Origin of the sequence: Streptomyces kurssanovii (genome assembly GCF_040677245.1) — a bacterium.
GTDB classification, from domain to species: domain Bacteria; phylum Actinomycetota; class Actinomycetes; order Streptomycetales; family Streptomycetaceae; genus Streptomyces; species Streptomyces kurssanovii.
The window spans coordinates 1-56,719 of the sequence record NZ_JBFAQK010000003.1 but is presented as its reverse complement, the minus strand read 5'-3'; the positions used below and the strand labels follow the sequence as shown (position 1 = coordinate 56,719).

The window sequence follows — 56,719 nt, the reverse complement described above, 5'->3', positions numbered from 1 at the left end:
TCTGGACCGGCAGAGGCAGGCTGCCGCCCGGCGCTTCCGGGACAGCCAGGCAGGCATGGTGTGGAGTCGGCTCTCGGCGGTCGATTTCTTCAGCAACTGTTTCCAGCTCGCCGCGCTTTCACTGCTGTGCTTCTTCCCCTTCCTCATTGTCGTCACGGCCGCGGCCGGCCGTGACGCCGCCACCGCGGTCGCCGGCTGGCTGGGGCTCAACCGGCAGGCGGCCCAAGCTGTGGCATCACTCTTCGCCGGCGGCGAGGACCTTGGATCCCTCACGATGACGAGCGCCTGCCTGCTGATCGTCGGTGCCGTGGCCGTCGCCGGCACCCTGCAGAGCTGGTACCAGAGGCTTTTCGATGTCCCGCACCGCGGCTGGCGGGACATTCCGGCTCAGCTCTGCTGGCTCGCGATCCTGCTGGCCTACTGCTCCGCGCAGGCCGTAGCCGGCAGAGCGCTCGAGGGGCCGGTGCTGCGGAGCCTGTTCGGTCTCGGCGTGGCGACGTGCTTCTGGTGGGCGACCATGTACGTACTGCTGGTTCCCGCCATGCGGTGGCGCACTCTCCTGCCCCCGGCCGCCGTCACGGCTGTGTGCTGGACGGGCCTGGGCGTCTTCTCCGCCCGCTTCTTCTCCGCGGCGATCGTGGAGAACAACGAGAGTTACGGCCCCATCGGTGTCGTCATGGTCATTCTGTCCTGGCTGGTGGCGGTAGGGGTGGTCATCCATCTGGGAGCCGTCGTCGGTCGCCTGTACCTTGAGCGCCGTTCCGGGCAGGGCTCCCGGCTGCGTCACTGACAGCACCACCTTCAGCAGGGCGGACGGGCTCGTGGTGGTCCGGCAGCGCGCCGGCGGCCGCGGTGAGGACGACGTCACCGGATCGCCCTACGCCATGGTCAACATCGACTCACCTCGGCTCGCGCTGAGAGCACATGGTCCCGATGCCGTTGAGGACGCTGCCGTACGACTCACCTCCGCTCGCGCGGAGAGCACCAGTTCTGCCGCCAGGTGGCCGGGTCGGTGTACGACTCACCTCCGCTCGCGCGGAGAGCACTCCTCGTCGTCCGCGAGGTACTGGCCGAACGCCGACTCGCCTCCGCTCGCGCGGAGAGCACGACTCGGGCCAGGGCGGCCCGCGCGATCGTCGCGACTCACCTCCGCTCGCGCGGAGAGCACTGGAGCCCGAAGTCATCGAGCCAGTGGAGGACCGACTCACCTCCGCTCGCGCGGAGAGCACGACTCCCGGGCGGCCAGTTCGCGGGCGCGGCGCGACTCACCTCCGCTCGCGCGGAGAGCACTCCATGGCGCCCGACTCGAACGCCTCGGTCATCGACTCACCTCCGCTCGCGCGGAGAGCACGCCACGGCCGACCGGCCCGCCCGCCTCCGGGCCGACTCACCTCCGCTCGCGCGGAGAGCACTGCCACAGCGGGAGGTTGTTGCCGTCCTTCAGCGACTCACCTCCGCTCGCGCGGAGAGCACCTTGGTCGTGCGCGCGGTTCTCCCGCACGATGCGACTCACCTCCGCTCGCGCGGAGAGCACACGCAGGAGCCCACCGTCGAACAGCAGAAGGACGACTCACCTCCGCTCGCGCGGAGAGCACCTCGTCGAGGGTCCTGCCGTTGCGCTTGAGCGCGACTCACCTCCGCTCGCGCGGAGAGCACCCGCGACAGTTCGTACTTGACTCGCCCGCGTCCGACTCACCTCCGCTCGCGCGGAGAGCACCTGGACGCGTAGCTGTTGGTGCCGGCCACGAACGACTCACCTCCGCTCGCGCGGAGAGCACACTGGAAGCAGTGGCCCGACGGAATCGCTGAGCGACTCACCTCCGCTCGCGCGGAGAGCACGCCATGTCCAAGAACCTCACCCAAGCGGTGATCGACTCACCTCCGCTCGCGCGGAGAGCACTGTGATGCGGCCACACCACCCATCCGCGCGGCCGACTCACCTCCGCTCGCGCGGAGAGCACGTGGCCGGGACAGCGACTATCTCCGTCACGGCCGACTCACCTCCGCTCGCGCGGAGAGCACTGGTCTTCGGAAGACAATTCCGCGTTGACGTGCGACTCACCTCCGCTCGCGCGGAGAGCACCGGTTCATCTCGCAGAGCAGCGCCTGCTGCAGCGACTCACCTCCGCTCGCGCGGAGAGCACTCCACACCCAGAGGAGGAGCCGTGACCCCCGCCGACTCACCTCCGCTCGCGCGGAGAGCACTTGTGCACGGCGACGACGGTGATGACGCAGTCCGACTCACCTCCGCTCGCGCGGAGAGCACTTACGGGGGCGGGTGAACACGGGACGGGACTCCGACTCACCTCCGCTCGCGCGGAGAGCACCTGCACCGCGGTGGCTGCTCCATGTACAAGGGCGACTCACCTCCGCTCGCGCGGAGAGCACCCGATAAAACTCACGTGCTCGCCGCTCTTGTACGACTCACCTCCGCTCGCGCGGAGAGCACTCGATGTCCTCCCGGGGGGTGCCGCCCACCATCGACTCACCTCCGCTCGCGCGGAGAGCACCCTTCGCGACCTGCCCTTATCTCAGCCCTTTGCAGTTCCTTTGCCGAGTCTCGTCGCGCATGCTTCTCGATTCATCGCCGTTGCCGCAGCGAGTGTAGAGCCCGCCCCTCAAGTCTCCATGACCTCATGCAATTTGGGGCCCGTTGTCAGTGGCGAGTGCTATCTCTGAGCGCATGGTGAAGCGCGACCGGGCGGGAGCCCCGAGGGGCTGTGTTCTGGATGTTCGTATGTGGGGCAAGGAGAGCGGGCTGTCGCGGCCGTATCCGGTGATGTGCCATCTCCTCGACACTGGGGCGGTGTTCCAGCAGCTTTGGGATGTCGTTCTGAGCGAGGAGGCCCAGGAGGCCATAGCCGGTGCGCTCGGTCTGAGCGTGGTGGAGGGACGCACGACAGTCTCGTTCTGGGCCGGCTTGCACGACCTCGGGAAAATCACTCCGCCGTTCCAGGCTCAGGTCTCCGCCTGTTACGGACCAGTTCGCGATGACCCCGCCTACGTCAGCGCGCCAGGCGCCGAGGCGGAGAAGAGCTTCCGCCACGAGATCGCATCCCACTGGGCCCTTTGCGAGCTGTTCGAGGCGGCGGGCTATCCCGGCGGTGGGCGTCTGCTCCGGAAGTCCGTGGGTCATCAGGTCGCCCAGTTGCTGGGCGGCCATCATGGCCTTTTCGGGGAGGTGTTGCAGGCCAAGAAGATGGCTCAGGCTGCCAACTACAACCCCGGTCTGGGGAAGGAAGGGTGGGCCGGCCAGCGGCTGGCGCACTTCAAGGAGCTTCGGCGGGCCATGGGTGCCTTCGCGGTTCCTCTACGGGGGCTGCCGGCCGGGCTGGCCGTGGTGGTGACCGGCTTGGTCGTGGTGGCGGACTGGCTGGCCAGCCAGACGTCCGCGATCGAGACGCGAATCCCCGGCCCTGGCTGGTCGGGTACCGCGGCGGAGGTGGATGCGCACTGGCAAGCCGCGGTGGCGGCTGCGCCGGGGTTGGTGGGGGCGGCACGGTTGGGCCGGGCCAGCTTCTCGGCCGAGAAGTTCAGTGCGATGTTTCCCTTCGCCCCGAACAGTCTGCAGCAGGATCTCGCGGAGCATCTTCCCGGGTTGGTCGGCGAGCACGGGCCTGGTCTGGTGCTGGTGACGGCCCCGACCGGCGACGGCAAGACGGAGGCCGCGTTATTCGCGGCCTCGCTGCTGGGGCGGGCGGCGGGGGCCCGGGGACTGTACTTCGCGCTGCCGACGATGGGTACGGCGGACGCGATGCTGCCGCGGGTCGAGGCGTTCGCTTCTCGGGCTCTTTCCGGGGAGCGTGCGTTGATGTTGTTGCACTCGATGGCCTGGTTGAGTTCCGCCGGCAGCGGGGACAAGTGGGCCTCGTTCGAAGGCCCGTTCAACAAGGGTTCAGTGAGTGCTGAGACTGGGACGGTCGTCGAGGCGGACGGGTGGCTGCGCGGTGCGAAGCGGGGGCTGCTCGCCCCGCTGGGCGTGGGCACGATCGACCAAGCCCTGAGTGCTGTGCTGCCTCTGCGGTACAACGCGCTCCGGCTGTTCGGGCTGTCGGACAAGGTATTCGTGGTTGATGAGGCGCATGCCTACGGTCCATGGATGCACCAGCTTCTCGTCCGACTGCTGGAGTGGCTGGGCGCGATGGGCGCCCCCGTGGTGCTGTTGTCGGCGACGCTGACGGGCCGTTCGGCCGGCTCGTTGGTCGACGCGTACCGGCATGGTGCCGGATTCTCCGAACCGTCCTGTGTTGTTCCGCGGTATCCCGGCTGGCTGTTCGCAAGCGGGGGCTCGGGAGAGGTGTCGGCTGCTCGAGGTACCGCGAGCAACCGTGTCCGGAAGTTGAAGGTGTCGCGGCGGCCGGTGGTGTGGGACACCGCGGAGTCTGCCGGTGCGCCGGTCCGGGAGGGCGGGCGGCGGGCGGCGCTGCGGGAGGTACTGGCTCCCGTCGCCGCAGAGGGCGGTACGGCATTGGTGTGCTGCACGACTGTGGCGGAGGCCCAGCAAACGTACAGGGACGTGCGTGCGGCATTCCCTGACCTCGCGGCGCGCCCCGGTGGGGTGCGGTTGCTGCACTCCCGGTTCCCGGCGGATGTACGGGCCACCATCACCGCCCGCTGCGAGACCGCGTACGGCAAGCCCCGGCCCTCCGAAGAAGCGGTTACGGCGCGCCCGGCGTCGGTGCTGGTGGCGACGCAGGTGGTGGAGCAGTCCCTGGACCTCGACTTCGACCTGGTGGTGAGCGACCTTGCCCCGCTGGCGCAACTGCTGCAGCGCGCCGGGCGCGGGCGACGCCACGAACGAGGCCCGCTCGGCCGGCCGGGGTGGGCGGCGGTGGAAGACGAACCGGAACTGGTGGTACTCGATCCGCTGGCCGCACCCGACGGCTCCGTTCCGCGCTCATGGGGGACGGTCTATGACGCGGGTCTGCTGGTACGCACCTCTCTGATCCTTGCGGAGTGCGCCCGGGACGGCATCGCGGTTCCCAGTGGTGTGCAGCGGTTGGTGGACGAGGTGTACGAGGAAGGCTTCGTCGACCGGCTGGACGGCGCGGCCCGCGAGGAGCTGGCCCGGCTGGACGAGGAGCGATGGGCCGGTGAGGCGGCCGAGCGGCATCTGGCGGCCTGGACCGGCATCTGCGCGCCTGCGGACGTGAAGGGGGATCTCAGCAAGCTGTCGCTGCGGGAGGCGGGGGTGACCGAGGAGTTGCTGACCACCCGTCTTGGTGCCGATACCGGCAGGGTTCTCTGCCTGTACGAACAGGCAGACCGGACGGTGACGCTCGACCCCGAAGGGAAGACCCCGGTCCCTGCCGGGGGCCGCCACCGCCTCGCAGTAGCGGAGCTGGCCGACGTCGCTCGGCGGACGGCGCCCGTGCCGGGGCGATGGCTACGGGGCGAAGAACCCGGGGGCGCCGTCCCGGAGAAGTGGGGCACGCATCCCTCGCTCCGCGACCTCGTACTGCTGCGTATGAGCCCTGTCGGGGGCCGTACATGGAGGTGCCGCCACGGGCGTTACACGCTCTCGATATCCGAAGTCGGCCTCGAAGCAGAGTGACTTCTTCACGTTTCGATCACTCTTCTCACACGTCTCCGCTACTTTCCAAGTACAGCCGCCTCTAGCCGAGTTGTCGTCGGCCCGTCATGCACCGGAGAGCCCTCTCGAAGTCGCCGACAGCATGCGCGGCGAGGTGCGCCGGCTCCCGTCCCCAGCACTGCCTGACCGACGACAGGACGAATCCATGCCGACAGGCACGTACAACCTGATCGACCAACCGTGCGTCCCCGTACGGTGGAAACCCGGCGCCTCTACCGAAGGCGAGCTCCCGGACCGGGTCGGTCTGCGTGAGCTCCTGCTGCGCAGCCACGACATCGAGTCCCTCGCCGTCGCCGACGCGCCCGCGCACGCGGCGCTGCTCCGCATCCTCTACGCGCTCACCGCCAGGGTTGCCGGCCTGACCGAGCAGGGCCCTGAAGGCGACTGGGACGAACGCCGGCTGGACGTTCTCGACGCCAGCCGGCTCCCGGCGGCAGAGGTCGATGCGTACTTCAGGATGTTCGAGGACCGGTTCTTCCTCTTCGCCCCTGGGGGTCGGCCGTGGATGCAGGATCCCCGGCTTGCAGACCAGTGCGACGCCACGAACACGGCCGGCGTCAACAAGCTCATTGTTACCCGCCCTTCGGGCAACAACCACTCCTGGTTCCGGCACGACTCCGACACAGCGGCCGTGCCGCCCACCGCGTCCGAAGCCTTCCTCGGTCTCTTGGTGTGGCACTACTACGGCCCGGCCGGGCGCTGTTCCTCACGCGAGGTGAACGGGGTGAAGAGCGCGAGCGCCAAGGCAGGCCCCCTGCGGACGGCCCTGTCCTATCACCCGGAAGGAAGTTCCCTCTTCGAGACGTTGCTTGCCGGCCTCGTGCCGCCGGAGGCCGGCGTGTCTGAAAAGGAGGACCTGTGCCCATGGGAACAAGAGGAGCTGCCCGATCCGGACAACCCACCGAGAGTCTCTCGTGGGCCGCGCTCTCGGCACACCGGTCGCTCCCAGCACGCACTGCTCCTCATCCCGGACGAGGACAGCACCCATGTGAGGGACGCGTTCATCACCTGGGCGTACCCGGGCGAGCGGATGCCGCGTGAGGACGACTACCTGATCTGGCAGGTAAGCCAGCAGGGCAACCGCTACCCTCGCCCCGCCAACGCCGGCCGTGCGCTGTGGCGGGACCTGGACGCCCTGCTGCTCCAGCACCCGCCCGCCGGCAGCGCCCACCCGCAGCAGCCTCGCGTGTTCCGCAGTGCGGTCGAGGTTTCCGAGGACCTGCGGGTGCGGGCACTGGGCTTCGACCAGGAAGGGCAGGCCAAGGACACACAGTTCATCGACGCGAGCACCCCGGCCGTCCTCGGGTTCGCCGAGCGCAACGACGCCCGTACTGTCCCGGCGGTCGGCCGCCTTCGGCAGCTCGGCGAATTGTACGGACGCCGCCTCGACCGAGCGGTCAAACGCGCTTGGGCTGCTTACACCAGGGACGCCAAAGCAGATGGCGCGGCTTGGGCCGCGGAGGCCGGCGCACGGTACTGGCCGTGCGCCGAGGCGGAGTTCTGGGCACGGTTCCGCCTCCTGGACCGCACCGGCGACGTCGCCGACGGCGGTTTCGAACCAGCAGCCACCCGTCGGGCGTTCCTGCGTCTGGCCGAGGAGGCGTACGACGCGGTGACTGAACCCGTCACCCGCACCGTGCGCGGTGCGAAGGCCGTGTCGCAGGCCCGCATCGACCTCTACGGCGGAATTCCGAAGAACCGGGCGACCGAACCCGGCCGCCGCTCGACGACCAAGGAGCCCACCGGATGACGAACACACCCTCACCGGCCACCCGAGGAACCACCGATCTGCCGGATACGGCGATCGGCCGGATTCCGCAGCAGAGCGGCACACGGCAGGCCGGCCGCTCCCGCGCGTACACCAGCTGGGTCGAACAGGTCTGCCGCGAAGACGCAGGCGCCCGCAGCGCGCTGCGGAGCGGGCTGCGGAAGGATCTCGACTCGGTTCGGCGCATGCACCGCCTGGTCGCCCCGTGGCTGCCCGAACAGCGCTCCGCGGACGTTGAGCGGGCGTACTACACGGTTGCCGCCATGATCGCGGCCCAGCCTCGCAGCGCACTGGCAGCGCCGGAGCAAACAACCGCCGTTCCGGGAAGGCCCGATGACGAGGAGTCTTCCCGCAGTGCACGGCGGCGACGCGCCAGCATCGGCACGTCATTCGCCACCGCCGTCACCGAAGGCCCGCGCCGGGAGAAGGAAATGCGGGCAGGCACCGCCGAGAGCCGCCTCAATCTCCTTACCCGCCAAAGTGTCACGGGCCTGCACCGGCACCTCCCCGCCTCCGTCGGATACCTGCGCTCGCTGGGCGTGGACATCGACTGGGGACAGCTGCTCGACGATCTCGGCAACTGGCGCAACCACTCCGGGCGTATCTCCCGCACCTGGCTCCAGGACTTCTACCGGCTGCGGGACAAGGACATCGCACGCCAGGCAGCCGACGCCGACGAGAAGGAACTCGCAGCACATTCGACAGTGCCCGCTTCCCGTTGACCGCGCCCACTGGCCACCTGAACCACGCAGCACGGCCATCGCGCGCATCCGTACAAAGGAGTAACACCAGCATGCTCATGCCGGCCCGCTTCATCGACATCCACATCATCCAGAGCGTCCCGTTCTCCAACCTGAACCGGGACGACACGAATTCGGTCAAGACCGTCCAGTACGGCAACGTGCTGCGCACCCGGGTTAGCAGCCAGTCCTGGAAGCGGGCCGTCCGTGGCGTGTTCGAGGACCGCATCGGCCAGGCGGCACTCCGTACCCGCCGCATCGGCGAGCGCGTCACCCGCCTCCTCGCCGAGGACCGCGAGTGGCCGCTGGATCTCGCCGAGAGGGCAGGGGCGCACACGGCCGCAGCCAGCAGCATCAAGTTCGAACTCGCCAAGAACCCGGCAGACACAAAGCAGAGCACCCCCAACAAGGTCCTCACCAACGCGATGGTCTACGTCCCCGAGACCGCCGTCGCCGAACTCGCCGACCTGGCCGAGGAGTACCGCGAGGCGCTGCAGGAAGCGAAGGACATCAAGAAGCCCGCCGACAAGAGCGTGCTGCCGGCCGACCGGGTGGAGTCGGTCCTGCGCTCCCGCAACGGCGTCATCAACCTCTTCGGCCGCATGCTCGCCGAGGTCGACAACGCCGGCGTCGACGGCGCCGTCCAGGTCGCCCACGCCCTCACCACCCACGAAACCGATGTCGAACTCGACTACTTCTCCGCCGTGGACGACGTCACCGCCACGTGGGGCGACCAGACCGGCAGCGGCCACATGGGCCACACCGAGTTCAGCGCCGGCACCTTCTACCGATACGCAACCATCGACCTCCGCGACCTCACCGCCAACATCGGTGAGAACCCCTCCGAGCTTCGCGAACTCACCACCGCCTTCCTCAGCGCGTTCATCCTCTCCCTGCCCCAGGCAAAGAAGAACTCCACCGCTCCCCACACGATCCCCGACCTCGCCCACATCTCCGTACGCGCCGACCGGCCCCTCTCCTACGCCGCCGCGTTCGAACGCCCCGTCGCCGCGTCCGGGCAGGGCGGCTATGCCGACGCCTCCCGCGCCACCCTCTCCGAGTACGCCGAGGCCGCCAATCGTCTCCTGGGCACCAGCGGCATCCTCGACTCCGGCTGGGCCGGCGTCGACGCCAAGGACCTCGACGGACTCGGCACCCGCCACACCGGCTTCGACGCCCTCATCGGCGCCGCCCTCGACAGCGCTCTGACCGCATGGCCCGCCGGAAACGCGGCATGAACGCCCTTCTCCCCGCTCCCGAGCCGGGGCTTCTGCTCCGCCTGACCGGGCCCCTCCAGTCCTGGGGCCTGCACAGCCACTTCAACGAACGCGACACCGCCGCCTTTCCCACCCGCTCAGGTGTCATCGGCATGCTCGCCTCCGCCCTCGGACGTCGCCGCGACCAGCCCGTCGACGACCTCACCGCACTGCGCATGACCGTACGCACCGACCGGCCCGGCGTGATGCTGCGCGACCTGCACACCGTCGGCGGCGGACTGCCGGCCAAAGCCACCGTGACCACAGCCGAAGGCAAGAAACGCACCGGCGACACGGGAACCCTCCTCACCCACCGCTACTACCTCGCCGACGCCGCCTTCACCATCGCCCTCACCACACCCGGGCCCAGCGACCAGGACCGCGTACTCCTCGACCGCTGCGCCGACGCCCTGCGCTCCCCCCAGTGGCCCCTCCACCTCGGCCGCCGCTCCTGCCCGCCCGAAGGCCCTCTACTGCTCGGACGCAGCGAGGACGCACTGCACCACCTCATCCACCTACCGCTCGCCGCCCGCCCGACACGCAACCCCCAGCCGGCAGGCAGGCCGGTGGAATTCCTGGCGGACCACCCCCTCGACCGCCTGCCCGCACCGGCCCACGCAACCAGCGACACAGACGAGGACGGCACCCACCCCTCCGGCGAACTCAACGACCAACCCGTCACCTACCACCCCCGCCAACGCGCCTACCGTGCCCGGCTGCTGTACCGGCGCTCCCTGCTCCTGCCTCACTCCCAGTTCGCCGGACTCGGAATTGAGCAGCTCACCGCCTTGGGCCACTACCTCGACACCCGACTGAACACCACAGAAGGGAGCCGACGATGACCCTCTGGCTCACCCGGCTCGTCCCCGATGCCCGCTCTCGGGACGCCCGCCGCGACCTCAGCGGCATGATCGGCATGCATCGCCGCGTCATGAGCCTCTTCCCGTCCGACGCCGGTCCCGAGGCCCGCGCGCGCTTCGGTGTCCTCTTCCGTACCGAGGACACCCCCGCCGGGCCGCACCTGCTCATCCAGTCCGCCCACGAACCCGACACCAGCCGCCTCCCCGACGACTACGGCACCGCCCTCACCCGCCCCCTCGACGCACTCATCGATGCCGTCCGTGCCGGCCTCACCATCCGATACCGCTGCGTCGCCAGCCCCGTCCGCAAACCCGGCGCCACCACCCGCGCCCTCTACAACCTCCCACCGGTCGTCCCGCTCGCCGGCGCGGCAGCGGACGAATGGTGGCTCCGCCAAGCAGACCTCGCCGGCCTCAAACCCCTCACCCACCACTCCCACCCCCTGGACGCCGTGCGCGGCGAACGCCGGCCGGACGACGCCCCGCCCCAGCGCATCCGCCACGCCCGCACCCAGTTCGACGGCACGGCCGCCATCATCGACGCCGACCTGCTCCGGGCAGCCATCCTCAACGGCATCGGACGCGGCAAGGCTTACGGCTGCGGGCTTCTCAGCATCGCCCCCGCGAGGCTACCCCAGTGACTCCACGTCCCTCTTCCAAGCCCTTCACCACCAGCAACGCCCGTCGCAAACTCGCCGCACCAACCGTCGCCATGCTTCCCCGCATCGCCGACTCCCTCTCCTTCCTCTACCTCGACATCGTCCGCATCCACCAGGACGACACCGGGGTCTGCGCGGAAGTCACCAGCGAACAACGAGGAACAGAAACCGTCTACCTCCCGACCGCAGCCCTCAGCTGCGTCCTCCTCGGCCCCGGCACCTCCATCACTGCACGCGCCCTCGCCACCTTCGCCAGAAACGGCACCACCGTGGTCACAACCGGATCAGGAGGCGTCCGCTGCTACTCCGCGGCCGTACCCGAATCCCTCACCACCCTCTGGCTCGAACACCAGACGCGCGCCTGGACCAGCGACACCCACCGCCTCGCCATCGCCCAGGCCATGTACGAGCTCCGCTTCGGAGACGGCACCGCGACCGGCGGAACCAACCTCGACAAGCTCCGCGGCATGGAAGGCCAACGCGTCAAAGCCCACTACCGACTCCTGGCCAACCAATACAAGATCGGCCGCTTCCGCCGGGCCTACGACCCCGCCTCCTGGGACAGCCAGGACCCCGTCAACCTCGCCCTGTCCTCCGCCAACACCTGCCTCTACGGCATCGTGCACGCCGCAATCACAGCGCTGGGCTGCTCCCCCGCCCTCGGCTTCGTCCACAGCGGCAACCAACAGGCCTTCGTCTACGACATCGCTGACCTCTATAAAGCCGAGCTCACCATCCCGCTCGCCTTCTCCCTCCACGCATCAACCAACCCCGAAGGCGAAGCCCGCCGCTCATTCCGCCACGAACTACGCCTCTTCCAGCTGCTCCCCCGCATCGTCACCGACATCCAGCAGCTCCTCGACCCCAACCGCACCTACGAATGTCCCGACCCTGAAGAGCAACTGGTCGATCTGTGGGACCCGGTGGCCGGCTCCGTACCCGCCGGCGTCAATCATGGGAATCAACTGTGACCGGCCCTCCGGAAGGGCACGGCCCATGTCCTCAATGATCGTCATCTCGGCCACCGCCGTTCCAGACCACCTACGCGGAGCCCTCACCCGCTGGCTCCTCGAAATCACACCCGAGCTGTACGTCGGTACCGTTTCCGCCCGAGTCCGCGACGAACTCTGGTCCGCCGTTGCCGCCTGCGCCGACGACGGCATGGCAGTCCTCGCCCACCCCGCCGACAACGAACAAGGCTTCCAACTACGAACAGCAGGTACCCGCCGCCGCGTCCCCGTCGACTTCGACGGCCTCACCCTGATCGCCTTCCAGCGCGAGAGTCAAGAGATGGCAAACCGCCTCTAACGCGCCAGGTCAGGAAGGGTGCTCTCCGCGCGAGCGGAGGTGAGTCGGCGAGGAACTGCACCGGCGCGGCAATGACCAAGTGCTCTCCGCGCGAGCGGAGGTGAGTCGATGCCGCGCTGCCGTTGACTTCCACGTGGAACGTGCTCTCCGCGCGAGCGGAGGTGAGTCGCCCCACTGGTGTCACCAAGACGCCGCGATACTGTGCTCTCCGCGCGAGCGGAGGTGAGTCGCCACCCACCGCGTACAGCGACGGCAAGGGCAAGTGCTCTCCGCGCGAGCGGAGGTGAGTCGCTGAGGACAGCTTTGCTGAGGATCAGGTTGAGGTGCTCTCCGCGCGAGCGGAGGTGAGTCGGCGATGTATCCGGCGGAGGCGGTCGAGCCGATGTGCTCTCCGCGCGAGCGGAGGTGAGTCGGCACACGAGGCCGCACGCGCACAGGCAGGGCAGTGCTCTCCGCGCGAGCGGAGGTGAGTCGTCGTCCTTCTTCGTCCAGCCGGTACCGCGGGGGTGCTCTCCGCGCGAGCGGAGGTGAGTCGGCCGCCAAGCGCGCCGAGGCCGCCGAGAAGCAGTGCTCTCCGCGCGAGCGGAGGTGAGTCGCCACCCGCGCACTGCAAGACATGAACCAGCAGGTGCTCTCCGCGCGAGCGGAGGTGAGTCGATCTTCCACGAGCTTCTGCGGGATCGGTACGTGTGCTCTCCGCGCGAGCGGAGGTGAGTCGGACCCACACGCCCCCAAGCTCGCCCGGCAGATGTGCTCTCCGCGCGAGCGGAGGTGAGTCGTGGACCCAGGACGTGAAGGACCGAGCGCTGTTGTGCTCTCCGCGCGAGCGGAGGTGAGTCGGCGGAGGCGCCGTGCCAGCACTGGAGAAGTCCGTGCTCTCCGCGCGAGCGGAGGTGAGTCGTGGCACCGGTTCAAGGTGCTCAACGTCAAGGGGTGCTCTCCGCGCGAGCGGAGGTGAGTCGTCGCTTGGCAAGGCTCAGGACAACGTCCACGCGTGCTCTCCGCGCGAGCGGAGGTGAGTCGTCGCCAATCGGGGTCACGTCGGGCACGTCGGTGTGCTCTCCGCGCGAGCGGAGGTGAGTCGGCCTACGAGCGGCAGATCGCCCGCCTCGAGAAGTGCTCTCCGCGCGAGCGGAGGTGAGTCGTACTCCTGCAGTTCATCGATCGTCACGAAGATGTGCTCTCCGCGCGAGCGGAGGTGAGTCGCCGTGCAGATGGTGCAGGACTTCAACGCGGCCGTGCTCTCCGCGAGAGCGGAGGTGAGTCGTGACCACTGATGGCGATCGGATCCGGCCTCGGGTGCTCTCCGCGCGAGCGGAGGTGAGTCGGAGTTCTGGAAGCTCGTGGACTCCGAGGACGGGTGCTCTCCGCGCGAGCGGAGGTGAGTCGAACATGGACTGCCCACATCACCGGGACCTCAATGTGCTCTCCGCGCGAGCGGAGGTGAGTCGCCGGCCGATCTCTACGGTCAGGAGACGACGGAGTGCTCTCCGCGCGAGCGGAGGTGAGTCGTTCGAACGCCGCCTCGCCGAGAAGACCAGCCTGTGCTCTCCGCGCGAGCGGAGGTGAGTCGAGTCCGTCCGAGAGGCGCAGGCCGCCGATGCTGTGCTCTCCGCGCGAGCGGAGGTGAGTCGGCCAGGTAGACGATCGTGGCGGCCGGGGCGAGCGTGCTCTCCGCGCGAGCGGAGGTGAGTCGCCGCGGTCGAGGCGGACGTCCAGCGACGCCGGGTGCTCTCCGCGCGAGCGGAGGTGAGTCGGAGCGGCAGGATCCTTTCGAGGTGTGGGGCGAGTGCTCTCCGCGCGAGCGGAGGTGAGTCGTTCGACGAGGCGCTACGTGGCCTGGCGCGGCCGTGCTCTCCGCGCGAGCGGAGGTGAGTCGCGCCTGATGCCCGCCCTGCTCGGCGGGCGCCTGTGCTCTCCGCGCGAGTGGAGGTGAGTCGGCGCTCGAGCAGGTCATCGCCGCGAAGGCGGAGTGCTCTCCGCGCGAGCGGAGGTGAGTCGCGGATGCTGGACCTGACCGCCGGCGTCTCCGGGTGCACTCCGCGCGAGCGGAGGTGAGTCGCTCGGTGTCTGACTAGCTCCGCCGGTGACAACGTGCTCTCCGCGCGAGCGGAGGTGAGCCGTGTGATCACCAACGCCCATAGACGCCCGCTCGTCTCTATCTGAGAGAGGCTAGACGGCCTGTTGTCGACAACCCACAATTTGCCAAATCGGCGTAGAGCGGAGCGCACCGTCGCCCATCACTGGCGACGCAATACACGCGACGGCCCTGCGCCAACTATGAAACCGCTGCGCCAGCGGAGCCTCGGCCGGCTCCAGCTTGGCGCCACGGTAACGCGTGGGACCATCACCGCAGGAAACTGACTACTTGTCAGTAAAGTCAGCATTCGTTCCGCCAAACGTCACCACACTCTGCGCCACATGAAAGTCGCACCCAAGGCCCGCTGCGCGCCCCAAGGGTCGAGTGAGCAGCTACGAGTCGCCAGAAACGGAACTTCTCCCAAGCCAGCCCAACCGAGGCCGGTTCAGGTAATTCCCCAGCTCATCGCACCCTCCCCCGCGCCTTCAGCGGCGTCGCCGGCAGCTCCGGCGCCGGAAGCGGAGGGCCGTCGTAGCCCTTCACCTCACCGAACCTGGTGCCGTTCATCCAGTCCTCTCGCGCCTGGGCGATCTCCTCGTGGGACCGTCCGATCCAGTTCCAGAACATCACGATCTCCTCCTCGAACGGCTCGCCGCCCAGCAGCAGCAAGCCCGCGTCCGAGTCGGCGCGCAGGGGCAGTTCGGAGCGGCCGCAGCCGAGGTAGAGCATCGAGCCCGGGAGTACCGGAACGCCGTCGACATGGGCCTCGCCGGACATGGAGAGCACCGCGTACTCGAAGTCCGGGTCGAGCGGCAGGCGGGCCTCGGCGCCCCGGGTGAGGGTGACGTCGGCCCCTACGAGGGGCGTGTACGTCGTCCCCGGGGAGGCCGTTCCGTCGAGGGTGCCGAGGACGACCGTCGCGCTCAGGCCGGGGGCGGTGACCTCCGGCAGTTCCGTGTGGTGCTGGAAGTGCGGCTCGATGCCGCGGTGTTCCGCGGGGAGCGCCACCCACAGTTGCGCGCCGTGCAGGTAGCGGGCGTGCGGACGCGGGCTCTCCTCCGAGTGGCTGATCGCCCGCCCGGAGGTCATCAGACCGAGTTCCCGGGGGCGGATCGTGGCCAGCGCCCCCGTGCTGTCGCGGTGCAGGACCTCGCCCTCGTGCAGCCAGCTGACCGTCTGCAGGCCCATGTGCGGATGCGGCGGCACCTGCATGCCCGGCTCGTCGGCGATGTCGTCGGGGCCGTAGTGGTCGACGAAGGCCCATGCGCCCACCATCCGCCGCCCGAGGTTGGGCAGCAGCCTGCGGACCTCGGTGGACTCACCGAGCGGGACGCGGCGTGGGCTCAGGAGCTCCCGGACGGGCTCGGCGACGACGAAGCCACGCCCCCCGCATACGGAGAGGGTGGCCTGACGATCGAGATTGCTCATGGGGCCAACCTATTCCGGTGCGGGGCGCCCCGGGTCCACGTTCCGCGCCCCGGATTCCCACGGAACGCCGTCAGGCGTCCCCCGCCGCCGTGCCGCTCACGCGAGAAGCCAGGTGATCAACGACAGGGATCCCATGGAGAACAGGGTGGTCAACACGACCGCGTCCCTGACGAGTCGGGTGTCGAGGCGGTACTGCGACGCGAAGATGAACGCGTTCTGGGCGGTCGGCAGGCCCGCGCAGAGCACCACCGCGAGCAGGTCGTCGCCCTCGATACCGAACCCCCACCGGGCCAGCGCGTAGGCGAGCAGCGGCTGGACAACCGTTTTGAGGGTGACGAGGACGTGTCGCTCCGCACGCCCGGCGGACGCGGCGTCCTCGAGGGCCGCGGTGCCGGGCTCCGGGGCGCGGGTGTCGAGGGACATGCCCAGCGCGAACAGCGCCGCCGGGACCGCCGCGCCGCCGAGCATCTGGGCGGGTGCGGTCACGGCCTCCGGAAGCTGCACGCCGAGGACGGACACCGTCACCCCCGCCGCCGACGCGGCGATGATCGGGTTGCGCAGCGGCAGCCACAGGAAGCGGCTCCGGCCGCCGGCGCCGCGGCCCGTGTCGAGGTCTATCAGCGTCAGGATCAGAGGCGTGACGAACAGCGTCTGGAACAGGGCCGCCGCGACCACGAACGAGGCGTCGCCCAGCACATGTACGGCCACGGGGATGCCGAGGTTGGCAGAGTTCACGTAGGCGCCCGCCATGGCGCCGATCGCCCGGTCGGCCCGCCCGCGGCGGAACACCCACCGGCCGATCAGCAGGCCGAGGGCGAGCATGATGAGGACGCTGGCGGCGAAGACCGCCACGCCGGGGCTCAGGAGGTCGGACACCTCGGCCCGCGACAGCGTCACGAACAGCAGCGCGGGCATGGCGAACGCGAAGGCGAACCGGCCCAGCACCGACTGGGCGTGCTGTCCGAGTACGTCGAACCGGCCCGCCGCCCAACCGACGGCGGTGATCGCCCAGATGGGCAGAAAGCCGGAGAGCACGGTCACCGGGTCAGCATGCCCGACGGTGATCAAGACCTCTCCGCCGCCCCCGGGAAGGTGAGGTTCCGGGGGCGGCGAACGTGACCGGACGGTGGCGCTGCGGGGGCGGTGGAGCTGCGGGACCGGACCTCCCGGGTCGTTCGGGCGGCAGGGTCACGCGGACGGCGGAACTCCGGGGCAGGGGCCCCCGGGAGTTCGGGCAACCGGGGTCACGGGCGCGGTCGTCGTAGGAGTCACGGGTGCGGCCGTCGCCACACTGCGCGTCGGACCGGGGGCGGGGTGGATTCCCGTCAGTTGAACGGGTCCAGCGTGACGTACGCCGTCTGCGGATTGCCGTCGTGCACCAGTGACTCGTGCGCGCCGACATCGTCGAAGGCGAAGGCGTACGCCTTGCCGTCGGCCATCTGGGCGTGGATCTTGCGGGCGTAGTGGTTGGTGACGACGTCCTTGTAGAAGTTCGCGGAACCAGCGTCGGGCTGGTTGGGGTTGACCAGCAGTGTCGAGCGGTTGAAGCCCGCGCACAGCGTGCGCGAGATCGGGCCGCGCACTTGGTCGTTGGGAGCGTCGAGCCGTTTGTAGCACCCGAAGACACTGTCGGAGTCCGGCTTCTGGAACGAGGTGACGACGGTCCCGGAGCCGTTCGTGAAGTTCAGGACCCCGCCGGAGACCCGGCCGTAGTACTTGATGCCCGGCTGGTGGGCGAACGGCGTGACCGTGAGCGTCGAGGTCGTGTACTTGTTCCACACGCGGTTGATGTAGTCGTCCATGATGTCCGCCGGCAGTGCGCCGGCCTCGATGCCGTGGCCGGGGGCGAGGGCGCGCAGGACGGTGCCGTCCGCGCGGGTCTGGATGAGGTTCGCCCAGCCGCCGGGCTGACCGCGCAGGGCGTTGTAGAAGCCGTTGTAGCCGCCGGGCTTGAGGTGGCCGGTGTTCTTGACCGTTCCGTCGGCGGCCTGGACGCCGACCGCGTAGGGAGCGGAGAACATGTCCACCTGTGTGCTGTTGATCCACAGGCCGGAGTCGTTGAGTGTGTACTCGGACCAGTTGAAGAGGATGTTGCGGTTGGGGTCGCTCGGATTCTGCACCGCGGGCTGCACCAGGCCGCCGGTGGTGAGCTTGAAGACGAGCTTCTGCCCGTACGAGAAGTAGATCCGCCCGGAGAACTTGGGCATGCGGATCGTGACGGAACGGCCCGACGCGGGGCCGGTGATCGACGCGTCGGGGGCCGGGGTCGGCGGGTTGCCGCCGACAGGCCAGGGATGGAACGTGCCGCTCGCGTCGGCCCAGCCCTGCCGGCCGGTGCTGAGCTCCGTGCCGAGGTTGTAGATGTAGACCGGGTCGCCGCGGCCCGAGTTGTTGGTGAACTTGAGCGGGATGGTCGCGGGCACCGCGGCTTCCGCCGTCGCGGTGGGTCCGGTGGCGGTGACGCCGGCGGCGCACAGCAGCGCGGTGACCGCCGACGCCAGTAACGTCCGTAACTTCCGTGAGACAGGCACGCTCCACCTCCTCCTGATCGGATCCTCGACGAATCCCTGTCGGATCGTCGTCGGATGCTGGTGGGATCGTCGTCGGATGCTGGTCGGATGTCGTCACAGTCCATGGCCGGACCTCCGAAGGGCCGGACCTGGCCTGGAGCAGACTGTTGAGAGCGCTCTCGAGAGCGCTCTCAGAATCGGCCCGCGCCGGACCGCCGTCAAGAATTCGCGCAGGACTTGTCGTTCACGCGCTGAGGTTCCGCCCGGGATCCGACACCTTCGCCGGCGCCTCGAAGAAAGCGCGTCAGTGGTGGTCGCCGTGCCGGCCGAGGGTATCGACGGGGGTGGCGCCGGGACGGGTCCATTGCGGCACGGGGCGGCTGGTCGGGCCCCAAGTGGCGTTCCCGTCCGCGTCCGAGCGCCAGTACCAGCACGGGCTGTGCCCCTCGGGCCGGCCCTCGGGCTTGTCCTCCCAGGCCTCGCCACGGCCGTTGGGCGTCATGTCGAGCAGGCCGAGGGACCCGTTGACCGGCTCGTTGCCACGGCCCGTCGTGGAGTAGGTGAGGAACACGCGGTCGCCGTCGCGCAGGAAGCATGTGAGGTAACCCATGTCGCCACCGACCGGTGCGTCCACGTCGCGCACCGAGTACCAGGGCTGGGTGTAGCCCATGAACTCGACGTAGGAGGCCACCTCTTCCCAACGGCCCGTGGTCACCATGGCGAACGAGACGCCGCGGGCGTTGAGGTAGACGGCGTCCTTCATGTGCCAGGCCGTGGTGGTGCACCCCTCGCACTGACCCTGGTACGGCGCGCCGTCGTACCACATGTGCTTGTACACCACGAGCTCGTCGCGGCCCTGGAACAGGTCCAGGAACGGGACCGGGCCGTCGGGTCCGACGACCTCGACCGTCCCGTCGAACTCCACCATCGGCAGCCGGCGTCGGGCAGCGGCGAGGGCGTCACCCTCGTGGGTGTGGGCCTTTTCGCGGACCAGGAGCTCGTCACGGGCGGCCTGCCAGGTGGCCAGGTCGACGACGGGCGGGAGGCCGGGCAGCGCGGCGCCCGGGTCACTCGGCGTGGTCGTCATGGCGTCCTCCGTGGGTCTCGTACCAGGGGTGTCGTACGCCGTCCTACGACGGTCACCTGAACAGACTCGCGAGCCGGCCGGAACTCATCGCGGCAGGGACGGCCCTCGGCCGCGACGCCGCGCGGACGAGCCGTCGCGCGAACGACTCGGGGCCCGCAGCGCGGGAACGCCCACGCCGCGGGCCCCGGCCGACGCACACGCCCCGCGGTCAGCCCGCCCGGTACGTCTCCAGCAGCCGCAGCCAGATCTCGCTGATGGTCGGGAAGGACGGAACCGCGTGCCACAGCCGGTCGACGGGAACTTCGCCGGCCACCGCGATCGTGGCCGAGTGCAGCAGCTCGCCGACGCCCGCGCCGACGAAGGTGACCCCGAGCAGGATCTCGCGGTCGAGGTCGACGACCATGCGGGCATGTCCGCGGTAGTTCTCCGCGTACAGTCCGGCGCCCGCGATGGAAGCGAGGTCGTAGTCGACGGCGCGCACCCGGCGTCCCGCCCTTTCCGCCTCGGCCAGCGAGAGTCCCACGGCCGCCGCCTCCGGGTCGGTGAACACCACCTGCGGCACCGCCGCGTGGTCGGCCGTCGCGGAGTGGGCGCCCCAGCGATCGGTCTCCAGCAGCGGGACCTGGTGTGCCCTGGCGGCGATGGCGGCACCCGCGATCCGGGCCTGGTACTTGCCCTGATGGGTCAGCAGCGCGCGGCGGTTGACGTCACCGACCGCGTACAGCCAGTCCTTGCCCTGCACGCGGCAGCTGTCGTCGACCGGCAGCCACGAGCCCGGCTCCAGGCCCACGGTCTCCAGCCCGATGTCGTCGGTGCGCGGGGCGCGGCCCGTCGCGATGAGCACCTCGTCGGCCTCGATGCGCTTGCCGTCGCCGAGGACCAGGGTGACGGGGCCGGTGCCGCCGGGCCGTTCGACGGCGGTGACGTCGGTGTCCGTGCGGACGGTGACGCCGGCCTCCCTGAGGCCTTCCGCCACGTGCTCACCGACGAAGGGTTCCATCCGTGGCAGCAGGCCGCCGCCGCGGACGAGCATGGTCACCTGCGAGCCGAGCGCCTGCCAGGCGGTGGCCATTTCCACCCCGACCACTCCCCCGCCGACGACCGCGAGCCGGCCGGGCGCCTCGCGGGCACTGGTGGCCTCGCGGCTCGTCCACGCCTTCGCTCCGGCCAGGCCGGGGATGTCGGGCAGTACGGCGCGGCTGCCCGTGCTCACGACGACGGCGTGCCGGGCGGTGAGTGAGTAGTGCTCGCCCTCCGGCCCGTACGCCACCACCTTCCTGGGGCCGTGCAGGGCCCCTTTGCCCCGGTAGACACGTGCGCCGATGGAATCCAGCCAGGCCAGCTGGCCTTCGTCGTTCCAGTGGGCTGCCTGTTCGTCGCGGCGGGCCAGTACGGCCTTGCTGTCCAGAGGGCCCTGCACGGCGGCGCTCACCCCGGGCAGCCTGCGGGCGTCGGCGCGCGCGATCACCGGGCGCAGCAGCGCCTTGCTGGGCATGCACGCCCAGTAGGAGCAGTCGCCGCCGATGAGTTCGCTCTCCACCACCGCGGTGCTCAGGCCCGCCGCTCTCGTCCGATCCGCCACGTTCTCCCCGACGGGGCCCGCGCCCAGCACTACGACGTCGTACTCCACAGCATGGGTCATAGGGCCAGTCTGATCCGGGGTGTGCGTCCTGGCCACATGGGCAGGGGCAGGAATAGCACGGCCCCGGGCACCGTTGTGCGGGGCGAGTCCCCCGGACCTCAGGAAGAGGTAGCACGTCATGAGCACCGTTGAGCTCACCAAGGAAAACTTCGATCAGGTCGTGACCGACAACGACTTTGTCCTGATCGACTTCTGGGCTTCCTGGTGTGGTCCTTGCCGCCAGTTCGCGCCGGTCTTCGAGGGCGCGTCGGAGCGTCACCCCGATCTGGTGTTCGCGAAGGTCGACACCGAGGCGCAGCAGGAGCTCGCGGCTGCCTTCGAGATCCGTTCGATCCCGACTCTGATGATCGTGCGCGAGAACGTCGCGGTCTTCGCCCAGCCCGGTGCGCTGCCCGAGGCGTCCCTGGAGGACGTCATCGGCCAGGCGCGCGCGCTGGACATGGACGCGGTCCGCAAGTCGATCGACGAGGCCCAGAAGGGCGCCGCCGCCGAGGGCGGCCAGGCGAGCGCCTGACCGGCACGTTCCCCGTACACGGATCCCCGCATGCGTCCGGCCGGGGTCCTGCCCGATTCCCTTCGGGCAGGACCCCGGCCGTTCGCGTGTCGCACACCGGCACGGTCGTCCCGGTAGCCCTCGCGGGGCGGCGCTACGCCTCCCCCGCGTCCACGACCCGCGCCACCAGTCCCAGTGACAGCTCCGCGCCGTCCACCAGCAGGGCCTCGACCGCACGGGTCTCCGGGTCGATGTCGACCTCGACTCCGTCGCCGACGTAGCGCGGGAAGCCGGACGCGCCCAGCTCCCCCGTGGCGTCCACGACGGCGGAGCGGATGACGTCCTCGGGAAGCGTGGCGGGATCATGCCCTTCGACGTGTTCGGGGACCACGATGATCCCGAAGCGCTGCGGTTGTGTGTTCATGCAGGCGACGCTAGACACCCGCCGCCGCGGCCGCATGTCGCCGGGCACTACCGTGACCGGATGACGCATTCCACCGCCCCTTCGCCCGGCCCGCGGGGACCGCGCGGCTCCACGCGCTCCGATGTCTCCGCCACCCTGCCCGGCAGCAGCGGCCCGGCCGCCACCACCGAGGCCGACCCCGTCCACGTCGGTCCGGTCCGCACCTCGTACGCGCCGGACCGCGACGGCGATCCGGACCCGGGCGAGATCGTCTGGACGTGGGTGCCCTTCGAGGAGAACGACGGCCGGGGCAAGGACCGGCCGGTCCTGGTCGTGGCCAGGGCGGCGGCGGGCACGCTGCTGGCCGTCCAGCTGTCCAGCAAGCGCCACGACCACGACCGGGAGTGGGTGCCGATCGGCGTCGGCCCGTGGGACGGCGCCGGACGCGAGTCGTGGGTGGATCTCGACTGGGTGCTGCGGGTGCACGAGACGGGGATGCGCCGTGAGGCGTGCGCGCTGGACCGGCCGCGGTTCGACCGTGTGGTGCGGCGGCTGCGGGAGCGCTACGGCTGGACCTGAGCTCCGGCGGCACCGGTCCGGTCGGCGAAGGCACGGCGGAACGCGGCGAGGGTCGGCGAGGTGCCGGCCCGGTCGAGCACGGCGAAGACGATCTCCTCGAAGTGGCCGGCGAACCGGCCTCCGCCGGTCAGCAGCGCGTGGAAGGCGCCGGCGACGGCCGCGGGGTCGTTGCGGAAGACGCCGCAGCCCCAGGCGCCGAGCACGAGACGGCGGTAGCCGCCGGCCACCGCGGTCTCCAGGACCCGTTCGGCCCGTGACGCGAGCGCGGCGGGGACGCGGTGGAGCTCGCCCGGTGTGCGGAGTGCGACGACTCCCGCGTTGGGTGCGGGAGAGGTGAGGAAGCCGACCGTGAACGGCTGCTCCAGCAGTTGCCCCCGGTCGTCGCGGAAGACCGGCACGCCGGGCGAGAGAATCACCCGGTCGGTGTAGAAGACGCTGCGTTCCGTCCGGTGGTGCTCGTAGAACCCGGGCACGCGCAGCAGCGTGGCGTGCAGGGCCGACGCCCGGCACAGCGCTTCCTCCTGGGCCTGCGCCCCGTTGAGGTAACCGCCGCCGGGATTGCGGGCGGAGGCGAAGTTGAGGACGGCGACCGGTCCCTCTTGGGCTCCGGTGAGCCGCCGGGCGGCCTCGGTGCTGCTCTCACCCGTGACCTCGAAGCGGGTGATCCGGTCCGTGTCCGGTGAGACGGCCACCGGCTCCGGTCCGTACATCCGTGTGCCCGCCATTGCGGTGGCGAGCTGCTGCCCTATCCGCACCTCGCGTCCGTCAGGAAGGCGGTACCCCCCGGCCCCGACGATCTCCTCGGTCTGCTTGGCAATTCCCCGTAGTCGTGCACTCATGCCCGACATCATCGGGAACCCCAGGTGACGGCGGCAAACACATTTCCGCTCCTCAGGGGCGCTCTTGTGCGGACCCGCAGCGGTGGCCTTAGGTTGACAGATGTCCCTTCGACAGGAGGAGCCGATCATGCACCGAGCGGGAACGGGAGACTTCAGCCGTCCGATGTCCGAGGACGAGGCCGAGGACCTGCTCCGATGTATCTGCTTCAAGACAGGTCCGCCCCGCACCGTGGGCGTGGAGGTGGAATGGCTGGTCCATGATCGGGAGCAGCCGGGGAAACCCGTGGCGCGCGACCGCCTCAGAAGCGCCTTCGACGACATACGCGCCCTGCCCCTGACCTCCCTGCTCACCTTCGAGCCCGGCGGCCAGCTGGAACTCAGCTCGCGCCCCGCCGCCTCCCTGATGGAGTGCATCGACTCCACAGCCGCCGATCTGGACGCCGTACGAACGGCCCTCCGTCCGGCAGGCCTCGCTCTGAACGGCATGGGACTCGATCCCTGGCACCCGCCCCGCCGGATCCTCCACGAGCCGCGCTACGACGCGATGGAGAGATGCCTGGACCGTTCCGGTCCCTACGGCCGCTCCATGATGTGCAGCTCCGCCTCCGTCCAGGTGTCGCTCGACACCGGTGAGGAGGAGCCGGGCCCGCTCGGGCACGGCCGCCGCTGGCGGCTCGCCCATCTGCTGGGCGCGGTGCTGCTGTCGGCCTTCGCCAACTCGCCCATGATCGCCGGGCGTTCCACGGGCTGGCGCTCCACGCGACAGGCGGTGTGGAACGTGCTCGATCCGGTGCGCCCCATGGCACCTCCCCTGGAGGCGGAGCCGCGGGCGGCGTGGACCGCGCACGCGCTGGACGCACCCGTGATGTGCGTACGTATGCCGGAAGGCGCGTGGACGCTCCCCGAGGGGCTGACCTTCCGGAACTGGCTGCGCTCCGGCGGGCCGCGTCCGGCGACGCAGGAGGACCTCCGCTACCACCTCACCACGCTGTTCCCGCCCGTACGGCCGCGCGGGCACCTGGAGTTGCGCATGATCGACGCGCAGCCCGGCGAGAACGGCTGGATGGTGCCGCTCGCGGTGACCGCCGCGCTCTTCGACGATCCCGAGGCGGCGGAGACCGTGTACCGCTCCCTCAAGCCCCTGGCCGAGTCCATGGGCGCCGGCGCCGCGCCGCGCAACGCGCTGTGGGTGGCGGCCGCGCGGCACGGGCCGTCCGAGGAGGAGCTGCGGAGCGCCGCCGTGACGTGCTTCGCCACGGCCCTGGAGGCGCTGGTACGCCTCGGCGCGTCGACGGCCGTGCTCGACGAGGTGGCCCGTTTCAACGAACGCCATGTACTGCGGGGCCGATGCCCCGCCGACGACCTGATCGCCTCCGTGGTGAAGGAGCCCGGCAGATGACCGACCAGCTGCGGAGTCTGGCACTCGATGCGCTGACCCGTGCCCGTGACCGCACCGCCGCCCTCACGTCGTGCGTCGACGACCGTGATCTGACCGCCCAGCACTCGCCGTTGATGTCTCCGCTGGTGTGGGACCTGGCCCATATCGGCAACCAGGAGGAGCAGTGGCTGCTGCGGCAGGTCGGCAAGGGTGAGGCGCTCCGGCCCGAGATCGACTCCCTCTACGACGCGTTCGAGCATCCGCGCGCGGCCCGTCCCTCCCTGCCGCTGCTGGCGCCCGCGGAGGCACGGGTCTACGCCGCCGACGTGCGCGGCCGGGTGCTGGACATTCTGGAGCGCACCGCGTTCGAGGGCGGTCCGCTCGTGGACGCGGGCTTCGCCTTCGGGATGATCGCCCAGCACGAGCAGCAACACGACGAGACGATGCTGATCACCCATCAGCTGCGGAAGGGGCCGCCGGCCCTGTCCGCGCCGGAGCCGCCCGCCCATGACACCGGTCCGCTGCCGCGCGAAGTGCTGGTCCCCGGCGGGGCGTTCACCATGGGGACGTCCACCGAGCCGTGGGCGCTCGACAACGAACGGCCCGCCCACCGGCGCATCGTGCCCGCGTTCCACATCGACACGACTCCGGTGACCTGCGGCGCGTACCAGGCGTTCATCGAGGACGGCGGCTACCACGAGCGCCGCTGGTGGGCGGCCGCGGGCTGGGACCAGATCCGGCAGCACGACATCGGTGCGCCGCTGTTCTGGCGCCGTGAGGGCGGGATGTGGCTGCGCCGCCGATTCGGCGTCACCGAGGAGGTCCCACCGGACGAGCCTGTACTGCACGTGAGTTGGTACGAGGCGGACGCCTACGCGCGCTGGGCCGGCCGGCGGCTGCCGACCGAGGCCGAGTGGGAGAAGGCCGCCCGGCACGATCCGCACACCGGCCGGGCCCGCCGCTACCCGTGGGGCGACGCGGACCCGACGGAGGCGAACGCGAACCTCGGCCAGCGCCATCTGCGGCCCGCCCCGGCGGGCAGCTATCCGCAGGGCGCCTCGCCGCTGGGCGTACGGCAGCTCATCGGCGACGTGTGGGAGTGGACGTCGAGCGACTTCCTGCCCTACCCCGGGTTCGTCGCGTTCCCCTACCGCGAATACTCGGAGGTGTTCTTCGGGAGCGAGCACAAGGTGCTCCGCGGCGGTTCGTTCGCCGTCGACCCGGTGGCCTGCCGGGGCACGTTCCGCAACTGGGACCTGCCGGTGCGCCGTCAGATCTTCTCCGGCTTCCGTACCGCGCGGGACGCGGAGCAGCCCGCCGGCCCGGACGGGGGCATCCGCTGATGTGCCGTCATATCGCTTACGTGGGGCCGCCCGAGTCACTGGCCGCGCTGCTCGTCGAGCCCGGACACGGCCTGTTCCGCCAGTCCTGGGCGCCGCGCCGGCAGCGCTACGGCACGGTCAACGCGGACGGCTTCGGGATCGGCTGGTACGCGGACGGCGACCCGGTGCCCGCCAGGTACCGGCGCGCGGGGCCGATCTGGGCGGACCTGTCCTTCACCGACCTGGCGCGGGTGGTGCGCAGCCACGCGGTGCTCGCCGCCGTGCGGGACGCCACCGCACCCGGCGCGGACGGCGAGGCCGCGGCGGCGCCGTTCGCCTCCGGGCCCTGGCTGTTCAGCCACAACGGCGCGGTGCGCGGCTGGCCTGCCTCGATGGGCCCGCTCTCCGCCGCGCTGCCGGCGGAGGAACTGCTGTCGATGGAGGCGCGCAACGACTCGGCGCTGCTGTGGGCGCTGGCGCTGCGCCGGCTGCGCGCGGGCGACTCGCCGGCCCAGGCGCTCGCCGACACCGTCCGCGACACGGCCGCCGCCGCGCCCGGATCCCGGCTGAACCTGCTCCTGACGGACGGCACGGTGATCGCCGCGACCGCCTGGGGCGACACCCTCTGGTATCTCACGGAGCCCGGCCGGCGCACGGTCGTGGCCTCGGAACCGTACGACGACGATCCGCTGTGGCAGGAGGTGCCGGACCGGACGCTGCTCACCGCGACCCGCGCCGACGTCCTGCTGACCGAGCTCAAGGAGCCGACCCAGTGAGCCCGTTCCTGCTGACCCGAACCCTGCCCGAGGACGCGACCAACGCCGCGCTGCGGGCCGATGTGCTGCACGGCCTGACCCGCACGCCCAAGACCCTGCCGCCGAAGTGGTTCTACGACGCCCGCGGCAGCGAACTGTTCGAGGAGATCACCCGGCTTCCCGAGTACTACCCGACCCGCGCCGAGCGGGAGATCCTCGCCGAACGGGCGCCGGAGATCGCCGCGGCGACCGGGGCGCGGACGCTCGTGGAGCTCGGGTCCGGCTCGTCCGAGAAGACCCGTTTCCTGCTGGACGCCCTGCCCTCGCTGCACAGTTACGTACCCGTGGACGTCAGCGAGAGCGCGCTGAACGGTGCGGCCGAGGCCCTGCTGGCCGACCATCCGGACCTGAACGTGCACGCCCTGATCGCCGACTTCACCCGCGGGCCGGAGCTGCCGGTGACGCCGGGACCCCGGCTGGTCGCGTTCCTCGGCGGGACGGTCGGCAACCTCCTGCCGGGCGAGCGTGCGCTCTTCCTGCGGTCCGTGCGGGCCATGCTGGACCCCGGCGACTTCCTGCTGCTGGGCACGGACCTGGTGAAGGACGAGGCGGTGCTCGTGCGCGCGTACGACGACGCCGCCGGCATCACCGCCGAGTTCAACAAGAACGTCCTCTCGGTGCTGGCGCGGGAACTGGGAGCGGACGTGGATCCCGCCGACTTCGACCATGTGGCGCGCTGGGACCGCGACAACGAGTGGATCGAGATGAGACTGCGGGCCCGCTCCGCCCTCACCGTGAAGATTCCCGAGCTGGATCTCGTGGTGCCGTTCGAGGAAGGGGAGGAACTGCGGACGGAGGTGTCCGCGAAGTTCCGTCAGGACGGTGTTCGCACCGAACTCGCCGAGGCGGGAATGGATCTGACGCACTGGTGGACGGACGAGGAGGGCAGGTTCGCGCTGTCGCTCGCCACGACGAGCTGAGCGGCCAGCGCCAGTGAGCGGCGGTCGAGGTGGCTCCCGGGGAGGATCGGCGGCAGCAGCCGGATCTCCGCGGTGAGCCCTTCGGCCGCCGCGACCCGCCACAGGGAGGCGAGCAGCGGATCGTCGCCGACGAACGCCGCCGCCCCGGTGGGCGAGTAGGTGATGCGTACGGGCTGGACGGCGGCGCCCGCGTCGAGCGCGGCCTGGAACGCGGCGGGCCGGAACCGTCCCCGGCCCCGCCCGCACCAGGTCGATCCCTCGGGGAAGACGACGACACGGGCCCCGCCGCGCAGTGCGTCGGCCATCGACGCCACGGCGGCGGGCAGCGCGCGCAACCGGTCCCGTTCCAGGAAGAGGGTGCCGCCGCGGGCGGCGAGCGGCCCGAGGACCGGCCATGAACGGACCTCGCTCTTGGCGAGCATCCGTCCCGGCAGCACCGCGGCGACCAGCGGGATGTCCAGCCATGAGATGTGGTTGGCGACGACCAGCGCGGCCCGCAGGTCGTGCGGCTGCCCGACGACGCGTACCCGCACGCCGAACGCCCGCAGTACGGCGCGCGACCAGCAGCGGGTCAGCCGATGGCGGAACGCGGCGCCGAGGAGGACGCCGAAGAGGGCCGCGACGGGGGCGAGCAGCAGGCCGCACCCCACGGCCGCCAGGCCCGCCAGAAGCCGGGCGAGGGCCTTGAGCGGCCCGGCGACGGGCCCGTGGTGGGTCGCGCAACCCTCGGGAGTGCAGGGCGCACAGGGCAGCCAGGCGCTCATCGCACGGGTGCGAGGGAGAGGAAGTGCCGCAGGTAGCGCGGGTCGGTGCGGCGCAGCGACAGCAGGACGTAGAGGTCGGCGACGTTGAAGTCGGGGTCGTGGGCGGGCGCCCCGCACACCCAGGCGCCGAGCCTGATGTAGCCGCGCAGCAGCGGCGGCAGTTCGGTGCGACCGGCGGGGCGGGCGACGCCCTCCGCGTTCCACAGCTTGTGCGGGGTGACCCAGTGCTCCTCGGGCGCCAGGTTCTTGGTCCGCACGGTGTCCCAGGTCGCGGCGGCGAGGGTGCCGCCGTCGGCGAGGGGGATCGAGCAGCAGCCCGCGAGCCAGTTGTGGCCGGTGCGGGTCATGTAGCGGGCGAGGCCTGCCCAGATGAGGGCGATCACGGCGCCGTTGCGGTGCAGGGGGTGGACGCAGGAGCGGCCGACCTCTACGAGGTCGTCGCGGATCGGGTCGAGGCGGGTGAGGTCGAACTCGCCCTCGGAGTAGAGGCGGCGGGCGACACGGGCGCGTTCGGGCGGCAGCAGTCGGTAGGTGCCGACGATCTCGCCGGTGTCCGTCTCCCGCACGAGCAGGTGGTCGCAGTAGGCGTCGAAGGCGTCGGAGTCCAGACCGGGCTCGGGTCCGTCGAGCCGGGCACCCATCTCCCCGGCGAACACCTGGTGGCGCAGGCGCTGCGCGGCGCGCACCTCTTCCTGGTCGCGGGCGAGCGAGACGACGTACCGGGGCTCCTCGTGCTGGGGCGGCAACGGGGCGGCCGGCTGTGCGGGCAGCGGAGCGGGGACGACGAGCGGCGTTGCGGGCATGGCGGTCTCCTGTGCCGGACGGAGGGGCGGACCGCTGGTGCGGCGGCCCGGCTCCTTGTTTCTTCCGTGGCCGGCTGGATTCGACATGACTGCACGGCGGAGAGCGGATGTGAGGACGCTGAATGCCGGGCAATGCGCGGCGGAGCGGATGCGCCGCTCCGCCGGTCGGGGGCCGATGCGTCCCGTTGTTCCGGGGCCGCGTCTCGGGGTGCGGGTCGGTCTGCGTCCCGTTTCCCGGGGCGTTGGACCGGCTCCTGTTGTCCGGGCCGTGGACCCGGCCCCCTTGCCCGGGTCGTCCCCGCCCCGGGCTCATGGGTCGGGTCCCGTGGCCCGGGGCCCGTCGGTCCCGGACCGGGCATACGCCCGTCCCGTCAGGGCAGCAGCGCCGCCGTGATCTTGTCCGAGGCCGCTCGTGCCGCGCGGGCCGGGTCCTGACCCTGGAGGACGGCCGTCATGTACGGCTTGATGGGGTTGTCGGCCTCGACCGCGGCCCATTGCGGCGAGTTGGGAGTTGCCCTGCCCTTCGCGGCGCCGGCGGCCATGGCGGCGGTGCCTTCGCTGCCCTCGATGACACCGGCGAGCGTGGTCTTGTTGGGCACGTAGTTCATCGTGAGGGCGAGCTCGGTCTGCCATTCCTCGCTCGCGAGCGCCTTCACCACCTCGACGCCGGCGGATCTCTCCCGCGCGTTCTCGGGCACGATCAGGTCGGAGCCGCCGATGAAGACGGCGCCCGGCGCCTCTGACGTCCTGCCCGGTACGGGGAAGAAGCCCAGCTTCCCCTTGAGCGCGGGATTGGCCTTCTCTATGAGGGGCGCCGCGCTCGGCACGGCGATGATCTGCGCGACGTCGCCCTTGGCGAAGACGTCCGCCTGGGGCGGCGTCACCTCGTCGGCGTCCTTCGGCCCGTTGCCGTGCGACTGGAGCCGCTTGTAGAAGTCCATGCCGCGCAGGGCCGCCTTGGAGTGCAGGGCGCCCTCCCAGTTCCCGCCCTGCTCGACGGCCAGTTGTCCGCCCTCTTCCCAGACGAAGCCCGCGAGGGTGTACCAGTCCTGGCCGGAGAGGTAGATGCCCTGTCTGCCGGGGCCGTCCAGTTTCTCGGACATCTCCAGCCATTCGGCACGGTCCTTGGGCGGCTCCGTGATGCCCGCCTGGGCGAAGAGGTCCTTGTTGTAGATGACGACCCGGTTGGCCGCGTACCAGGGGATGCCGTACTGGGACCCGTTGATGCTGCCCGGTTCCGCGAGGCCGGGCAGCCAGTCCTCGCTGCCGAGGTCGCGGACCGATTCGAGGGTCAGGTCGCGCAGCGCGTCGCTCTCCGCGTACTGGGCGACCTGGGTGTTGCCGACCTCGATGACCTCGGGGGCGTCGTCGCTCTCGAGCGCCGCCATGACCTTCTTGCCGATGCCCGTCCACTCCTGGAAGGTCACCTTCAGGTCGACGGACGGGTGCTGTTTCTCGTACTCGGTGGTGAAACGCTCCAGGAACTCGTCCGAGACGCTGTCCTTCATGAGCCAGATGTCCACGGTGCTCCTGGGCGAACCACCGGGGACCAGGCCGCAGCCGACGAGCGTGGCGGCGCACACGAGTGCGACGGACAGGGCGAGCGAGCGGTTCTTCACGTAGGTCACCTTCTGCGTGGCACGGAGAATTGACCCGACGTGGGGGGAAGCGAGCGGCGCTCGCACGGGTTGGCTGGATTTTGGTCTGTACCAAAGGTCCGGTCAAGTCAGGGAACGCACCGGGCGGCGGAAGGGGCGGGCGCGGGAACCGCACCCGCCCCTCACAAGGTCTTCACCCGGTGGCTGGAACGGTGTCCTCGAAGCGGACCCCCGCCGACCGGTACGCGGCGACCTTCGCGGCGGCCTGCGCGGGGGTGAGGACCTGGTCCTTGACGTGCAGCACGTAGTCGACCTTCTGGTCGTAGGAGCGGGGCGTGGTGCTGCCCTGACCCGCCAGGTCGATCAGCCACTGGTTGAAGTTGATGCTCATCGTGCGCTCGGGGAGGTAGCGGGCGTCGTGCCGGCCGAACTCCTGGCCGTCGACGTAGTAGACGATGCTGCTGTCGTCGATGGTGAGGACGAGGTCGTGCCACCCGGCGTAGCTCGCCCTGACCTCGGAGTGCTGGTTGACGGCCTCCCACGGGTCGGGCCGGTAGGTCTCCCACGAGGTGGTGTACAGGATGTTGGCCGGCTCGCCCCAGCCGCCGTTGGGCAGGTACTCGAAGTCGTACTCGGCGTAGTCGTCCGCCATCGGGGCCTTGAGGTCGTTGATGGTGAAGAACGTCTGGACGAGGTGGTCGCCGTCCGGGCCGGACCGTGGGGCGTCGGAGAAGTGGACCCGGGCCGCGTAGGTGCCGTTCTTGAACTTCATGTCCTTGGTGAGGATCTCGGTGTGCTCGGTGGTCGCCCCGCTGCCCGCGGTGGAGGTTTCCAGGTTCATGATCGAGTTCGTCCCCTCCTTGGCGAAGGTGACGTTCTCGGGCGCCCAGGTGGCGCCGGGCACACCGGGGCCGCCCGCGTTGGAGCGGACGCTCCAGCCGTGGGCGCCGATGGCGGGGTCGGTGTGCGAGGTGTAGTCGAAGTCGTCGAAGAGCGCGGGTCCGTCCGCCGGCGGGTCGGTGGGGTCCGGCGGATCGGTGGGGCCGTTGCCGGCGGGGGCGGTCCCCCATACCGTCGGGCCGCCGACGCTCGCGGTGACCTTGGTCCAGTCGCCGTACGAGGTGCGGCCGGGACCGAAGGAGTAGTCGTCGTTCTGGTTCAGGGGGCGCCAGTCGGAACGGTGGAAGCGCAGTTGCATGTCACCGGTGTCCGCGCCCGGCGCGAGGCCGCCCGCGCCCGCCCGGAACCCGATCTCCAGGTAGCGGTCCGCGTCGGCGGTGGGGGCGGCGAGGGTGCCGAACGTGCCGGTGATGTTGGCGCAGCCCGGTACCGCCCATGAGCAGGCGAAGGTGTAGGAGGCGCCGGCGTCCGCCTTGAAGTAGTAGCGGACGCGGACCTCGCTCAGGGAGAGCGTGGTGCTGCCGGAGTTGACGACCTTGAACCACGGCTCCGCCTGGTCGCTGCCGCTCGAACTCTGGCGGTACTGGACCCTCACCGAGGCGTCGGCGGCCGCGGCCGGCAGGGCGGACAGGGTGGCGCAGCCGAGGCCGGCCACCACGGCGGCGGCCAGTGCGGCACGCGCCCGGAGGCCGGGGCGGGTACGGGTCCGGCCGGTACGCGCTGTTGTGCTCATGCTGGTGCTGGTCACCTGGATTTCCTCTCGGAAGGGGTGGTCGTGGGGGGTCGGCTCGGGACGCCGAGGGCGCCGAGCCGGGCTCTGTGGTGGTGCAGCCGTGCGCTGAATCCCGTCCAGTCGCCGCCTCCGCTCCAGGCGGTGTCGGCGAGGGCGCACAGCCGGGGGAAGGCGAGGTACTCGGCGTGCTCGGCCGTGGTCACGTACTCGGTCCACAACTGGGCCTGGGTGCCGAGCACACGGTCAGCGGCCTCCGCCTCCCAGTGGGCGGGGGCCGGCTCCGTCGCGTACACGGCCCGAAGGTCGACGACGGCGCCGGGCTGGCCGGGCGGTTCGCCGGCGTCGGCCGACTGCGGGTAGTCGAGGTAGGTGGAGCGGTAGGGGGCCATGATCACGTGCTGGCCGCGGCGGGCGGCGGCCAGGGCGTGGGCCTCGTCGCGCCACATCATGGCGGTGAACGAGGACGGCAGGTCGACGCCGGTCTCCGTCCAGCCGAGCGGCTGCCTCCCCCGCTCGTGCAGGTGGGCGCCGATCCTTCCCATGAACCAGCCGTGCAGCGCCTCGGGGCCGCCGATGCCCTCCTGTTCGGCGCGCAGTCGCGCCGCGGGCGAGGCGTGCCATTCGGTGGTGGGGCATTCCTCGCCACCGATGTGGACGTGCCGGGAGGGGAAGACGTCCAGGACGTCGTCCAGGACGGTGCGGCAGAAGTCGAGGACCTCGTCGTGCACGCCGAGGACGTTCTCGCAGACGCCCCACTGTCTCCACACGTCCAGCCGACGGCTCGGCCGGTTGCCGAGGTGGGGGTAGGCGGCGAGCGCGGCGCGGACGTGGCCCGGCATCTCGATCTCGGGCACGACGGTGACACCGCGGTCGGCGGCGTGGGCGACCAGGGCGGCGAGCTCCGCACGGGTGTAGGCGCCGCCGTGGGGCAGGCCGCCCACTTCGGTGAGCCTCGGGTAGGCGGCGACGGGCATCCGCCAGCCCTGGTCGTCGGTGAGGTGCAGATGCAGCACGTTGAGCTTGTGCAGCGCCAGCAGGTCGACGAAGCGCCGGAGGAACGCCACAGGCAGGAAGTGGCGGGCCACGTCGAGCATCGCGCCGCGCCAGGGGAAGCGGGGTACGTCGGTGATCTGCACACAGGGCAGGGACCAGTGCGCGCCGGGGGCGGGAGTACCCGACAGGGCGGCTGGGGGCAGCAGTTGGCGCAGGGTCTGGATGCCGTGGAGGAGCCCCGCGGGGCGGCCGGCGCGCAGCAGCACCGCGTCGGTCCCGACGGTGAGTCCGTAACCCTCCGCGCCGAGCCCGGTGAGCTGCGGGTCGAGCGCGAGGACGACACGGCCGTCGGGCGCGAGGGGCAGCGGCAGACCGGTGGCCGGGGCCAGGTGGGTGCGCAGGAGCGCCGCGGCCGGCTCGGCCCCGCGGCCGGCGCGGATGCCGGTACGGCCGTCGAGCACGAACTCGCCTGCTGTCATGGTGAGTTGGGTCGGGCGGGGAATCAGTGCGGGAGCGGTGCGCGATCCGGTACGGGGTCCCGTGCGCGGTGGTCCGGTGCGGGGTGCGGGCATGTGTCGGCTCTCCTATCCCTTGACCGCGCCGCCGGTCATCCCGGCGGAGACCCGGCGCTGGAGCACCAGGAAGAGGACGAGTACGGGCAGGGCGAAGAGCGTGGATGCGGCCATCGTGGCGCCCCAGTCGGTGCCGAAGACGTTCGAGAACGAGGAGAGCCAGACGGGCAGGGTGCGGTCGTCCTGGTTCTTGATGATCAGCATGTTGGCGAAGGCGAACTCGTTCCAGGCGGTGATGAAGCCGAAGAGCGAGGTCGCCAGGAGCCCCGGCGCGAGCAGCGGGAAGGTGACGCGGCGGAACGCGGCGGCCCGGGTGCAGCCGTCGACCTGGGCGGCCTCCTCGAGTTCGACGGGAATCGCGGCCAGGAAGCTGCGCAGGGTCACGACGGTGAACGGGAGCGTGATCATGAAGTAGACGAGGGTGAGAGTGGCCAGGCTGTCGAGCATGTCGGCGTCCCTGGCGATGATGTACATCGGGATCAGCAGGGCCTCCCAGGGCGCGACCTGGGCGATGAACACCATCAGGACGAAGCCCCGCCGGCCCTTCCAGCGCAGCCGGGCGACGGCGAAGGCCGCGCCTGTCGCCACCAGCAGGGCGAGCAGCACGCTGGCGGCGGTGACGGTCAGGCTGTTGCGCCAGAACGACCAGAAGCCGTCCGCGCGCAGGGCGTTGGCGAAGTTGTCGAGGGTCAGGGAGGTGGGCAGCAGCGCCGGGGATCCGGTGTGGATGTCGGCGGCCGGCTTGAAGGCGGTGAGGATCATCCAGTACACGGGGAACACCGAGAGGACGAAGACGATCAGCGCTCCCGTGTTCAGCAGCAGGCGCCGCGGCGAGGTCGGTCTCACAGCTCGGCCTCCTGTTTGAACATCTGCCGGAAGTAGAAGATCAGCGCGGCGACGAGCATCAGCACGGTCAGCGTCGCGACAGCCGCCCCGAGGTCGTAGCGGTGCAGCGACTGCGCCACCTGGTAGGCGTAGACGGGCAGGGTGGTCGTCGCGCCGCCCGGTCCGCCTCTGGTGACGGCCCAGATCTGCGCGAAGCAGCGGAAGACCCAGATGACTTCGAGGCAGAGGATCAGCCCGAAGACCGGGCGGAGCACCGGCAGCGTCACCGACCAGAAGATCCGGCCGCCGCCTGCCCCGTCGATCCTGGCCGATTCGAAGAGTTCGGCGGGGACGGTCGTGAGCGCGGCGTGCAGGGTGACGGCGACGAACGGGACCGACTGCCATACGACGAGCAGCACCAACAGGGTGAAAGCGGCCGGGCCGTGCGCGAGCCAGGAGTACCCCTCGAAGGAGTCGAACCCGATACCGGCCAGCACCCGGTTGACCAGTCCGAGGCGCGAGGAGAACAGCCACTGGAAGACGGTCGTGGTGGCGATCACGGGGCTGGCCCAGGCGAGCACCAGTCCGCTCAGCACCAGGACGCGCATCCTCCTGCCGAGCCGCTGGAGCATGAGGGCCGCCAGGGTGCCCAGCACCATGATCAGCACCACGTTGACCGTGGTCCACCACAGCGTGCGGCGGACCACCTCCCAGAACTCCGCGTCCCCGAGGACCTCCCGGTAGTTGTCCAGACCGGTGAAGACGGCGTCGCCGCGGATGAGTTCACCCATCCCGTAGTGCTGGAAGGAGATCAGCACGTTGCGGGCCACGGGGTAGGCGAGCAGGACGGCCGCGCCGAGGACGGTGGGCGCGATGAGCAGGTACGGCCAGAGTGCGCGGGGCGAACTCCTCATGACCCGAGCGTCTTGGTGATCTTGTCGGAGGCTTCCTTCGCGGCTTTCGCCGGGTCGCTGCCGGTGAGTACCGCCGTCATGTACTGCTTGACCGGGTTGGTGGCCTCGACGGCCGCCCACTGCGGGGAGTTGGGCGTGGCCCGCCCGTGGGCCGCCGCGGCGGCCATGGCCGCGGTGCCCTCGTTGTCCTCGATGACCCCGGCGAGGGAGGTCCGGTTGGGGACGTAGCTCATGGTCTTCGCCAGGTCGGTCTGCCACTTGTCGCCCGCGAGCTCCTTCACCACCTGGTAGGCGGCGTCGTGGTGGGCGGAGGCCTCGGGGATGATCAGGTCGGAGCCGCCGGTGAAGGTGGCGCCCGGCTCCCCGGCGGTGTCGCCGGGGACCGGGAAGAACCCCAGCTTGCCGGCGAGCGCGGGGTTGGCCTGTTCGATGATCTTCGCCCCGCCCGGTACGGAGATGATCTGGGCGACGTCACCCTTGGCGAAGACGTCGGCCTGCGGCGGCTTGGCCTCGTCGGAGTCCTTGGGGCCGTCGCCGAGGGCCTGGAGGCGCTGGTAGAACTCCATGCCCTTGAGCGCTTCCGGCGAGTGGAGCGCGCCTTTCCAGGTGTCGCCCTCGCGTTCGGCGAGCTCGCCGCCCTCGTCCCAGATGAAGCCGGCGAGGGTGTACCAGTTCTGCCCGGGCAGATAGACGCCCTGCGTGCTGCCGGTGTCGAGCTTCTTGGTGATCTCGAGCCAGTCGTCGCGGGTGCTGGGCGGGGCGGTGATGCCGGCTGCCGCGAACAGGTCCTTGTTGTAGATGACGACGCGGTTGGCGGCGTACCAGGGGATGCCGTACTGCTTCCCGTCGATCCTGCCGGGATCGGCAAGGCCGGGCAGCCAGTCGGCGCCCGCCAGTTCGCCGACCTTGTCCGTCAAGTCCTTGACGCCGCCGCTGGCGGCGTACTGGGCGACCTGGGTGTTGCCGACCTCGATGACGTCGGGCGCGTCCCGGCCGGCGAGCGCGGCGGTGATCTTCTCGCCGATGCCGTCCCACTCCTGGATCTGGATGTCGAGGGCGGTTCCCTTGTGCCGCTGCTCGAAGTCCTTCTCGAAGCGCTTGAGATAGGCGTCGGAGACGCTGTCCCTCATGATCCAGACGGTGAGTTCCTCCGTGCCTCCGGCCGCTTCGGCATCCGGCCCGGACGTGGAGCTGCACGCTGCGAGCGGCAGGGTGAGAGCGATGGCGGCGGCAGCGGCGATGGAGCGAATCTTCAACTGATCCACCTCTGAAGTGAGTTGACCAATTGGTAAACTGGCCAACGGCGTGGCTAGAAGGTGGCATGGACCAATGTTGACGTCAAGGGCTTTGAAAACACTGGTTCGTTCGGCGCGTGACCCGACAGGCCACCCAGATCACTGGTAAGCAGCATCGTTTACCATCTGACCAGTTGGCGACGATGTGGAGCAGAGAGGCAGGGTCCATGGAGAGCAGCTCTTCGGGCGCCGTACTGAAGCGCGAGCGGGTCAGGGAGTTCCTGCTCGGCCTGATCGAGGCCGGCCGGCCGGGCGACGCCATCCCCTCCGAGCGGACCCTCTGCGCGGAACTCGGCGTCTCCCGCCCCACCCTGCGTGCCGCCGTGGACGAACTCGTCGCCACCGGCCAGCTCCTGCGCGAACACGGCCGCGGGATGTTCGTCGCACCCGCCAAGATCACGCAGGAACTCGTCTCCGACGACGCGGCGTTCGCCGTCCCCCGCGCGGCGGGCGCCTGGTCGAGCCGCGTCCTGGAGCTCGCCACCATCAGCGCGGGCGCCCGGATCGGCCGCAAGCTGCGGATCTCCCCCGCCGCCGAACTCGTCTACATCGCCCGGCTGCGTCTCGTCGACGGCGCCCCCATGGCGATCGAGCACCTGCACATCCCCGCCCGGCTCGTGCCCTCCCTGACCCCGCAGGAGCTCGAGGCCGGAGACCTCTACGACCATCTGCGCGAGCACCATCAGGTGCACGTCGACCAGGCCGTCCAGTCGATCGAGCCGACCGTCGTCAACGAGGCGGAGGCCGCGGTGCTCGACGTGCCGGTCCTCTCCCCCGCGCTGCTGGTCGAGCGCCTGACGACGGACACCGCGGGCAGCCCCGTCGAGTACGTCCACTCGGTGTACCGCGGCGACCGCTACCGCATCGTCTCCCGCCTCGCGCTCGGCCCGTCCGCCGCACGCAGCGACCGCCCGGCGGGCCACCATCCCGGCATCCCCCCGGGCGACTTCGCCCACGGAGACATCATCACGTCGTCGACGACCGGCGACGCCTACTGAACCGGACCTCAGCCAGCACGACCACAACGATGCAGGTCAGGCGGGTCGGACGTACATCTGGATGATGACAGGGGACCCGCGAGTAGCACTTCGGGGCGAGTGCGGAACACATAGGGAGACTGATCCGCCGAACAGCCCACGCCCCATAGCTTCTTGATCGAACCCCCCACGGTCAGGAGGCCCCCTCAACATGTACGGCAAGGCATTCGCTCCCGAGTACCAGGGCGATCTGGGCTCGTCCCTCACGGTGAACTCCTCGTACGACGAGGTCCTCGCCACCGCGGAACGCGCCCGGCGCGACGCGGGCAGCGACCTCGACGCGGCCCGTGCCGCGCTCGCCCTCGCCGAGGCCAACCGTCGGCTGGGGCGGGCCGCCCAGGCAGGGACGGCATGGCGTGACAGCTACCGCTGCGCCCGGCGGGCGGGCGACGCGGCGGGGATGGCCTGGGCTCTCTGGAGTGGCGGCACACTGGCCCGCCAGTGCGGCACCCTGCCGCTCGCCCGGCGGCTGCTCTCCGCGGCCGTCGCCTTCGCCGACGCCTGCGGCGAGCGGCTCGCCCACGGCTACGCCCTCGCCGGCCTCGCCGAGACCGGACGCATACAGGGTGACTACGCGGCGGTCGCCGACCTGCATGAACGGCTCCTCCACGAGGCGCGGGCCCACGGCGAGTCCCGTCACATGGTCTGGGCCATGTCCGGCATCGCGCAGATGCACCGGAACACGGGCGACCACGACAAGGCTCTGGAGCTGTTCACCGAATGCGTACGGATCGCGTCGGAGGCCGACGACGCGCGGGGCCGGGCATGGTCGCTGCGGGGCATGGCCGACGTACTGTCCCTGCGCGGCGACACCGACCGGGCGCTGACGCTGCTGAGCGAGGCGGAGGCCGTCTGCCGCGATCTGGAACTCGCCGGCGCACTGGCCTACAACCACAAGATGCGCGGCAACGTACTGTTCCGGGCGGCCCGATACGAGCAGGCGTGCACGGCCTACCTGTGTGCGCTGCGCGCGTTCCGTGGGATGAACGAGGCCCGGGGCACCGCACTCGCCCGCCTGGGGCTTGCCAAGGCGCGCTCCCGCCGCGGCCGCGCGCCTGCCGCGACGCTCGAGGAACTCGCCGAGCTGGAGCGCGAGTTCGAGCGGATCGGGCTGAGGCAGGCGCGGCAGTCCGTGGCAGCCTTCCGGTCCGAGCTGGCCGCCGCCTGAAAGGGCCGTATTCTCGGCCGAGCACGCTCACGGGGGCGGGGCGGGCTCGGGAGGGAACGGCGATGAGGGACGAGGGCGCGCCCAGGGCGGCGCTCAAACGCGAGCGGGTGCGGGCCTATCTGCTGGGCCTGGTCGACGACCGGCGCCCCGGGGACGCCATCCCTTCCGAACGCACCCTCTGCGCCGCCCTCGACGTGTCACGCCCCACCCTCCGCGCCGCCGTCGACGAACTCGTCGCCACCGGGGCGCTCGTACGGGAGCACGGCCGCGGGATGTTCGTCGCGCCGGCCAAGATCACCCAGGAGCTGGTGGGCGACTCGGCTCCGGCCGCCGCCCCGCCCGCACCGGGGACCTGGTCGAGCCGGGTGCTGGAGTTCCGCAGGACCGCCGCTGGCGCCCGTATCGGGCGCAGGCTGCGGCTTTCCCCCGCCGCGGAGATCTTCCACGTCGCCCGGCTGAGGCTGGTCGACGGCGGCCCCGTCGGACTGGAGTACCTGCACATCCCGGCCGCGCTCGCCCCCGATCTCACCCCGCGGCGGATGGAGTCGGGCTTCTACCGCTACCTGCGGGCCGAGCGCCGGATCGTCGCCGCCCGGGCGGAGCAGTCCATCGAGCCCACCGTGCTGAGCGAGGCCGAGGCGGAGTTGCTGGGCGTACCCGTCCTGTCGCCGGCGCTGCTCTTCGACCGCGTCACCTCCGACCCCGACGGACGCCCGGTCGAGTATGTGCGCTCCCTCTACCGCGGCGACCGCTACCGCATCCTCTCCCGGCTTTCGCTCGGCCCCACGGGGGACGGCCGCCCCGCACCCGACGCCTCGCGGGAAGCCGACTGGTGGGGCACGGTGGAGTGAACGCACCGAGAGGAGCACGACACCCATGTCGAACCACACCTACCGCGTCACCGAGATCGTGGGCACCTCGCCCGACGGGGTCGACCAGGCCATCAAGAACGGCGTCTCCCGGGCCTCGCAGACGCTGCGGGGCCTCGACTGGTTCGAGGTGACGCAGGTCCGCGGGCACATCGTCGAGGGGCGGATCGAGCACTACCAGGTCGGTCTGAAGGTCGGCTTCCGTCTCGAGGACGGCGACTGAGCGCACGCGACCGAACGCCACGCCGCCCGCACGCTCCGGGCGGCGTGCGGCACGTTCCGGCCCCGCCCGGCCGGGCGGAAGTGCGTCTGGTCGGCCGGCCCGGTACGGCGTGACCGGCCCGGCTCGGGTGCGTCTGGTCGGCCCCGCTCAGGTGCGGCCTCGCCCGTCCGGGCGGAGGTGCGTCCGACCGGCCGGCCCGGATCGGCGGGGCTGAGGTGTGTCCGACCCGCCAGGCTCGGGTGCGTCCGACGGCACGGCCCGGCTCACGTGCGTCTGACCGGCCCCGCTCAGATGCGGCCTCGCCCCGCCGGGCGGAGGTGCGTCCGACTGCCCGGCTGGCGTACAGCCCTGACCTGCCGGGCTGAGGTCCGTCCGACCGGCCCGGCTCAGGTACGGGGCTGGCCGGACCGGCTCAGGTGCGGCCCTCGCGCTCCTGGGCCTCGTGCATGGCGGGCGTCGTGCTCGCCGCTCCCCAGACCGCCCGCACGACCCGGAAGCCGGCGCGCTCCGCGTCCTGGCAGACCAGCTCGTCGTCGTCCACCAGCATCCTGATCTCCCGGTCGCGGGAGAGCTGCCGCAGGATCTCGAGCTTGGTCCGGCGCGCGGGCCGCCGGTCGTCGTTGCGCCGCATGAAGATCCGCCCCTGCGGCAGCCCTTGAGCCGCGAGCCAGTCCACGGTGTCCTGCCTGCAGCGCTCCGGCCGGCCGGTCAGATACAGCACCTCGCACTCCTGCGCCGCCTTCAGGCACAGCGCCACGCCCTCGGCGAGCGGCGGGTCCTCGGGGGCGGCGGCGAAGAAGGCGTCCCACGCGCGGGGCTTGCGTTCCAGCAGATGCTGGCGGTGCCCGGCGTCGGAGAGCGTCCCGTCGAGGTCGAATACGGCCAGCGGCCTGCTGCTCTGTGTCACGCCGGTCACCCTAGGCCCTCACCGCCCGATCCGGCCGGATCAGGTCCATGGCGGGCCCCGGAGGACCGGTCATGACCGGGGACGACGAGGACGGGACGGGACCCGGGACGGGACCGGGGGACGTGACCCGGGCGGCACATCGGGAATCCTCACGCGGTGAACGCGTTGAACCGTCATGTGAGCTCACTGACCGCGTCCCCCGTCCGTCTGTCGGTACTCGACCGTTCCCGCACCCGTGAGGGGCACGACGGCCCTGCCGCACTGCGGGACACCGTGAGCCTCGCCCGGCAGGCCGAGGCCCTCGGCTACCACCGCTTCTGGGTCTCCGAACACCACGGTGTCCCGGGCGTCGCGGGTTCGGCACCGACGGTGCTCGCGGCGGCGGTCGCCGCCGCGACCACCTCGATCCGTGTCGGCACCGGCGGAGTCATGCTGCCCAACCACCAACCACTGGTCGTGGCCGAGCAGTTCGGGGTGCTGGAGTCGCTCTTCCCCGGCCGGGTCGACATGGGCCTCGGCCGGTCCGTCGGCTTCACGGACGGTATCCGCCGGGCCCTCGGCCGGGACAAGCAGGACGCGGAGGACTTCGAGGCCCGGCTGGAGGAACTTCTGGGCTGGTTCACCGGCGACCGGACGGCGCATCCACACGTCCACGCCCGCCCCTCCGAGGGGCTCAGGGTCCCTCCGTATCTGCTCGCCACCGGTGAGGGCGCGGGGATCGCGGCACGTGCCGGCCTTCCGCTGGTCATCGGCGATCTCCGTGGCCGCGACCGGCTGCTCAGGGCCGTGGAGGGCTACCGGCGGGACTTCCGCCCCTCCGTGTGGGCGGAGCGGCCGTACGTGGTCGTCGCGGGGACGGTGGCGGTCGCGGGCAGCGAGCAGGAGGCGCGCCGGCTGCTGATGCCGGAGGCCTGGTCGATGGCGTACTCCCGCACTCGGGGGACGTTCCCGCCGCTCCTGCCGCCCGAGCGGGTCGAGGCGCTGGAGATGACCGCCAAGGAGCGCGGTCTCTACGAGTCGGGGCTGAGCGGTCACATCGCGGGGACCGAGGACCAGGTCGCGGACGCCCTGGGGGCGGCGGTCGAGGAGAGTGGGGCCGACGAGGTACTGGTCACCACCAGCACGTACGACCGCGCGGCGCTGCTGGACTCACTGCGGCGTCTCGCGCGGCTGGCCGGGCTGCCCTCCCGCGACCTGACCGCCGCGGCCGCCTGACCGGCCGGGACGCCCACCCGGCGTCCCCCGCCCCGCGCGTCACCCGAAGACCACCGACCAGGGGCGCGGCCCGTCGCCGGCCGGGGTCTCGGCAGGCGGTGCCGCGGCAGCGCCTAGGGCGGGCGTACGGTCGCGGGCCAGGACGTCCGCGGCGACGGCCGCGAACTCCGCGGCGGCCCTGTGCGGCGACTGCCCCGGCCAGGCCGCGCGGATCCGCTGCGCGAGCGGCCGGCCCGCCAGGGGCCGCCAGACCACCCTGGGCTCCTTGCGGGCCACCGGACCCTGGTCGAAGGCGACTCCGTGGCCGGCCGTCACCAGGCCGATGAGGAACTCGGGGTTGCGGGCCTGCCGCACCTCACGGGGGACGAACCCGGCGGCGCGGCAGATCTCGAGCGTGGTGTCGTACCAGCCGGGGGCGGAGGCTCTCGGGAAGAGGACGAGGTCCTGGCCCGCCAGGTCGGCCAGCGCGACCTCCGGAAGCCGGGCGAGGGGCGAGGTGCGGGGCAGCACCACCCCAAGTTCGAGCCGGGTCTCCGGTCCCAGCTCGAGGCCGCTGACGTCCGCCGGCTGCTGGACGAGGCCGATGTCGAGACCTCCGGAGGCCAGCAGCCGGAGCTGTTCGTCCGTCGTCAGCTCCTGGAGGTCGATGCGCAGGGCCCGTTCCCTGCACTCGGCGACCAGCGCCCCCAGCACCGCTGCGGAGGTGTCGGGCGGTACGCCCGCGCGCAGCGTGCCGAGGCCGCCGTCGCGGGCGCGGCGCACGAGCGCCCTGGTGCGCTCCTCGCGGGCCAGCAGGTCCCGCGCCTGGTCCACGAGTACGGACCCGGCCGGGGTGAGCTGCACCTGCCGCCGTGAACGGTCGAAGAGCTCTGCGCCGAGCTCGTCCTCCAGCTTGCGCACGGCACGGCTGAGCGGCGGCTGGGCCATGCCGAGGCGGTCGGCCGCCCGCCCGAAGTTCAACTCGTCGGCCACAACGACGAAGATACGCAAGTGGCGCAGGAGATCCACGGGACGACCCTAGGCGACAGGAGCGGCGGCCGAATGCTGATCGAGGAGAGACTGCGAGCGGTGTTCGCCGGAGCGGGAGCCGAGGGCGTCCTGCACGCGGTGGACGTCGACGGCCCCGGTGAGGCGGGGTACGGCGCCGATGAACCGGTCGTCGTCGCCTCGGTGTTCAAGGTGCTCCTCGTCCTGGAGTTCGCGCGGCAGTCGGCCGCCGGCCAGCTCGATCCCCGGGAGCGGGTCCGGGTGACGTCCGAGCGCCGCCTCGGCGGCTGGGGCACCGGGGGCTGCCTCGACGATGTGGAGCTGTCCCTGCGCGACCTCGCCCACTTCGCGATGGCGGTGAGCGACAACACGGCCGCGGACCTGCTGATGGAGCGCGTGGGTCCGGACACCGTGGCGATGCTGGCGAAGGAACTCGGGCTCGCGCACACCCGGATCGTGGGCGGGCCCCGGCAGGTGCTGGAGTCGATGCTCGACGAGGTGGGGGCGCGGGACGAGCGGGAGTTCGCCGCGGTCTTCCCGACGCTGTCCGCCGCGGAGGTGCGCGGCCTCGGCGTGTACGACCCGGCCCGTACGAACGCGAGCACGCCGCGCGAGATGACGCGCCTGCTCCGGATGGTGTGGCGGGACGAAGCGGGGCCGCCCGAAGCCTGCGCGCAGGTGCGGAACCTGATGGGCCGCCAGGTGTTCCGCCACCGGCTCTCCGCCGGGTTCGGCGACGGAGTGCGCGTGGCGGCCAAGACGGGCACGCTGCCGGGACTGCACAACGAGGTCGGGGTGGCCGAGTACCCGGACGGCGGCAGGTACGCGGTGGCCGTGTTCGCCCGAACTCCGGGTCTGCAGGCCAACCATACGGAAACGGACGTGGCGATCGGCGCGGCGGCACGGACGGCGGTGGACCTGCTGCGCGGCCTCGAGCCCGAGCACCGGCCCTGACCGGCGATCGCCCGTATTGGAGAGAGCCCATGGGCAGTCATGCTCATTCGGGTATGGGTGGTGCGGCAATCCGGTCTTGGACGGGACCCGCCCGCGCCTGATCTCCTCTGACTCATGAGCGAACACACGAGTGAGCACATGAGTGACCCGATGAACGGCCCTCAGCACGGCGGCCGGAGGATGTTCGTGCGGCGGACCCTGCTCCGCGGAGCGGCGCTCGGTGCGGCGGCGCCGCTGCTGCCGGCGGGGACGGCGGCTGCTTCGACGGCCGGGTCCCGGAAGGCCGCCGCCGCGGTACCCGCCGGCTCCGCGACCCTGCGCTGGCTCGGCACCTCGGGCTGGCGCATCGGGGTCGGCGGCAGGACCGTCCTGTTCGACCCGTACATCACCCGTTTCCCCACCGGCCTGTTCGGCCCGAAGGGCAGTTTCGACGCGGCCACCCCGCTGGTCTGCGACGAGCAGCTGGTGACGCGGCACGCGGGCAGCCCGGAGCTGGTGCTGGTCAGCCACACCCACTGGGACCACATCAACGACGTGCCCCACATCGCGCGTTCGACGGGCGCCCGGGTCATCGGCACCGAGACGACGTACCACGTGCTGCGGGCGCTCGGCGTGGACGCCGGGCAGATCAGCGTGGTCAAGGGCGGCGAGGTGCTCGACTTCGACGGCTTCACCGTGGAGGTCGTCGCGAGCCGGCACAGCCGTAACGCCAAGTGGTCCTACTTCGCGCCGGGCACGCTGAACGCCGTTCCTCGCCGCGCGCCGCGGACGATCTCCGATCTGCCGGAGGGCGACACGCTCGCCTTCCAGGTGAGCGTGAAGGGCGGCCCGTCCGTCTTCCTCATGGGCGCGAGCGACTTCGAGGAGCGGGCCGCGAGTGGGCTGCGACCCGATGTGCTGATGGCCGCCACCCCGTCGAGTTCGGCGACGCACCGCTATCTCGAGAGGCTGCTGGGCGCGCTCGGCGGCCCTGCGACCGTCGTCCCGGTCCACTGGGACAACTTCGAGAGGCCGCTGAGCCTGCCGCCGCAGCGTGATCCGGTCATGGACCTGGACGGCTTCACCGACCTGATCCGTACGCTCTCCCCCACATCGAGGATCGTCGTGCCCGACTACGAGACCCTCTACGGCGCCGACATGCGGCCGGCGGTCACCGCCTGACCTTGCGCGTCGCGCGCAGCCACTCCTTGTTCATCGCGGCGATGGACGGCAGCGGGATCCCCTTCGGGCAGGCGGTGGCGCACTCCCCGGTGAGGGTGCACCCTCCGAAGCCCTCGTCGTCCATGGCCGCGACCATGTCGAGCACCCGGGTCTCGCGCTCCGGAGCGCCCTGGGGCAGCACATTGAGATGGTTGACCTTGGCCGAGGTGAAGAGCATCGCGGAGCCGTTGGGGCAGGCCGCCACACACGCCCCGCAGCCGATGCACTCCGCGTGCTCGAAGGCGGAGTCGGCGTCCGGCTTGGGCACGGGAGTGGCGTGCGCGTCGGGGGCCGAGCCGGTGGGAGCGCTGATGTAGCCGCCGGCCTGGATGATCCGGTCGAAGGCGGAGCGGTCGACGACCAGGTCCTTCACCACCGGGAAGGCCGATGCCCGCCACGGCTCGACGTCGATGGTGTCGCCGTCGCGGAAGGAGCGCATGTGGAGCTGGCAGGTGGTGGTGCGTTCCGGGCCGTGGGCGTCGCCGTTGATGACGAGCGAACAGGCGCCGCAGATGCCCTCGCGGCAGTCGTGGTCGAACGCGACGGGCTCCTCCCCACGAAGGATCAGGTCCTCGTTGAGGGTGTCGAGCATCTCCAGGAACGACATGTCGGACGAGATGCCGTCCACCTCGTAGGTCGCCATGTCGCCGGGGGTCTCGGCGTTCTTCTGCCGCCAGATGCGCAGGTTGAGCTTCATGCGTAGCTCCGCTGGGTGGGGTGGACGTACTCGAAGACCAGGTCTTCCTTGTGCAGGACGGGAGGGGCGCCGGTCCCTGTGAACTCCCAGGCGGCCGCGTAGGCGAACTCGTCGTCCTTGCGGGCGGCTTCGCCGTCCGGGGTCCGGGACTCCTCCCGGAAGTGGCCGCCGCACGATTCGGTGCGGTGCAGCGCGTCGAGGCACATCAGCTCGGCGAGCTCCAGGTAGTCGACGACGCGGTTGGCCTTCTCCAGCGACTGGTTGAACTCCTCGCCCGTACCCGGCACCTTGATGCGCCGCCAGAACTCCTCACGGATCTGCGGGATCCGGTCGAGTGCCTTGCGGAGCCCTTCGTCGGTGCGGGCCATCCCGCAGAACTCCCACATGAGTTCGCCGATCTCGCGGTGGTAGGAGTCGGGCGTGCGGTCGCCGCCGACGGCCAGCAGCAGGTTGAGCCGGTCCTCCACCTCGGCGACGGCCTCGGCGACGGCGGGGTGGCCGGCGCCGACGGCGTCGAAGGTGCCCCGGGCGAGATAGTCGTTGATGGTGGACGGCAGGACGAAGTAGCCGTCGGCGAGGCCCTGCATCAGGGCGGAGGCGCCGAGGCGGTTGGCGCCGTGGTCGGAGAAGTTGGCCTCACCGATGGCGAAGAGGCCGGGGATCGTGGTCTGCAGGTCGTAGTCGACCCACAGGCCGCCCATCGTGTAGTGCACGGCGGGGTAGATCCGCATGGGGACCTCGTACGGGTTCTCCGCGGTGATCCGCTCGTACATCTCGAAGAGGTTGCCGTACTTCTCCTCGATCTTCTCTCGGCCCATCCGCCTGATCGCGTCGGCGAAGTCCAGGTAGACGCCCTGCCCGCCGGGGCCGACGCCGCGTCCTTCGTCGCAGACGTTCTTCGCCGCCCGGGAGGCGATGTCGCGGGGGACGAGGTTGCCGAAGGACGGGTAGATCCGCTCCAGGTAGTAGTCGCGTTCGTCCTCGGGGATCTCGTTCGGCGGCCGTGCGTCGCCACGGGCCTTGGGCACCCAGATGCGACCGTCGTTGCGCAGCGACTCGCTCATCAGCGTCAGTTTGGACTGGTGGTCGCCGGTGCGCGGGATGCAGGTGGGGTGGATCTGGGTGAAGCAGGGGTTGGCGAACCAGGCGCCGCGCCGGTGGGCCCGCCAGACGGCGGTGGCGTTGGAGTTCATGGCGTTCGTCGACAGGTAGAACACGTTGCCGTAGCCGCCTGTCGCGAGAACCACCGCGTCGGCGAAGTACGTGGAGATCCGGCCCGTGATCAGATCGCGGGCGACGATGCCGCGGGCTCGTCCGTCGACGACGATCAGATCCAGCATCTCCGTGCGGGGGTGCATGGTGACGGTGCCCGCCGCGATCTGGCGGGAGAGTGCCTGGTAGGCGCCGAGGAGGAGCTGCTGGCCGGTCTGTCCGCGGGCGTAGAAGGTGCGGGAGACCTGGACGCCGCCGAAGGAGCGGGTGTCGAGCAGGCCGCCGTACTCGCGGGCGAACGGGACGCCCTGGGCCACGCACTGGTCGATGATCTCGACGGAGATCTCGGCGAGGCGGTGCACATTGGACTCGCGGGCCCTGAAGTCGCCGCCCTTGACGGTGTCGTAGAAGAGGCGGTGCACGGAGTCGCCGTCGTTGCGGTAGTTCTTGGCGGCGTTGATGCCGCCCTGCGCGGCGATCGAGTGGGCCCGTCGCGGAGAGTCCTGGTAGCAGAACTGCTCGACGTGGTAGCCCTGTTCGGCGAGCGTGGCACCCGCCGCGCCGCCGGCGAGGCCCGTACCGACGACGATGACGGTGTGCTTGCGGCGGTTGGCGGGGTTGACCAGCTTCGCCTCGAAGCGGCGCCGGTCCCAGCGCTGCTCGACGGGGCCTGCCGGTGCCTTCGTGTCGGCGAGGGGCGCGCCGATCGTGTGGTCGAGGTAGTCCATGTCAGCTCACGACTCCGGTCATGACGGCGACGGGTACGGAGAGGAAGCCGGCCGTGAGCAGCAGGGCCAGCCCGTCGGCGGCGGTCTTGAGGACGCGGTCGCGGGTGGCGTTGCCCATGCCGAGGGTCTGCGCGGCGCTCCAGAAGCCGTGCCGGATGTGCAGTCCGACGGCGAGCATCGCGACGATGTAGACGACGTTCCCGTACCAGGTGGAGAACGTGGCGACGACGTTCTCGTACGGGTGGCCGGGCCGGGCGTTCTCGTTGACGGTGAGCGTCGTCAGGTCCAGCAGGTGCCAGACGATGAACAGCGCCAGGATGATCCCGCCCCAGCGCATGGTGCGCGTCGCGTAGCTCGAACGCCGCTTGCGGTGCACGTACTTGTCCGGGCGTGCCGCGATGTCGCGGCGGCTGAGCTGGTAGGCGGCGACGCCGTGCCCGACGACGGCGAGGAGCAGCACCACCCGCACGAGCCACAGGCCCCATGAGTAGTGCAGCACGGGCTCGCCCATGGTCCGTAGCCAGTGCCCGTACGCGTTGAACTCGTCCGCCCCGAAAAAGATCTTGAGGTTGCCCATCATGTGGGCGACGAGGTATCCGAGCATGATCAGGCCGCTGACGGCCATGACCGCCTTCTTGCCGACGGTGGACCGCCAGAACAGCCGTATGACGGACGGTTGCCGGTCCGTCCTCGACGGCTTCTCTTCCGTCCTCGTTCCCAGTGCCATGCCGTCGACGCTAGGGCCGGAGAGGTCCAGAGGTCCAAGACATGATCCGGCTCATGTCCATAGTCATCGACTATCGTGGTCCCATGCAGCTGCAGCAGCTCCTCTACTTCGTCGCCGTCGCGGAGACCCGCCATTTCACCCGCGCCGCCGAGCGCGTCCATGTCTCGCAGCCGTCGCTCTCCCAGCAGATCAGAGCACTGGAGAAGGAGCTGGGCGCGGACCTGTTCGGCCGGGCCCGGGGCAACATCGCCCTCACGGACGCCGGCGAGACCCTGCTCCCCCTCGCGCGGCGCATCCTCGCCGACGCCGACACGGCCCGCCGCGAGGTCCAGGAACTGGCCCAGCTGCGCCGGGGCCGGGTGCGGCTGGGCGCCACGCCGAGCCTGTGCACCGGCCTGCTGCCCGAGGTGCTGCGCACCTTCCACGATCTGCACCCGGGCATCGAGCTGCTGATCGAGGAGTCCGGCTCCCACGACCTGGTGCGGGAGCTTGCCCGCGGCTCGCTCGACCTCGCCCTCGTCGTGCTGCCCCTGCCGTCGCCGTCCCCCGCGCTGACCACCGTCGAGCTGCTCAAGGAGGACCTGGTCGTGGTGTCGTCGCCGCAGGCCCGGGAACCCCGCCGGCGTGTACGGATCGCCGACCTCGCGGGCGAGCCGCTGGTGATGTTCCGGCACGGCTACGACCTGCGGGAGCTGACCGTCGCCGCCTGCCGCGCGGCGGGCTTCGAGCCGACGTTCACGGTGGAGGGCGGCGAGATGGACGCGGTGCTGGGTTTCGTACGGGCCGGGCTCGGCGTCGCCGTCGTGCCCCGCACGGTCGCCGAGCGGGCCGGCGGCGACCTCCGGGTCACCCCGCTCGCCGGTCCGGGCCTGCGCCGGACCGTCGCACTGGCCCACCGCAGTGATGTGGCGCCGCCCCGGGCGGCCCGCGAGCTGCAGCGCGTGCTGCTGGACTCGATGGCCGCCGCGGGACGTCAGACGGCGTCGGCCATCACCAGCGTGTGAATCCGGTCGGGTGCGCCCGGCCGCGCGTAGTACCACCCCTGCGCGGTGTCGCAGCCGAGTTCCCTCAGCTGCTCGGCCTGGGCGCCGGTCTCCACCCCTTCCACCGTGACGGCCAGCTCCAGGCTGTGCGCGAGGGACACGATGCCCTCGACGATCTTCAGGTCGACGGGGTCGGCGGGATGACGCTGCATGCCCTGGGTGAAGGAACGATCCAGCTTCAGCACGCTCACCGGCAGCCGGCGCAGGTTGGCCAGGTTGGAGTATCCGGTTCCGAAGTCGTCGAGCGCGATGTCCACGCCCATCTCCGCCAGTTGCCGCAGCGGCTTGAGCCGGTCCTCGTCGGCGCCGATCAGCGCCGACTCGGTGACCTCCAGACAGAGCGCTCCCGGTTCCAGACCCGAGCGCTCGAGCACGTCGACGGTGTCCGCCACCAGCCCGGGATGCTGGAGCTGGGCGGGCGAGAGGTTGACGTTGATCCGCAGCGGGCCGCCGTCGGTGTGCCGCCTGCTCCAGAACCTGGCCTGGCGTACGGCCTCCTGGAGCACCCAGCGGCCGAGCGGCACGATCAGTCCCGTGCGTTCCGCGAGCGGTATGAACCGGTCGGGGCCGAGCACCCCGTGCTGCGGATGGCACCAGCGCACGAGCGCCTCCGCGCCGTGCACGGTGCCGTCCCCGAGGTGCACCAGCGGCTGGTACTCGATGAAGAACTCACCGCGTTCCAGGGCGGCGGGCAGCGCGTTGGTCAGCCCGTGCCGGGTGATCGCGCGGGCGTCCGCCTCCGGGTCCGCGATCTCGAAGCGGTTGCCGCCCGCGGACTTGGCGCGGTACATGGTGATGTCGGCGCTGCGCAGCACCTCCGCGCTGGTGCGCTCCCCGGCCGGGCCCTCCACGATGCCGATGCTGCCGCGGACGGTGAACTCCCGTCCGTCGACACGGATCGGGGTGGCGAGGGCGCCCAGGATGCGGGTGGCCAGCTCGTCCACGGCGTTCTGCGTGTCTGGGCCGGTCGTCAGTGCGACGAACTCGTCGCCACCGAGCCGCGCGACCATCTCGCCCGGTGCGGTGGCGCAGCTCTGCAGCCGGTCGGCGACCTCCACCAGCAGCCGGTCGCCGGTGGCGTGGCCGAGGCTGTCGTTGATGGTCTTGAAGCCGTCGAGGTCGAGGTAGCACAGCCCGAAGCGAGTGCCGGCCGCCGCACCGACGGCCTTCTCGAGACGCTCGAAGAACAGCGTCCGGTTGGGCAGACCGGTCAGCGCGTCGTGCGTGGCCTCGTACCGCAGACGCAGATTGAGCAGCCGACGCTCCGTGGTGTCCTCGAACAGCGCCAGCTGGTACTGCGGCTCCCCGTCGGCGTCGCGCAGCAGGGAGACGGTCAGATTGGTCCACAGGACGGTGCCGTCGTTGCGGTAGAACGGCTTCTCGACCCGGTAGTGCTCGCGTTCCCCGGTCACCAGCTCGTGGTACAGCTTCCAGACCTGGGGCCGGTCCTCCGGGTGCGCCCAGTCGGTGACCTTGCGCCCGCGGACGTGGTTCTCCAGACCGCCGAACATCTGGGTCAGCGTGTCGTTGACCTCGAGCACGTTGCCCTCGAGATCGGCGATCCCGATGCCGATCGCGGCGCCCTCGAAGACCGCGCGGAAGCGTGCCTCCGTGGCGTGCATGGCCTGCAGCGCCTCACTGCGCGCCAGCAGCGACGAGCGGGCGATGGACTCCTGCTCGGCCAGCGTCCGTTCCCGCAGCGCCTGCGCGAAGCCGGCGGCGAGGGCGTGCTGGAGGCGGGCGCAGCGGGCCCGGTTCTCCTCCGCGGTCTGCTCGGAATCGCCGCAGTAGAGCACCAGGTAGGCGTCGACCACGCCCAGGGTGCGGCTGAGGGCGTCAGGGTCGGTGCAGTGTGCGCCGACCAGCGCGGCCCCCACCTGCTGCGCGGGCTGTGCGGTGAAGGGGCGGGCATGGAGCGCGCTGTTCAACTCCCGCGCGAGCGGCAGCAGATGCTGCTCGAACTCGGGCCGGGTGAGCGACGTTGCCGTGGCGGGGAAGATGGCACGGCTCCAGATGGTCGCGAACCGCCTGAGCCGGTCCTCCAGCACGTCCGTGTCCCCCTCGGACCCGGACGCCCGTGACGTTTGCCTCACGCTTTGCGCCCCACCCCGGCGAAGCCGGAGAAGGCGTACGGATCCTCTTGGTCGACGGGCCCGTCGGGCCGCCATTCCGGCATGGACACCAGGCCCGGTTCGACCATCGTGTACCCGTCGAAGAACCGGCCGACCTCCTCGCGCGAGCGCATCACGAGCGGGTTGCGGATGTCCCGGTACACACCGACCGTTCCGCCGGCCTGCTCGGCCGGGAGGGGGATGCCGTCGAAGGAGGCGTGGGTGATCACCAGCAGGCTGCCGGGCGCCAGCGCGTCCCGCAGCTCGGCCACGGCCTCCCACGGCTCGTCCTCGTCCGTGAGGAAGTGCAGTACGGCGACGAGGAGCACCGCCACCGGCCGGTCCAGGTCCAGCAGTTGCGCCTCGGGGCTGTCCAGGATCTCCCGCGGCTTGCGCAGGTCGGCGGCGACGACGTCCGACTGTGTGTCGCCGTCGAGGACCGCCCGGCTGTGCGCGACCGCCACCGGGTCGTGGTCCACGTAGAGCACCCGCGCCTCGGGGCTGGCCTTGCGGGCGACTTCATGGACATTCCCGAAGGTCGGAATGCCGGAGCCGATGTCGAGGAACTGCGTGATGCCCTCGCCCACCGCGTAATTGACGGCGCGGCGCATGAAGGCACGGTTCGCCTGCATGATCTTGGGGAGTCCCGGCATGAACTCCATCGCCCTGCGCGCGGCCGCCCTGTCGACCTCGAAATTGTGGGAGCCGCCCAGGTAGAAGTCATAAATGCGGGACACGCTCGGCACCGATATGTCGATGCCCTGCGGGGCCCAGGCGGGACGCTCCATCGATGTCTCCAACAAGTCGCCACGGGGGAGTTCGGCCATGTCCATGGCCAGTGTTCGAGCCGAGGCTACTGATCGCCCGCCAAGAGGGCGAGCCCAAACGGAAATTAGCGGTCCGTTCTTGGTCACACCTGTTCGTCATGCGCCACCGGAACGCGACGTGGTCACATGCGTCCGGCAAACGCCCCCGCACATGCGTCGGACCCGCCGTCACGCGGAGGGGCGTGAGACGGGCCGACGCTGGCCGGAGGCGCGGCGTGGGGACTACTTGGGCGCTCCGACCGGCTTGCCCTCGGGCGAGACGGCGTACCAGGTGCCTCCGACGCCCTGGCCGTTGGTGTCACCCGGCTTGGAGTCCCCCTTGAAGGTGTAGATCGGCCAGCAGTCGATGGTCTGCTGCTCGATCCCGTCGGGCCGGTCGAATGTCACGAAGCCCTTCTTCAGGATTCCGACGGTGTCGTTCTTCTCGACGGGCTCCACGACCGGCCACTTCTCCAGGCAGTCGCCGGTGCAGGCGGTCTTCATCGGCCAGGCCGAGTCCTTCATGAAGCGGTAGACGGTCATTCCGTTCTTGTCGACCACGATCTCACCGAGCTTGGGGTCCTTGCGGACGGAAAGCCCCGCGAGGTCGGCGGGTTCCGAGGCCTCGTCGCCGCCCGCTTCGCCGCCGGCACCCGGTGCGGCCTTCTTGCCGTCGGGGGCGGAGGCGTACCAAGTGCCGCCCACACCCTGGCCCTTGACGTCGCCTGCCTTGGTGTCCTTGGCGTAGCGGTACATCGGCCAGCCACCGATGGTGAGCTGCTTCGTGCCGTCCGCCCTGGTGACCTCGCCGATCAGGGAGGGGTCGACGCCGGGGGCCGCGGAGGCGCCGCCGGCGGCGACGACCGGCCAGGTCTTCGCGCAGTCGCCTTCGCAATTCGACTTCGGCGGTTCCGCGGTGTCCTTGTCGAACCGGTAGAGGGTGAGCCCCGCGCTGTCGGCGAGGACCTTGCCGAGTTCCTTGCTCTCCCAGACCGCGAGCTGCCCGGCCGGCTTGGCGGCCGCCGCCTCGCCGCCGGCGTCGGAGCCGTACCCGGCGTCGGATCCGTAACCGTTCCCGGGCTGCGCGGGGTTGGCCGCGCCGACCGCCTGACCGTTGGGGGTCTCGGTGCCCGTCTCCTGACCGCACGCCGTCGTCAGCGCGAGTACGGCCGTCGCAGTCACCGCGAGCGAGGCGTTCCGCCAGGTGTTCATGTCCACTCCCGTGTTCATCCATCCGGTTCCGGCGCCGGAGCGCCGTTCATGGCCCTAGGTACGGACGGGAGGGCGGCGTCTGTTCAACGTCTTCGAAAAAATCTTGTGAGTCGCAACCGCGAATGGTTGAAATCCCGCTGCCAACAGGTGAATTCACCCCATGTGGAACCGCCATGGAATTGGCCGGATTTCAACTGCCCCCTGGGGCACATCAGTCACTCCGTGTACCGGAAGCGCTCCAGAGCGCCGATCACGCGGTCCCGCATCGTGGCACTTCCCTTGTGGCCGGAGTCGTCCACGACCACCAGTTCGGCGTCGCTCCAGACGCGGCTGAGTTCCCAGGGCGTCTCGAGCGGCGTGCTGAGATCCAGACGGCCGTGGAAGAGCGCACCGGGAATTCCTTTCAGTCGGCCGGCCTCACGCAGCAGCACTCCTTCCTCGAGCCAGGCGCCGTGCGCGAAGTAATGGGCGGCGATCCGCACCAGCGCGATCCGCTCGTCCGAGGGCCGGCCACCGTACGGGTCGGGTCCGCCGTTCGGCTCGAGGGAGAGCACGGCGTCCTCCCATCTGCACCAGTCGACGGCCGCCTTCTCCCGCACCGCCCGGTCCTCGCTCTCCATGAGCCTGGCGTACGCGGCCACGAGGTCACCGGCGCGGTCGGCCTCCGGCACGCCGAGCCGGAACTGGTGCCACTGCTCCGGGAAGAACCGGCCGACGCCCCGGTAGAGCCAGTCGATCTCTCGGCGGCGGGTGGTCGTGACGCCGTTGACGACGATCCCGGACACCCGCTCCGGATGCCGCTCCGCGTAGGCGAGGAGCAGCGTGGATCCCCATGACCCGCCGTACAGCAGCCACCGCTCGATGCCGAGGTGCTCACGCAACTGCTCCATGTCGGCGAGCAGATGACCGGTGGTGTTGTGCCGCATGTCGGCGGCCGGGTCCGCCGCGTGCGGGGTACTGCGCCCGCAGCCGCGCTGGTCGAAGAGCACGACCCGGTACGCGTCCGGGTCGAAGTACCGGCGCATCCGGGGGTTGCAGCCGGAGCCCGGCCCGCCGTGTACGACGAGCGCGGGCTTTCCCCGCGGATTGCCGCACACCTCCCAGTGGACGAGGTTCCCGTCCCCCACGTCGAGCATCCCCTGCTCGTACGGCTCGATCGGCGGATACAGCTCTGCCATGGCCCGACATCCTCCCCGTCACCTGAATTACAACAGCGCTGTTACATTAACCCCATGGCCTCGCCCGACCAAGACACCGCCGCCGCCCCCTCCCCCGGCCCCGAGCTCCTCGGCACCCGCCTGCGCCTCCTTCTGAACCATCTCGACTCCGACGTCGCGGCAGTCTACGAGGACTTGGGCCTGGCGGGCCTGCGCCCCCGGTACGCCCCCGTCCTGCGCATCCTGTCCGCCCAAGGCCCGAGCTCGATCCAGGACCTGGCCCGGGCGACCGGTGTGACGCACTCGGCGGCGAGCCAGACGGTCGCCCAACTCGTCAAAGAGGGCCTCGCCACGATCGGCCCCGGCAGCGACGGGCGCCGGCGCATCGCGACGCTCACCGCCGAGGCCGAGTCCCTGATGCCCGCACTGGACGCCGAGTGGCAGGCCACCGCAGCGGCCGCCGCCGCTTTCGAGGCGGAGCTGCCGTACCCGTTGAGCCGGCTGATCGGCGAGGCGCTCGAAGCGCTGCGCCGGCGGCCCATGCGTGAACGCATCGCGGACGCGGCACCCGGTCTCCCGCGGAACCCCGAGCGCGCCGGCGGTGGCTGAGCCCCTGCACATCCCCGGAGAACCGCATCCGCTGGAGACGGAAATGACCCGTTTGCCCTACAGCGATCGCGGGGGACCAACACCGCTCTTAGCGTTTCGGTGATCGAGGTGCATTTCCCGACCCACGCGGAAATCGTTCCGCGACTGCTCCTCGGGACCGGAGGACCACCATGCGCGCGATACGTGCCGCATCCGCCGCTCTGCTCGGAGCGGCCGCACTCGCCCTGACGGCCCCCACAGCCGCGGCCGTCAACAACACGCCGTACGACTTCAATGTCACGCCCTCGACCGTCGCGGCGGGCGGTCGTGTCACCCTGACCGCGGGTGGCTGCCCCAGCACCACCACCGTCACCTCCGGTGTCTTCGACACCGTCACCATCCCCCGCAACGGCGCAGCGACGGCCACCGTCGACTGGGACGCCAGGCCGGGCGCCGTGTATTCGGTGCAGTTCAACTGCATCGGCCGGATCGGCACCCTCGACCTCACCATCGCCGGCGGGTCCTCGAGCCCCACTGCCAGCTCCACCAGGACCGCCACCACCGCACCGCCCCAGGGTGTGCGCGGCGGCGTGGGCGGCAGCTTCGACGGCATGAACACCGCGGAGATCGCGGCGGGCGGCGCTCTCGTGGCGGCGGCCGCGACGGCGACCGTGCTCGTCGTGCGCAGGCGGTCGACGAACCGCCAGCACTGATGGCGACACCGGCACGGCCCCGTACGTCCCGGGCTACCGTGCCCGCCCGACCGCAACAGGCGCCGACCGCCCGTCGCCCCGAGTCCTT

General features: G+C 70.9%; 49 protein-coding genes and 2 CRISPR repeat arrays (1 of these 51 cut by a window edge). Of the genes, 25 read left to right on the top strand and 24 right to left on the bottom strand.

The features are described 5' to 3' along the window. The 9 genes from AB0K36_RS03970 to cas2e all read left to right on the top strand — a co-directional run. Window positions 1-790: the 3' portion of a YhjD/YihY/BrkB family envelope integrity protein gene (locus tag AB0K36_RS03970; protein ID WP_364587877.1), read on the top strand. It extends 38 nt beyond the left edge of the window; 790 of the gene's 828 nt are visible here — the last part of the coding sequence; the start codon falls outside the window, past its left edge; the stop codon is at window positions 788-790. A gap of 105 nt (window positions 791-895) precedes the next feature. Continuing rightward, window positions 896-2,510: direct repeats of the CRISPR family, unit length 29 nt; unit sequence CGACTCACCTCCGCTCGCGCGGAGAGCAC. A gap of 227 nt (window positions 2,511-2,737) precedes the next feature. Beyond that, complete coding sequence (gene cas3, locus AB0K36_RS03965; protein ID WP_364587874.1) at window positions 2,738-5,554, top strand: CRISPR-associated helicase Cas3'; 2,817 nt, start codon at window positions 2,738-2,740, stop codon at window positions 5,552-5,554. 184 nt (window positions 5,555-5,738) lie between these two features. After that, window positions 5,739-7,343, top strand: coding sequence for a type I-E CRISPR-associated protein Cse1/CasA (casA, locus tag AB0K36_RS03960; RefSeq protein WP_364587871.1), 1,605 nt, complete (start codon window positions 5,739-5,741; stop codon window positions 7,341-7,343). Further along, a complete protein-coding gene (gene casB, locus AB0K36_RS03955) occupies window positions 7,340-8,083 on the top strand; it encodes a type I-E CRISPR-associated protein Cse2/CasB (RefSeq protein ID WP_364587868.1) in 744 nt (247 codons plus the stop codon). The genes casA and casB overlap by 4 nt, the downstream gene beginning before the upstream one ends. A 71-nt stretch (window positions 8,084-8,154) precedes the next feature. Continuing rightward, a complete protein-coding gene (cas7e, locus tag AB0K36_RS03950) occupies window positions 8,155-9,339 on the top strand; it encodes a type I-E CRISPR-associated protein Cas7/Cse4/CasC (RefSeq protein ID WP_364587865.1) in 1,185 nt (394 codons plus the stop codon). Then, complete coding sequence (gene cas5e / locus AB0K36_RS03945; protein WP_364587862.1) at window positions 9,336-10,199, top strand: type I-E CRISPR-associated protein Cas5/CasD; 864 nt, start codon at window positions 9,336-9,338, stop codon at window positions 10,197-10,199. The genes cas7e and cas5e overlap by 4 nt, the downstream gene beginning before the upstream one ends. Then, window positions 10,196-10,858: a type I-E CRISPR-associated protein Cas6/Cse3/CasE gene (cas6e, locus tag AB0K36_RS03940; protein ID WP_364587860.1), complete on the top strand. Its 663-nt coding sequence runs from the start codon at window positions 10,196-10,198 to the stop codon at window positions 10,856-10,858. The genes cas5e and cas6e overlap by 4 nt, the downstream gene beginning before the upstream one ends. Before the next feature lie 71 nt (window positions 10,859-10,929). Continuing rightward, window positions 10,930-11,847 carry a type I-E CRISPR-associated endonuclease Cas1e gene (gene cas1e / locus AB0K36_RS03935; protein ID WP_364588406.1) on the top strand — a complete coding sequence of 306 codons (918 nt, stop codon included), beginning with the start codon at window positions 10,930-10,932 and terminating at the stop codon, window positions 11,845-11,847. 25 nt (window positions 11,848-11,872) lie between these two features. Continuing rightward, a complete protein-coding gene (gene cas2e, locus AB0K36_RS03930; RefSeq protein WP_364587857.1) occupies window positions 11,873-12,184 on the top strand; it encodes a type I-E CRISPR-associated endoribonuclease Cas2e in 312 nt (103 codons plus the stop codon). An 18-nt stretch (window positions 12,185-12,202) separates the two neighbouring features. Next, window positions 12,203-14,307: a CRISPR direct-repeat array (repeat unit 29 nt; unit sequence GTGCTCTCCGCGCGAGCGGAGGTGAGTCG). Window positions 14,308-14,726: 419 nt separating this feature from the next. On the opposite strand, the gene AB0K36_RS03925 is transcribed toward cas2e, so the two are convergent. From AB0K36_RS03925 to AB0K36_RS03905, 5 genes are all read right to left on the bottom strand, one after another. Next, window positions 14,727-15,692: a pirin family protein gene (locus AB0K36_RS03925; RefSeq protein WP_364587854.1), complete on the bottom strand. Its 966-nt coding sequence runs from the start codon at window positions 15,690-15,692 to the stop codon at window positions 14,727-14,729. A 96-nt stretch (window positions 15,693-15,788) separates the two neighbouring features. Beyond that, window positions 15,789-16,733 (bottom strand): AEC family transporter, encoded by a 945-nt coding sequence (locus AB0K36_RS03920; RefSeq protein WP_364587851.1) that lies wholly within the window; start codon window positions 16,731-16,733, stop codon window positions 15,789-15,791. A gap of 284 nt (window positions 16,734-17,017) precedes the next feature. Next, on the bottom strand, window positions 17,018-18,223 hold the full coding sequence (locus AB0K36_RS03915; protein WP_435877769.1) for a glycoside hydrolase family 64 protein: 1,206 nt from the start codon (window positions 18,221-18,223) through the stop codon (window positions 17,018-17,020). A gap of 283 nt (window positions 18,224-18,506) precedes the next feature. Then, the gene (locus AB0K36_RS03910) at window positions 18,507-19,289 is read right to left on the bottom strand and encodes a DUF899 domain-containing protein (RefSeq protein ID WP_364587848.1); all 783 of its coding nucleotides are present in this window, start codon (window positions 19,287-19,289) and stop codon (window positions 18,507-18,509) included. A gap of 208 nt (window positions 19,290-19,497) precedes the next feature. After that, a complete protein-coding gene (locus AB0K36_RS03905; protein ID WP_364587846.1) occupies window positions 19,498-20,931 on the bottom strand; it encodes a dihydrolipoyl dehydrogenase family protein in 1,434 nt (477 codons plus the stop codon). A 118-nt stretch (window positions 20,932-21,049) separates the two neighbouring features. Here AB0K36_RS03905 and trxA point away from each other — a divergent pair, with 118 nt between their 5' ends. Continuing rightward, window positions 21,050-21,445 carry a thioredoxin gene (trxA, locus tag AB0K36_RS03900; RefSeq protein ID WP_364587843.1) on the top strand — a complete coding sequence of 132 codons (396 nt, stop codon included), beginning with the start codon at window positions 21,050-21,052 and terminating at the stop codon, window positions 21,443-21,445. Window positions 21,446-21,578: 133 nt separating this feature from the next. Here the strand turns inward: trxA and AB0K36_RS03895 are convergent, their stop codons facing one another. Further along, window positions 21,579-21,848, bottom strand: coding sequence for a hypothetical protein (locus AB0K36_RS03895; protein WP_364587841.1), 270 nt, complete (start codon window positions 21,846-21,848; stop codon window positions 21,579-21,581). Window positions 21,849-21,908: 60 nt separating this feature from the next. On the opposite strand from AB0K36_RS03895, the gene AB0K36_RS03890 reads away from it, so the two are divergent. Further along, window positions 21,909-22,406, top strand: a complete 498-nt coding sequence (locus AB0K36_RS03890) for a type II toxin-antitoxin system PemK/MazF family toxin (RefSeq protein WP_364587838.1) — start codon at window positions 21,909-21,911, stop codon at window positions 22,404-22,406. Here the strand turns inward: AB0K36_RS03890 and AB0K36_RS03885 are convergent. Next, on the bottom strand, window positions 22,391-23,245 hold the full coding sequence (locus tag AB0K36_RS03885; RefSeq protein WP_364587835.1) for a TIGR02452 family protein: 855 nt from the start codon (window positions 23,243-23,245) through the stop codon (window positions 22,391-22,393). The two genes, AB0K36_RS03890 and AB0K36_RS03885, sit on opposite strands and share 16 nt — an antisense overlap. Before the next feature lie 127 nt (window positions 23,246-23,372). Between AB0K36_RS03885 and egtA the strand changes: the two genes are divergently transcribed. The 4 genes from egtA to egtD are packed head-to-tail and all read left to right on the top strand — an operon-like array spanning window position 23,373 to window position 27,680. Continuing rightward, on the top strand, window positions 23,373-24,644 hold the full coding sequence (egtA, locus tag AB0K36_RS03880; RefSeq protein WP_364587832.1) for an ergothioneine biosynthesis glutamate--cysteine ligase EgtA: 1,272 nt from the start codon (window positions 23,373-23,375) through the stop codon (window positions 24,642-24,644). Then, window positions 24,641-25,966 (top strand): ergothioneine biosynthesis protein EgtB, encoded by a 1,326-nt coding sequence (egtB, locus tag AB0K36_RS03875; protein WP_364587830.1) that lies wholly within the window; start codon window positions 24,641-24,643, stop codon window positions 25,964-25,966. Before egtA ends, egtB begins: the two co-directional genes overlap by 4 nt. After that, window positions 25,966-26,721 carry an ergothioneine biosynthesis protein EgtC gene (gene egtC, locus AB0K36_RS03870; protein ID WP_364587827.1) on the top strand — a complete coding sequence of 252 codons (756 nt, stop codon included), beginning with the start codon at window positions 25,966-25,968 and terminating at the stop codon, window positions 26,719-26,721. Before egtB ends, egtC begins: the two co-directional genes overlap by 1 nt. Further along, a complete protein-coding gene (gene egtD, locus AB0K36_RS03865) occupies window positions 26,718-27,680 on the top strand; it encodes an L-histidine N(alpha)-methyltransferase (RefSeq protein WP_364587824.1) in 963 nt (320 codons plus the stop codon). Before egtC ends, egtD begins: the two co-directional genes overlap by 4 nt. Here the strand turns inward: egtD and AB0K36_RS03860 are convergent. From AB0K36_RS03860 to AB0K36_RS03825, 8 genes are all read right to left on the bottom strand, one after another. Next, on the bottom strand, window positions 27,575-28,444 hold the full coding sequence (locus tag AB0K36_RS03860) for a lysophospholipid acyltransferase family protein (RefSeq protein WP_364587821.1): 870 nt from the start codon (window positions 28,442-28,444) through the stop codon (window positions 27,575-27,577). The two genes, egtD and AB0K36_RS03860, sit on opposite strands and share 106 nt — an antisense overlap. Beyond that, a complete protein-coding gene (locus tag AB0K36_RS03855; protein ID WP_364587818.1) occupies window positions 28,441-29,247 on the bottom strand; it encodes a GNAT family N-acetyltransferase in 807 nt (268 codons plus the stop codon). The genes AB0K36_RS03860 and AB0K36_RS03855 overlap by 4 nt, the downstream gene beginning before the upstream one ends. Window positions 29,248-29,618: 371 nt before the next feature. Then, window positions 29,619-30,866: an extracellular solute-binding protein gene (locus AB0K36_RS03850; RefSeq protein ID WP_364587815.1), complete on the bottom strand. Its 1,248-nt coding sequence runs from the start codon at window positions 30,864-30,866 to the stop codon at window positions 29,619-29,621. A 172-nt stretch (window positions 30,867-31,038) separates the two neighbouring features. Next, window positions 31,039-32,478, bottom strand: a complete 1,440-nt coding sequence (locus AB0K36_RS03845) for a cellulose binding domain-containing protein (RefSeq protein WP_364588400.1) — start codon at window positions 32,476-32,478, stop codon at window positions 31,039-31,041. Window positions 32,479-32,489: 11 nt separating this feature from the next. Continuing rightward, window positions 32,490-34,043: a beta-N-acetylhexosaminidase gene (locus AB0K36_RS03840; RefSeq protein WP_364587812.1), complete on the bottom strand. Its 1,554-nt coding sequence runs from the start codon at window positions 34,041-34,043 to the stop codon at window positions 32,490-32,492. A 12-nt stretch (window positions 34,044-34,055) separates the two neighbouring features. After that, window positions 34,056-34,889, bottom strand: a complete 834-nt coding sequence (locus AB0K36_RS03835; RefSeq protein ID WP_364587809.1) for a carbohydrate ABC transporter permease — start codon at window positions 34,887-34,889, stop codon at window positions 34,056-34,058. Continuing rightward, window positions 34,886-35,782: a carbohydrate ABC transporter permease gene (locus tag AB0K36_RS03830; protein ID WP_364587806.1), complete on the bottom strand. Its 897-nt coding sequence runs from the start codon at window positions 35,780-35,782 to the stop codon at window positions 34,886-34,888. Before AB0K36_RS03830 ends, AB0K36_RS03835 begins: the two co-directional genes overlap by 4 nt. After that, window positions 35,779-37,038 (bottom strand): extracellular solute-binding protein, encoded by a 1,260-nt coding sequence (locus tag AB0K36_RS03825; RefSeq protein ID WP_364587803.1) that lies wholly within the window; start codon window positions 37,036-37,038, stop codon window positions 35,779-35,781. Before AB0K36_RS03825 ends, AB0K36_RS03830 begins: the two co-directional genes overlap by 4 nt. 206 nt (window positions 37,039-37,244) lie before the next feature. Here AB0K36_RS03825 and AB0K36_RS03820 point away from each other — a divergent pair, with 206 nt between their 5' ends. From AB0K36_RS03820 to AB0K36_RS03805, 4 genes are all read left to right on the top strand, one after another. Next, a complete protein-coding gene (locus AB0K36_RS03820; protein ID WP_364587800.1) occupies window positions 37,245-38,075 on the top strand; it encodes a GntR family transcriptional regulator in 831 nt (276 codons plus the stop codon). A 190-nt stretch (window positions 38,076-38,265) separates the two neighbouring features. Next, window positions 38,266-39,282: a tetratricopeptide repeat protein gene (locus tag AB0K36_RS03815; protein WP_364587797.1), complete on the top strand. Its 1,017-nt coding sequence runs from the start codon at window positions 38,266-38,268 to the stop codon at window positions 39,280-39,282. Window positions 39,283-39,344: 62 nt separating this feature from the next. Then, window positions 39,345-40,133 carry a GntR family transcriptional regulator gene (locus AB0K36_RS03810; RefSeq protein ID WP_364587794.1) on the top strand — a complete coding sequence of 263 codons (789 nt, stop codon included), beginning with the start codon at window positions 39,345-39,347 and terminating at the stop codon, window positions 40,131-40,133. A 25-nt stretch (window positions 40,134-40,158) separates the two neighbouring features. Continuing rightward, window positions 40,159-40,374, top strand: a complete 216-nt coding sequence (locus AB0K36_RS03805) for a dodecin (protein WP_189465469.1) — start codon at window positions 40,159-40,161, stop codon at window positions 40,372-40,374. A 412-nt stretch (window positions 40,375-40,786) separates the two neighbouring features. On the opposite strand, the gene AB0K36_RS03800 is transcribed toward AB0K36_RS03805, so the two are convergent. Further along, a complete protein-coding gene (locus AB0K36_RS03800; protein WP_364587791.1) occupies window positions 40,787-41,281 on the bottom strand; it encodes a phosphatase domain-containing protein in 495 nt (164 codons plus the stop codon). A 165-nt stretch (window positions 41,282-41,446) separates the two neighbouring features. On the opposite strand from AB0K36_RS03800, the gene AB0K36_RS03795 reads away from it, so the two are divergent. Then, window positions 41,447-42,496 (top strand): MsnO8 family LLM class oxidoreductase, encoded by a 1,050-nt coding sequence (locus AB0K36_RS03795; protein ID WP_364588397.1) that lies wholly within the window; start codon window positions 41,447-41,449, stop codon window positions 42,494-42,496. 39 nt (window positions 42,497-42,535) lie between these two features. On the opposite strand, the gene AB0K36_RS03790 is transcribed toward AB0K36_RS03795, so the two are convergent. Continuing rightward, complete coding sequence (locus tag AB0K36_RS03790) at window positions 42,536-43,504, bottom strand: LysR family transcriptional regulator (RefSeq protein ID WP_364587788.1); 969 nt, start codon at window positions 43,502-43,504, stop codon at window positions 42,536-42,538. Between the two features lie 36 nt (window positions 43,505-43,540). Between AB0K36_RS03790 and AB0K36_RS03785 the strand changes: the two genes are divergently transcribed. Together AB0K36_RS03785 and AB0K36_RS03780 are read left to right on the top strand one after the other, a co-directional pair. Beyond that, window positions 43,541-44,437 carry a serine hydrolase gene (locus tag AB0K36_RS03785; RefSeq protein WP_364588394.1) on the top strand — a complete coding sequence of 299 codons (897 nt, stop codon included), beginning with the start codon at window positions 43,541-43,543 and terminating at the stop codon, window positions 44,435-44,437. Between the two features lie 138 nt (window positions 44,438-44,575). Continuing rightward, a complete protein-coding gene (locus AB0K36_RS03780) occupies window positions 44,576-45,598 on the top strand; it encodes an MBL fold metallo-hydrolase (RefSeq protein ID WP_364588391.1) in 1,023 nt (340 codons plus the stop codon). On the opposite strand, the gene AB0K36_RS03775 is transcribed toward AB0K36_RS03780, so the two are convergent. Genes AB0K36_RS03775 through AB0K36_RS03765 form a run of 3 tightly spaced genes read right to left on the bottom strand, consistent with a single transcriptional unit; the run spans window position 45,588 to window position 49,001 of the window. After that, a complete protein-coding gene (locus AB0K36_RS03775; protein ID WP_364587785.1) occupies window positions 45,588-46,334 on the bottom strand; it encodes a succinate dehydrogenase/fumarate reductase iron-sulfur subunit in 747 nt (248 codons plus the stop codon). The two genes, AB0K36_RS03780 and AB0K36_RS03775, sit on opposite strands and share 11 nt — an antisense overlap. Then, on the bottom strand, window positions 46,331-48,274 hold the full coding sequence (locus tag AB0K36_RS03770) for a fumarate reductase/succinate dehydrogenase flavoprotein subunit (protein ID WP_364587782.1): 1,944 nt from the start codon (window positions 48,272-48,274) through the stop codon (window positions 46,331-46,333). Before AB0K36_RS03770 ends, AB0K36_RS03775 begins: the two co-directional genes overlap by 4 nt. A 1-nt stretch (window position 48,275) precedes the next feature. Further along, on the bottom strand, window positions 48,276-49,001 hold the full coding sequence (locus AB0K36_RS03765; protein WP_364587779.1) for a succinate dehydrogenase: 726 nt from the start codon (window positions 48,999-49,001) through the stop codon (window positions 48,276-48,278). Window positions 49,002-49,084: 83 nt separating this feature from the next. On the opposite strand from AB0K36_RS03765, the gene AB0K36_RS03760 reads away from it, so the two are divergent. Continuing rightward, window positions 49,085-50,005 (top strand): LysR family transcriptional regulator, encoded by a 921-nt coding sequence (locus AB0K36_RS03760; RefSeq protein WP_364587776.1) that lies wholly within the window; start codon window positions 49,085-49,087, stop codon window positions 50,003-50,005. On the opposite strand, the gene AB0K36_RS03755 is transcribed toward AB0K36_RS03760, so the two are convergent. From AB0K36_RS03755 to pip, 4 genes are all read right to left on the bottom strand, one after another. Further along, window positions 49,975-52,137 carry a putative bifunctional diguanylate cyclase/phosphodiesterase gene (locus tag AB0K36_RS03755; protein ID WP_364587773.1) on the bottom strand — a complete coding sequence of 721 codons (2,163 nt, stop codon included), beginning with the start codon at window positions 52,135-52,137 and terminating at the stop codon, window positions 49,975-49,977. The genes AB0K36_RS03760 and AB0K36_RS03755 overlap by 31 nt on opposite strands. Further along, window positions 52,134-52,943 (bottom strand): SAM-dependent methyltransferase, encoded by an 810-nt coding sequence (locus AB0K36_RS03750; RefSeq protein WP_364588388.1) that lies wholly within the window; start codon window positions 52,941-52,943, stop codon window positions 52,134-52,136. Before AB0K36_RS03750 ends, AB0K36_RS03755 begins: the two co-directional genes overlap by 4 nt. A gap of 261 nt (window positions 52,944-53,204) precedes the next feature. Next, the gene (locus AB0K36_RS03745; RefSeq protein WP_364587770.1) at window positions 53,205-54,173 is read right to left on the bottom strand and encodes an SCO0930 family lipoprotein; all 969 of its coding nucleotides are present in this window, start codon (window positions 54,171-54,173) and stop codon (window positions 53,205-53,207) included. A 215-nt stretch (window positions 54,174-54,388) separates the two neighbouring features. Beyond that, window positions 54,389-55,351 carry a prolyl aminopeptidase gene (gene pip / locus AB0K36_RS03740; RefSeq protein ID WP_364587767.1) on the bottom strand — a complete coding sequence of 321 codons (963 nt, stop codon included), beginning with the start codon at window positions 55,349-55,351 and terminating at the stop codon, window positions 54,389-54,391. Between the two features lie 54 nt (window positions 55,352-55,405). Here pip and AB0K36_RS03735 point away from each other — a divergent pair, with 54 nt between their 5' ends. Both AB0K36_RS03735 and AB0K36_RS03730 read left to right on the top strand, forming a co-directional pair. Next, window positions 55,406-55,939 carry a MarR family winged helix-turn-helix transcriptional regulator gene (locus tag AB0K36_RS03735; RefSeq protein ID WP_364587764.1) on the top strand — a complete coding sequence of 178 codons (534 nt, stop codon included), beginning with the start codon at window positions 55,406-55,408 and terminating at the stop codon, window positions 55,937-55,939. A gap of 170 nt (window positions 55,940-56,109) precedes the next feature. Further along, entirely contained in the window at window positions 56,110-56,631 is a 522-nt protein-coding gene (locus AB0K36_RS03730) for a hypothetical protein (protein ID WP_364587761.1), read from the top strand. Window positions 56,632-56,719: the final 88 nt, after the last annotated feature.

Coding starts and splice junctions, on each gene's coding strand:
- AB0K36_RS03760 (WP_364587776.1), top strand. CDS start 49,085: ATGCAGCTGCAGCAGCTCCTCTACTTCGTCGCCGTCGCGGAGACCCGC.
- cas6e (WP_364587860.1), top strand. CDS start 10,196: ATGACCCTCTGGCTCACCCGGCTCGTCCCCGATGCCCGCTCTCGGGAC.
- AB0K36_RS03925 (WP_364587854.1), bottom strand. CDS start 15,692: ATGAGCAATCTCGATCGTCAGGCCACCCTCTCCGTATGCGGGGGGCGT.
- casA (WP_364587871.1), top strand. CDS start 5,739: ATGCCGACAGGCACGTACAACCTGATCGACCAACCGTGCGTCCCCGTA.
- AB0K36_RS03735 (WP_364587764.1), top strand. CDS start 55,406: ATGGCCTCGCCCGACCAAGACACCGCCGCCGCCCCCTCCCCCGGCCCC.
- egtB (WP_364587830.1), top strand. CDS start 24,641: ATGACCGACCAGCTGCGGAGTCTGGCACTCGATGCGCTGACCCGTGCC.
- egtC (WP_364587827.1), top strand. CDS start 25,966: ATGTGCCGTCATATCGCTTACGTGGGGCCGCCCGAGTCACTGGCCGCG.
- AB0K36_RS03895 (WP_364587841.1), bottom strand. CDS start 21,848: ATGAACACACAACCGCAGCGCTTCGGGATCATCGTGGTCCCCGAACAC.
- AB0K36_RS03765 (WP_364587779.1), bottom strand. CDS start 49,001: ATGGCACTGGGAACGAGGACGGAAGAGAAGCCGTCGAGGACGGACCGG.
- AB0K36_RS03860 (WP_364587821.1), bottom strand. CDS start 28,444: ATGAGCGCCTGGCTGCCCTGTGCGCCCTGCACTCCCGAGGGTTGCGCG.
- cas3 (WP_364587874.1), top strand. CDS start 2,738: ATGTGGGGCAAGGAGAGCGGGCTGTCGCGGCCGTATCCGGTGATGTGC.
- AB0K36_RS03750 (WP_364588388.1), bottom strand. CDS start 52,943: ATGGAGCGTCCCGCCTGGGCCCCGCAGGGCATCGACATATCGGTGCCG.
- AB0K36_RS03805 (WP_189465469.1), top strand. CDS start 40,159: ATGTCGAACCACACCTACCGCGTCACCGAGATCGTGGGCACCTCGCCC.
- AB0K36_RS03910 (WP_364587848.1), bottom strand. CDS start 19,289: ATGACGACCACGCCGAGTGACCCGGGCGCCGCGCTGCCCGGCCTCCCG.
- cas2e (WP_364587857.1), top strand. CDS start 11,873: ATGTCCTCAATGATCGTCATCTCGGCCACCGCCGTTCCAGACCACCTA.
- casB (WP_364587868.1), top strand. CDS start 7,340: ATGACGAACACACCCTCACCGGCCACCCGAGGAACCACCGATCTGCCG.
- AB0K36_RS03780 (WP_364588391.1), top strand. CDS start 44,576: ATGAGTGACCCGATGAACGGCCCTCAGCACGGCGGCCGGAGGATGTTC.
- AB0K36_RS03830 (WP_364587806.1), bottom strand. CDS start 35,782: ATGAGGAGTTCGCCCCGCGCACTCTGGCCGTACCTGCTCATCGCGCCC.
- cas7e (WP_364587865.1), top strand. CDS start 8,155: ATGCTCATGCCGGCCCGCTTCATCGACATCCACATCATCCAGAGCGTC.
- egtA (WP_364587832.1), top strand. CDS start 23,373: ATGCACCGAGCGGGAACGGGAGACTTCAGCCGTCCGATGTCCGAGGAC.
- AB0K36_RS03770 (WP_364587782.1), bottom strand. CDS start 48,274: ATGGACTACCTCGACCACACGATCGGCGCGCCCCTCGCCGACACGAAG.
- AB0K36_RS03855 (WP_364587818.1), bottom strand. CDS start 29,247: ATGCCCGCAACGCCGCTCGTCGTCCCCGCTCCGCTGCCCGCACAGCCG.
- cas5e (WP_364587862.1), top strand. CDS start 9,336: ATGAACGCCCTTCTCCCCGCTCCCGAGCCGGGGCTTCTGCTCCGCCTG.
- trxA (WP_364587843.1), top strand. CDS start 21,050: ATGAGCACCGTTGAGCTCACCAAGGAAAACTTCGATCAGGTCGTGACC.
- AB0K36_RS03885 (WP_364587835.1), bottom strand. CDS start 23,245: ATGAGTGCACGACTACGGGGAATTGCCAAGCAGACCGAGGAGATCGTC.
- AB0K36_RS03775 (WP_364587785.1), bottom strand. CDS start 46,334: ATGAAGCTCAACCTGCGCATCTGGCGGCAGAAGAACGCCGAGACCCCC.
- pip (WP_364587767.1), bottom strand. CDS start 55,351: ATGGCAGAGCTGTATCCGCCGATCGAGCCGTACGAGCAGGGGATGCTC.
- AB0K36_RS03890 (WP_364587838.1), top strand. CDS start 21,909: ATGACGCATTCCACCGCCCCTTCGCCCGGCCCGCGGGGACCGCGCGGC.
- AB0K36_RS03840 (WP_364587812.1), bottom strand. CDS start 34,043: ATGCCCGCACCCCGCACCGGACCACCGCGCACGGGACCCCGTACCGGA.
- AB0K36_RS03730 (WP_364587761.1), top strand. CDS start 56,110: ATGCGCGCGATACGTGCCGCATCCGCCGCTCTGCTCGGAGCGGCCGCA.
- AB0K36_RS03745 (WP_364587770.1), bottom strand. CDS start 54,173: ATGAACACCTGGCGGAACGCCTCGCTCGCGGTGACTGCGACGGCCGTA.
- AB0K36_RS03810 (WP_364587794.1), top strand. CDS start 39,345: ATGAGGGACGAGGGCGCGCCCAGGGCGGCGCTCAAACGCGAGCGGGTG.
- AB0K36_RS03905 (WP_364587846.1), bottom strand. CDS start 20,931: ATGACCCATGCTGTGGAGTACGACGTCGTAGTGCTGGGCGCGGGCCCC.
- AB0K36_RS03845 (WP_364588400.1), bottom strand. CDS start 32,478: ATGAGCACAACAGCGCGTACCGGCCGGACCCGTACCCGCCCCGGCCTC.
- cas1e (WP_364588406.1), top strand. CDS start 10,930: ATGCTTCCCCGCATCGCCGACTCCCTCTCCTTCCTCTACCTCGACATC.
- AB0K36_RS03815 (WP_364587797.1), top strand. CDS start 38,266: ATGTACGGCAAGGCATTCGCTCCCGAGTACCAGGGCGATCTGGGCTCG.
- AB0K36_RS03820 (WP_364587800.1), top strand. CDS start 37,245: ATGGAGAGCAGCTCTTCGGGCGCCGTACTGAAGCGCGAGCGGGTCAGG.